Origin of the sequence: Caulobacter sp. S45 (genome assembly GCF_009765965.1) — a bacterium.
GTDB lineage: Bacteria > Pseudomonadota > Alphaproteobacteria > Caulobacterales > Caulobacteraceae > CAHJWH01.
In genome coordinates this window covers 2,588,075-2,637,801 of record NZ_LMUL01000014.1, presented here as the reverse complement: position 1 = coordinate 2,637,801, position 49,727 = coordinate 2,588,075, and the positions used below count along the sequence as shown (strand labels likewise).

Below are 49,727 nucleotides of genomic sequence, written 5' to 3'. Positions count from 1 at the left end.
CAGGTGACCGGGATCAACGCCGTGGTGGCCGAGATCGCCGCCTCGGCCCAGGAACAGGCCACCGGGCTCGCCCAGGTCAACACCGCTATCAACCAGATGGACCAGGTGACCCAGCAGAACGCCGCCATGGTCGAGCAGTCCACCGCCGCCAGCCACGGCCTGACCCAGGAGACCGAGAGCCTGGCCCGGCTGATCGGCCAGTTCCATACCGGCGTCGAGGCGCCGGCTCTCAACCGCCCGACGCGATCCCAGCCCGTCCGTTCCCGCGCATCCACCCCCGCACCGGCGATGAAGACGGTCGGTCGCGGCGGCGCGGCCCGCAAACCCGCCGCCGACACCGACGGATGGGAGGAGTTCTGATGGAAACCGCGCCCCCCGCGACCCTCGCCCTGCCCGATGTGCTGGACCTCAAGGCCACCAGCCATCTGGTCGCGGACCTGCTGGCGCTGCGAGGCCATGACCTGGAGCTGGACGCCAGCGGGGTTCAACGCCTCGGCGGCCAATGCCTGCAGGTCCTGCTGTCGGCGACCGCCGCCTGGAAACAGGACGGCGCCGTCCTCACCGTTCGCCAACCTTCCGACGCCTTCCGTGAAGGCTTGCAACTCATGGGCGCCGAAGCCCGCTTGATCCCGGAACTCGCCCAATGAGCATGACTGTTCTCACCGTCGACGATTCCCGCACCATGCGCGACATGCTGAAGCTCGCCCTGTCGGAGGCCGGATACAACGTGATCCAGGCGGAAGACGGCATCCATGGCCTGGAGGTGCTCCAGGGCTCCAGCCCCGACGTCATCATCACCGACATCAACATGCCCCGCATGGACGGCTTCGGCTTCATCGAGGGCGTGCGCCGGGACGACACCTACCGTGCGGTCCCCATCCTGGTGCTGACCACCGAGAGCGACGCCGAGAAGAAGAGCCGCGCCCGCGCCGCCGGCGCCACCGGCTGGATCGTCAAGCCGTTCGACCGCGCGAAACTGGTGGACGCCATCCGCCGCGTCGCAGCCTGAGCCGGAGCCGCGACGTGGATCCGATGGAGGCCATCAAGCAGACCTTCTTCCAGGAGTGCGAGGAACAACTCGCCGAACTGGAGCAGGGCCTGCTCGCCATCGAGGGCGGGGAAACCGACTCGGAGACGGTGAACGCCGTGTTCCGCGCCGTCCACTCCATCAAGGGCGGGGCGGGAGCCTTCGGCCTGGAAGACCTGGTGCGTTTCGCCCACGTGTTCGAGACCACGCTGGACCATGTCCGCGCCGGCCGCCTCGCGCCCGAAGCCGACCTACTGAAGGTGATGCTGCGCGCCGCCGACGTGCTGGCGGACCTGGTGCGCGCCGCACGCGACGGCGGCGTGGTGGACGAGGCCCGCTGCGAAGTCCTGCGCGCCGAGCTCGGCGCCTTCTCCGGCGAGGACGAGACCGGCGACGGCGATGACGGCATGGGCGAGCTGGACTTCCAGCCCCTGAGCTTCGAACCCATCTCGTTCGAGCCGATGGCGTTCGAACCCACAGCGATCGAGGCCGACCCGTTCGAGCCGATCGGAAGCGAACTCGCATTCGCGCCCGAGCTGGCCGCCGCCGACGGCCGCACCACCTGGATCATCCATTTCCGGCCCCACGCCTCGCTCTACGCCCACGCCAACGAGAGCGCCCTGCTGCTGCGCGAACTGGGACGGATGGGCGAGGTCGAAACCACGCTCGACGACAGCACCCTGCCGCCGCTGGCCGACATGGAGCCGGAAGGCGCCTATCTGGCCTGGACCGTGCGGCTGACCACCGAGCGGGATCTGGACGCGATCCGCGGCGCCTTCGAATGGGTCGAGGACGACTGCGACCTCAAGATCGAACGCGAAGGCGGCGCGGCCGAGGTCGCCTCGGTACAGGGTCCCGATCCCATCGAACTGATCCTGGCCAAGGCGCTCGCCTCGGCGCCGGCGCCGACAATGGAAGCGCCGCCGCCGATCCCGCAGATCGCCGAACCCGCCCCGCTGGACGTCGCCGCCCTGATCCGCAAGGCGCAGGCCGCCGAAGAGCCTGTGCTCGCCCCCGCGAACGCCGTCCCCGCGCCTGCCGCCGCCCACCCTGCGACCGCCAACGCCGCCAACGCCACGGCCACCACCGCCACCATCCGCGTGGACCTGGACCGGGTGGACCGGCTGATCGACCTGGTCGGCGAACTGGTGATCAACCAGGCCATGCTGGCCCAACGGGTGACGGAGTCCGGCCTCGGCCGCTCCTCCGGCGTGGTCACGGGCCTTGACGAGCTGGAGCATCTCACCCGCGAGATCCAGGACAGCGTCATGGCCATCCGCGCCCAGCCGGTGAAGTCGGTGTTCCAGCGCATGCCGCGCCTGGCGCGCGAAGTCGCCGCCATGACCGGCAAGTCCGTGCGCCTGGTCACCGAGGGCGAGGGCTGCGAAGTCGACAAGACGGTGATCGAACGCCTGTCCGATCCCCTCACCCACATGATCCGCAACGCCATCGACCATGGCCTGGAACGCCCCGACAAGCGCATCGCCGCCGGCAAGTCGGGCGAAGGCGTGGTGCGCCTGTCCGCCGCCCATCGCTCGGGCCGGATCGTCATCGAGGTGTCCGACGACGGCGCGGGCATCAATCGCCCCCGCGTGAAGGACATCGCCATCGAGAAGGGCCTGATCGCGCCCGACGCCGTGCTCAGCGACGAGGAGATCGACAACCTGATCTTCCTGCCCGGCTTCTCCACCGCCAGCGAGGTGTCCGATATCTCCGGGCGCGGCGTGGGCATGGACGTGGTCAAGCGGTCGATCCAGGCGCTGGGCGGTCGGATCAGCGTCGCCTCGCGGCCGGGCCTGGGCTCCACCTTCACCCTCAGCCTGCCGCTGACGCTGGCGGTGCTGGACGGCATGGTGGTCTCGGCCGGGTCCCAGACCCTGGTCGTGCCGCTCACCGCCATCATCGAGACGCTGCAGCCCAAGGCGGCCGAGGTGCATCCCATCGGCGAAGGCGCCCACGTGATCTCGATCCGCGGCGGCTACGTCCCCCTGATCGATGTCGGCCTGGCGCTGGGCTATTCGGACGAGGCCGTGGAGCCCGCCAAGGGCGTGGCCCTGCTGATCGAAGGCGAGGGCGGCGCCCGCGCAGCCCTGATGGTGGGCGCGATCCAGGGCCAGCGCCAAGTGGTCATCAAGAGCCTGGAAGCCAATTACCGCCAGGTGTTCGGTATCGCCGCCGCCACCATCCTGGGCGACGGCCGCGTCGCCCTGATCCTGGACATCGACGCTCTGGTCGCGGGCCAGAAAGGTCTCGAATCCCCCGCGCCTGTCCTCCGCACCGCCGCCATAGGATGAAAGCCATGAACGACGCCGCTCACACCCACCACGGCCGCGAACTGATCTCCTTCCGCATCGGGGCGCAGGAGTTCTGCGTCGACATCATGGCCGTGCGCGAGATCCGGGGCTGGACCGCCGCCACCGCCCTGCCCCAGTCGCCCAGCTATGTGCGCGGCGTGATCAACCTGCGCGGCGCGGTGCTGCCCATCGTCGACCTGCCCAACCGGCTCGGCTACGGCGTGTCCGAGCCCACCGCGCGCCACGTCATCATCGTCGCCCAGATCGGGACCCAGTTCGTCGGCCTGCTGGTCGACGCGGTGTCCGACATCCTCACCGTCACCGACGACATGATCCAGCCGGTCCCCGACATCGCGCCGGAGGCGGTGAAGGCCTTCGTCCAGGGCCTGATCGCCATGGACGGCCGCATGATCAGCCTCATCGGCCTCGGCCGCATCCTCCCCGACGTCGTCCAGGAAGCCGCGTGAGCCCGGACACCTCCACTTCAGGCGCCGGTCGACGCGGCCTGGCGGCGGCGTCCCTGGTCGACGGCGAGTTCGTGTTCACCGCGCAGGACTTCGCCCGGATCGCGTCCATGCTGCACGCGGACGCCGGCATCGCCCTGCCCGAGGCGAAGGCGACGCTGGTCTATTCGCGCCTGGCCAAGCGGCTGCGCGCGCTGGGGCTGGAAAGCTTCCGCGCCTACTGCGCCCTGGTCGCCGGAGAAGACGGCCTGGACGAGCGCCAGAACATGCTGGCGGCGCTGACCACCAACGTCACCCGCTTCTTCCGCGAGCCGCACCACTTCGAGCACATGAAGACCAAGCTGTTGCCGCCTCTGCTGGAAGAGGCCAAGCGCGGCGGCAAGGTGCGGATCTGGTCGGCGGCCTGCTCCAACGGGCAGGAGCCCTATTCCATCGCGCTGACCCTGTTGTCGATGATGCCCGATGCGGACCGCTACGACATCAAGGTCCTGGCCACCGACATCGACCCCAACATGGTGGCCGAGGGCCGCGAGGGCGTCTACGACCGCACCGTGGCGGAATCCATCCCCGCGGACCTGCGCCAGCGCTGGTGCGAGAGGGTGGTCGACCATCGTGGCGAGCCGGCCGTCGGCATGTCCGAGGAGGCGCGCGCGCTGGTCACCTTCCGCGAGCTGAACCTGATCGGGAACTGGCCGATGAAGGGCCGCTTCCAGGCGATCTTCTGCCGCAACGTGGTGATCTATTTCGACGAGCCGACCCAGTCGCGGCTCTGGGGCCGCTTCCTGCCCCTGCTGAGCCCGGGCGGGCGCCTCTACATCGGCCACTCCGAGCGCCTCTGCGGCGACGCCGCGAGCCGCTTCGACACCGACGGCATCACCACCTACCGCCTGCGAGACGCCGCATGAGCCGGGTCCGGGTCCTGATCGTCGACGACTCCGCCACCATGCGCAGCCTGATCGCCGCCGTGCTGCGCCGCGATCCCGAGCTGGAGGTGGTCGGCCAGGCCGCCGACCCCATCGAAGCACGCCAGGCCATCAAGACGCTCGACCCCGACGTGATCACGCTCGACGTCGAGATGCCGAACATGAACGGCCTCGACTTCCTGGAAAAGATCATGCGCCTGCGGCCGATGCCGGTGGTGATGGTCTCCACCCTCACCGCCCGGGGCGCGGAAGCCACGCTCGAGGCCCTGTCGCTCGGCGCAGTGGACTGCGTGGCCAAGCCCTCCACCGCCGGGATGCACGCCTTCGACGACCTGGCCGACAAGGTGAAGGCGGCCTCTCGCGCGCGGGTCCGTCCCTTTGGCGAGGCGACCCGCCAACACGCTCCGGCGCGCGACTTCGCCTCCAACGGGGCCGTGCTCGCCATGGGCTCGTCGACCGGCGGCGTCGAGGCCTTGATCTCGGTGCTGTCGCAGTTCCCGGCCAACTGTCCGCCGACCGTCATCACCCAGCATATGCCGGCCACCTTCACCAGGAGCTTCGCGGATCGCCTGAACCGGCTCTGCGCGCCCGCGGTGAGCGAAGCGACCGACGGCGCGCTCCTGATACCTGGCCACGTCTATATCGCCGCCGGCGGCGAGGCCCATCTCGAGATCGGCGGGGGCGCACAGCTACGCTGCCGCGTACGGCCGGGCGAACCGGTGAACGGCCATCGGCCCTCGGTCGACGTCCTGTTCAATTCGGTCGCGCGCACGATGGGCTCCAAGGCGGCCGGCGTCATCCTGACCGGCATGGGCCGCGACGGGGCCCAGGGCCTGCTGGCCATGCGCGAAGCCGGCGCCCACACGCTGGGACAGGACGAAGCGAGCAGCATCGTCTATGGCATGCCCAAAGTCGCCTTCGAGATCGGGGCGGTGGAGCGTCAGCTTCCCCTCGACCGGATGGCGTCGGAAATCCTCAAACTCACCGCCCTCGAGCGCGTGGAGCGCCACTGAATGCCCGCCGCCTCTTCCATCAAGGTCATGGTCGCCGACGACCAGCTCACCATCCGCGCGCTCGTGCGCGGCGGCCTGCAGCAGCTCGGCTTCAAGGATATCGACGAAGCCCCCGACGGCGAGGAGGCGCTGCGCCAGCTCATCGTCAAGCCGGTCCAGCTGATCATCTCCGACTACAACATGCCCAAGCTCGACGGGCTCAACCTGCTGCGCGCCGTGCGCTCCCACGAGCCGATCAAGAAGACCGCCTTCATCATGCTCACCGGTCGCGCCGACAAGGAGCTGGTGCAGAAGGCGGTGCAGTACGGCGTCAACAACTACCTGGTCAAACCCTTCACCATCACCACCCTGAAGGAAAAGATCGAAGCGGTGTTCGGGCCGCTGACCTAGTCCTCCAGTCTTGCCGTGGTGCGAGAGTGCGGGGAAAATAACGCAATACTCATCCCGCGCTCTGTCCGTTCAATTCTGCACCACCACCTTTCCCGTCATGTGCGGGTGGAGGGAGCAGAAGTAGGGATACTCGCCCGCCTTGGTGAAGGTGAACGTGTAACTCTGGTCGGTATCCAGCACCTTCGACTTGAACGTCGTGTGATCGACCGAGACGACCGTGTGCGGGATGTCGTCGCCGTTCACCCAGGTCACCGTGGTCCCGACCTTGATGGTCAGGGCCGCCGGGCCGAAGGTGAAGTTGTCTATCTTGACGGTCGGGCCAACCGCCGCGGGTTCGGCGGCCCAAGCCGGTACGGCGACGCCGACGACAGACGCGCTCCCACCCGCGAGAACGGTGGCGAGCGCCAGGGCGCGAAGCGGCGACACGCGGCGTCGCGTGCATATGACTCTGGACATCATGGTCTCCGTGATCAGGCCGAAAGGGGGGTGTCGAGGATCGCCAGGGGCTTGTCGCCGCGCACGAAATCCACACGCGTGACGCCCAGCAGGGTGCGCAGTTTGTCCTCCGGAACCTTCACGGGGCCGGGCGACGGCGCCGTGCCCGGCGCGGGTTGGGGGAAGGCCGTGGAGTTGGCCGTGTGGAACGTGATGCGGCCCTCGACCTTCTGCATGATCTGGTGGATGTGGCCGTTCAGCACCGTGACCGAACCAAAGCGCGCCAAGTAGGTCAGCGCCTCGCCGGCGTCGTCGGTGCCCCATCCCCATTCTTGGGAAATGGTCCACAGGGGGATGTGGGCGAAGATCACGATCGGCGTCGAGGCGGGCCGCCCGGCCAGGTCCTGCTTCAGCCAGACCAGTTGATCCGGCCCGAACGACCCCATGCCGCCGCCTTTCAGATTAGCGACATTCACCAAGCCGACGAAGTGCACGCCGGCATGATCGAAGCTGAACCACCCCGTGCCTTTGGTGTTCTTGCCGTACCGCGAGAGGTAAAGCTTGCCGTTCTCGTCGTCGAGCATGTCGTGTTCACCCGGCACGTAGAACACCGGAAGTCCCGCCTCGCGTATGATCTGGTCGGCGTCGTCGAACTCTTCCGGCTTGGAGAGCTGGGAAATATCGCCGGTATGGATGATGAAATCCGGCTTCTGGGGCAGCGCGTTGATCTTGGCGATCGCCTCGCGAAGGGTGACGCGGGCGTCCGGGTTCGCCGGCTTCATGAAGCCGATATGGCTGTCGGACACCTGCATGAAGGTGAAGGGTTTCACGGCGGTCGCCCCGAGCGCCTGATCGACAAGCATTGCGCTGGGAAGCCCCGCGCTCAGCGACCAGATCAGTCCCGTACCGCCCCAGGTCATGCACTTGAGAAGACCGCGACGATCCAAGCCCTCTTCAGAGCCAGCATCCCGTTCATCGTCTTTCATCGAACCTCTCCCTCGCAAACCTTGCGCTTCAGAGGTCCAGACCGATGACCCGCCGGCTTTATTCCCTGGGGGTGGAAAATCTTCGGTCGATTGAACGCGATGCAAAGCGCATTGGCGATTCTCGGCAGCTTGGGGAATAAATCCGATCGTCCGCCGGTCTGGACCTTCGTGGTTTGAACAGGGCCGGAAACGAACCCATGAGAATTGACGCCGGGCGAATGTTCGGACTTCCGCTCGCCGCATCCTCGGATGACGGGCAAGGTGGCGATGCGACGACCTCAACGGGAGCAAGGTCCAGATGATCTCGGCTTCACCTGCCCAGCATTGGCCGATGTGGAGCCCCGCGGCCGGCTTCAAGCCGAGGCGGACCCTTCCTCTTCTCGCGCTCGCCGCCTCCATGATCGGCCTCGGCCGTTCCACGTCATGGCGCAAGACGAAGAGCGCCGCGCCCGATGAGCGGTTCGCGGAAACCGTGCTCCCGCATCTGGACGCCGCCTACAACCTGGCCCGTTACCTGACGCGCGACGCCGACGCCGCGGAGGACATCGTCCAGGACGCGGTGCTGAAGGCCCACAAGGGCTTAGGCGGCTTTCGGGGCGGCGACGCCAAGGCCTGGCTGCTGACAATCGTGCGCCGGGAGTTCATCGACTGGTCCAACGCACGCCGGGCGGGACGCGCCGTGTTCGCGGAGGATGCCGTCGCGGACGCCGCGGAGACGGCGTCTTCGGACGACGACACGCCCGAGCAGACGCTGTTGCGCCAGGGAGACGTCGGCGCGGTGCGCAGCGCCATCGAGGCCCTGCCCGAGCCGTTCCGGGAGAGCATCATCCTTCGCGAACTGGAAGAGCTGTCCTACCGCGAGGTGGCGGCGGTGACAGGGGTGCCGATCGGCACCGTCATGTCGCGCCTGGCTCGAGGGCGCGAACTGCTGGCGCGCCGGCTGAGCCCGTCCACAGCCGAAGCGCCTCAGCGGGAGTTCGGCCGATGACTGCGTGCGACGACAAGATCCTGCTGCTGAACGCGCTGGTCGACGGCGAGCTCGACGCCGCCAATGTCATCGCCGTCGAACAGCACGTGAAGACCTGTCCGGGCTGCGCCGAGACGCTGGCGGACCTGAAGGCGGTGCGTGGGATGCTGGCGTCGCCCGGCGTGAACTACGTCGCGTCCGAACCCTTCCGCCGACGGCTGCGGATCGCCTTGGAAGCGCAGGCGCGCGGCGCCGGCACGGGTCGCCTCGGTTCCCGCCGCCCCTTGCGCTGGCCGGTCTGGACGTCAGGCGCAGGGCTGGCGGCAGCCGCGGCCTGCGCGATGCTCGTGTTGGGGGTGCAAGGCCTCTCGAGTCCGCTCGGCGACGAGCTGGTGGCCGATCATGTACGCTCGATGCTGGCCCAGCACCTGATGGACGTGCCGACCTCCGACCGACACGTGGTCAAGCCATGGTTCGACGGCAAGGTGTCCTTCGCCCCCACCGTGATCGACTTCGCCGGCAAAGGTTTTCCGCTCGCCGGCGGCCGGCTCGACTATGTCGAGAACCAGAGGGCCGCGGCCCTGGTCTATCGCCGTCGCCTGCATGTGATCAACGTGTTCGTCTGGCCGGCCAAGACCGGTGATCGGCTGGTGCGGGACGGGGCGCGGAACGGCTACAATCTGGTCCATTGGACCGCCGGGGGACTGAACTACTGGGCGGTGTCGGACCTGGACCGCACGGAACTGGATCAGTTTCGCGACCTCTACGTCAGCGCCCTCCGGAACTGACGGCTTAATCTCAAGAAGAAAACCATGACCGACATGACAAACGACGCGCCGGGACGCTTGGCGCGCCCGCCGTTCGACCCGTTGACCATGCTGCTGCACTGGGCGGCGCTGCTCCTGGTCATCGGCCAGTTCGCGACCGCTTGGTCGATAGATCGGGTAGCTCCACCGATGGCCGTCGCCTTGCTGACCGTGCATCGCTCCGCCGGCGTCGTTCTTTGGACCCTCATGGCCTTGCGCCTTGTCTGGCGGATCACCGGCATGCGCATCCCACCACCGCCATCTGGAATGACGCGCTGGCACATCGCCGGCGTCCATATGAGCGAATATGGTCTCTACGCACTCCTGCTGGTACAGCCGCTCACCGGGATGGCCGACACCCTGTTTCGCGGTCGGGCGTTCAATATGTTCATCTGGCGGGTCCCGGCGATGCTGACGCGCAACCGCCCCTACGCCGGACTTGCGCACACCCTCCACATCTACAACGCCTACCTGCTCGCGGCCGCCATCGCAGTCCATGCTATAGCCGCCCTGGCGCATCACTTCGTGCTCAAGGATCAGGTGCTCGTCGGCATGCTTCCCACAGGACGCCGCCGCTCCGCCCGTTCGGGCCGACAAACCGAAATAGATCCACAACCGAACTCTTGATAACAAGTGTAAAGCCTGGGGGAGATACGCTGCGTGGACGACAATGAACTTCATCGCCACCTCATCGGCCGTCAGGGTTCGCGCCGCGACCTGAACACCCCGGTCCTGGTCGTGGACCTGGATGCACTGACCCGCAACATCGAGCGGATGGCCGGGTTCTGCGCCGCCAAGGGCGTGAAGCTGCGACCTCACGCCAAGACTCACAAGAGTCCCGAAATCGCCCGCCGCCAGATCGCCGCCGGAGCGGTCGGCGCCTGTTGCGCCAAGCTCGGCGAAGCTGAAGCCCTGGCGGACGGCGGCGTGGTCGTAGGCCTCCACATCACCTCTCCGATCGTCTCCCCCGCCGCCATCGACCGGCTGATCGCGCTGAACGCGCGCGCCGACGGGCTGATGTGCGTCGTCGATCATCCCCAGAACGTCGCCGCCCTCGGCCATGCCGCCGGCAAGACCGGCAAGGCTCTGAAGGTCGTCATCGACATCGACCCGGGCGTTCACCGCACGGGCGTGGCCTCGCCGGAAGCCGCCGTCGACCTGCTCCACGCCATACGCGCCCAATCCGCGCTGACGTTCGCCGGCGTGCAATTCTATTGCGGCGTGCAGCAGCACATCGCCGCCTTCGCCGAGCGCAAGGCCGCCATGGAAGAGCGCACCGACTACGCCCGCTCGGTCATCGCGGCCCTCGCCTCGGCAGGTGCGAAGCCCGAAATCGTCACCGGCGGCGGTACAGGCACGCACCGTATCGACATCGAGTTCGACCTCTTCACCGAACTGCAGGCCGGCTCCTATGTCTTCATGGACAGCCAGTATGGGGCTTGCGATCTCACGGGCGATGGAGCGGCCTCGCCCTTCGAGACGTCGCTGATGATCGACGCGCGCGTGATCAGCACCAATACGCCCGGCATGGTCACGATCGACGCCGGTCTCAAGGCCTTTTCCACCGACGCCGAGCCGCCCTTGGTGTTGGCGGGAGCGCCGGGCGCGGAATACGTCTTCATGGGCGACGAGCACGGTGCGCTGTTCGCCGACCAAGACCTGCCCGAACTCGGGGACGTGGTCACGCTGGCGGCGCCGCACTGCGACCCGACGGTGAACCTCTACGACACCTTCCACGTGGTCCAGGGCGATACCCTGCGCGCGCTCTGGCCGGTCGCCGCGCGCGGCCGCTCGCGGTAGGTGCTCGCGGTAGAGCGCTCGATGCGGCGGGCGAGCGCCTAGTTTGGCGCTCGCCCGTTCGGGTCTATGTCGAAGGACGGCGGCTCCGCCCCCGGCGCCGAACCCCAAGACCGCTCGGGCTGCGGGCCCAGACGGAAGTCCAGCCGACCGCCCTGCAGCGCGAAGCTCTCCGGTAGCCAGGGACGGTCGACGGCCGAGCCGTCCACCGAAAGCGCCTGCACGTAGAGACTGCCAGGACCCGCGCCCGAGGCGGCGATGCGCACGTCGCCGCCTGGGCGATGAACCACGGCCAAGGGAAACAGCGGACTGCCGACCACCAGCTCCGCCCGGCCCGGAGTCTCGGGATAGACGCCCAGCGCCGCCCAGACGTACCAGGCCGACATCGCGCCCAGGTCGTCGTTGCCGGGAATTCCTTCGGGCCTGTTGATCCACAGCGTATCCACCACCTGCCGCACCAGTTCCTGGGTCTTCCAGGGTTGGCCTGCATAGTCGTAGAGCCAGGGGCCGCCGATGGACGGCTCGTTGTTCAGCTCGGCGTGCAGCGGGCCGGACTCCGTCACCGCCATCGCGCCGGCGGGCGTGTAGAAGTAGGCGTCCAGCCGCCGTCTTGCGGCGTCGGCCCCGCCCATGGCGTCGAACAGGCCGGCGACGTTGAACGGCACCATCCACACATACTGCGCCGCCGTGCCCTCGACGAAGCCGTCGCCGGTCGAGGGTGTGAACGGATGAGGCGCCTCGCCGTGTTCCTTCACCAGGGCCCAGCTGCCGTCGGCGTTGCGGTTCTGGATATAGCCGCCATCGGGCGCGGCCCTGGGATTGAACAGGTTGCGCCAGTACTGGGCGCGACCGAGGAACCGGACGGCGGTGGCGTGATCGCCCAGCCGGTCGGCCAGGCTGGAGACGCCGAACTCGGCTGTGGCTGTCTCCAGCGTGTCCGCAGCTCCGCCCCAGGCCGGGGCGCCGACCGGGATGAAGTGCAGCTTCAGCCATTGGTCCAGGCCGGGCCGCTGGCCGGCGCACTCCACCGGGCAGCCGTCGTGGGACAGGTCGGCCGCGGTGGGATGGTCGGCGGCCTGAACCAGCGAGGCCAAGGCGCCGCGTGCGTCGAAGCCATGACCGCCGAACGCCCAGATGTCCGCCAGCGCCGGGCCGGCCGGGTCGCCGTTCATCACATGCACCGCACCCGATTCGTGGGTCCAGCGATCCCAGGTCCCGCCGTTCTGCCGGGCCTGGTTGTAGAGGCTCTGGGCGATGTCGCCGCCCAGCTTGGGGTCGAGCCAGGTCAACAACTGGAACTGGCCCCGGTAGATGTCCCAGCCGGAAAAATTGGCGTACTGGACGCGCTGGCCGCCCTCAACCCGGTGGGTGAGACCGTCCATGCCTCGGTACTGGCCGTTCACATCGCTGAACACCGCCGGCTCCAGCAGCGAGTGGTACAGCGCGGTGTAGAAGACCGTGCGCTGATCGCGGCTCCCGCCCTGGATCTTGATCTGGCCCAGCCGCCGGTTCCAGTCGGCCACGGTGCGGTCGCGGATCGCGTCGAAACGGGTCCCGCGCGGGTTTTCCGCCGCCAGATTCGCTCGCGCATTGGCCTCGCTGACATAGGAGATCCCGATGCGCACGTTGACGACGGCGCCCGCGCCCGTGGGATCGAACCCGACCCACGCGCCGGAGCCCTTGCCGTCCTCTGGGAAGCCTTTCGGGCCGTAACCCGTGCCGCCCGACGCCTCCATTCCGCCCGGCGTGACCACCCCGTCGCGCCAGACGCCATGAGTCGCGAAGGGCTGGTCGAACTCGGCCACGAAATGCAGCGTGTAGTAGCTGCGCCGGTCCACCGGGCTGATATGGCCGCAGAAATTGCCGCTGGTCACCTCGCCGGACACCGTGCGATGCGCCGGGTCGACGTGCACGCGGGCGTCCTCGGACCCGACCTCGGAGTCGGAGGCGCGGATCAGCAGGTTCGCCGCGCCGCCCGCCGGGAAGGCGAAGCGGGCCGAGCCCGTACGCAGCGAGGCCGTCAGGTCCACCGCCACCCCATTGTCGAGCCGCACCCGATAACGGCCGGCTCGCGCCTGCTCGTTGGCGTGGGTGAAGGTGGTCGAGTAGGGGTGGCGGTAATCGGCCGACGGCGAGCTGGTCACCGGGGTGGTGATCGGCGTCAGCGGGATGTCGCCCGATCCGCCGGCGCAGCCCCAGCCGGAGACATTGGTCAGGCTGAAGCCTCGAATGCGGTCCAGATGGTGCTCATAGCCGCCGGGCGCGGCGATGGGCCGGGCCTTCTTGGGATCGGGCGCCTCTTCCGGACTGAACTGCACCATCCCAAATGGGGCGACCGCGCCAGGGAAGACATTCCCGCCGTTGGCCGTCCCGATCAGCGGGTTGACCAAGTCGGCCGGCGACATCGCTATCGCGGCGTCCTGGGCGGACACGTAGGGCGCGGATGACGCCGTGATGGCCGCGACCAGGATCAACATCGACGTCTTCAACGGACGCTCCAATCTACGCTTCAAATCGACGCCAGCAGAGGCGAGATCAGTATGGGGATGGGCGCAAGGGACACTTCAGTCGCGCAGGCCCATGCGACCGAGCAGCGGCAACACCTGGGCGCAAAAGAACGGCAGTTCCTCGCGGTAGTTGACGAAGGACAGGGCGACGCCGCCATAGCCAACCTCGACGATCGCGTTCAATTGCTCGGCGATAAAGGCCGGCGTCCCGACCAGCGGGTAGCTGCCCGCGCCGCCGGCGAACCGCTGCCGATAGCGGAGATAGGTGGCGTCGTCGTGGGAGCCCGAGAAGGCCTTCTTCTTGGACACGTGCTCGTCCACCGCGCCGGTATCGGCGCAGTCCACCGCGAACCGTTGGTAGTAGTCCTCGGCCTCGGCCTGGCTTTCGCGGCAGACCACGTGGCAGACCGTGCTGACCCCGATGCTGCGGCCGGCGGCGTCCGCCCGGCCTCGCGCGTCGGCGATGTGGCGGGCGGCTTCGTCGAAATCGGAGAAGGTGGTGAACAGGTGGTCGCAGCCACGCGCGGCGAAGTCGCGGCCGGCCGGGCTGAAGGCGGCGTTCATCGTCACCGGCCTGGGCGCCTGCAAGGCGACCGGACGGGTGATCGCGTCCTTGAGCCGATAGAAGCGACCGTCGAAGTCGATCGGGCGCTCGGCGCTGTAGAGACGGTCGATCACCTCCAGCCATTCGGTCGCGCGCACATAGCCGTCCGCATCCAGCGTCACCCCGAACATGGCGAACTCGTCCGGATTCCATCCGCAGACGATATTCAGGCCGGAACGCCCGTGGGAGACATGGTCGATGGTCGCCAGCGCCTTGGCCGCGAACAGGGGGTGGACCAGCGGCACGTGCACCGTGCTGAACAGGGCGATCCGCTGGGTCGCCGCCGCCAGCGCCGCCGCCCAGGTCAGGGTCTCGAACGACCATTCCCGCGCCCGCGTCACCCCGCCGAAGCCGCGCCAGCGGGCGATGGGCAGCAGGAAGTCGAGACCCGCCGTGTCGGCGATCTTGGCCGCCTCCAGGCAGTCGTCCCACGCAGCCGTCCAGCGCTCCGCCACGGTGGTCAGGGCCAGACCGCCGTCCGCGTTGCTGGCGAACGTGCCGAGCTTCAGCCGCGACCCACCGCGCATCGGGTTCATTGCGACGCCCCGATCCCGATCTCGAAGCGGCAAGTGTGGCCGCCCGCCTCGGCCGCGCAGCTGGTCTCGCGCACCTCCGCGCCGCCGCCGCCCATGATCCGCCCTACGGCCGTCAGCATGCCGACGATGGGCGTGCAGACCAGCCGATCCGCCGCGCCGAAGCCGGCCGCGAACGGGCTGTTCTCGACTAGGATTCGATAGCCGTCCGACGTCGGCTCGACGGTCCAGCAGCCCCAGCCGAGCTGTGGCGCGGTCGCGGCGACGACATCGATCAGGGGCCGCTCCGCCGTGGCCGCATACTTGGCGGCGGATTGTCCGCCGAAGGTGGCGACCGAATCCTGGAACGCCGCCAGCGCAGCGTCGCGCGCCGGCGGGTCGAGGCCGGCGAAGATCGCCATCAAGGCGTCCGGCCGGACCAGGATGTAGCGGATTTCGCCGTCGCGGATTTCGCCAGGAACCGCCTCCCAGGACAGACGCTCGCGAAACGGCTTCGGCTCAGTCATGCGTTTCACCCACCCGCAAACCCCTGTCCGGCTAGGAAACATACCTGGGGCGACCGCGCGAGCCCGCTTCGGCTAGCGCCCTGGGCGAGGTGGCCGCCCCGCCCACATTTTCCGCTGTTTCGAAGGAATTCTCCGGCGCCGCGCAACCGCCTGTGCAATCGGGCGCCCTGCTGTTAGCTCAGAGGGGAAACTGGGGAGCGGGGAACGAAATGCGGAGCTTGCGCAATTGGGCCGTAGGGTCGGGGACCCTGGCGTTGCTGATGGCGGCGGGCGGCGCGAGCGCCACCGACCTGATCGTCCATGCCGGCGCATTGCTCGACGGATCGGGTCAGCCCGCTCGCAGCCATGTATCGATCCTGATCCACGACGATCGGATCGTGAGCGTCCAGTCCGGTTTCCAGACACCTCCGGGCGCGCAGGTGATCGACCTCTCCAACGAGACGGTGACGCCCGGTTTCATCGATTGCCACGTCCACATCAGCGCCCGACTACCCAGCCGGACCAACGCGACCGAGGACTGGCTCACCCACAACGACCTCTACCGCGCCTTCCAGGGAACAGTGTTCGCGCGGCGGATGCTGCAGCAGGGCTTCACCAGCGCCCGCGATGTGGGCGGCGGCGATGAAACCGTTGCGATCCGAGATGCGATCAAGGCCGGCCAGATTTCCGGCCCGCGCCTATGGGTCTCGCTGGAGCCCCTCGGCCCGACGGCTGGCCATGGCGATCCCCACGACGGCCTGGATTCGGCGCTGGAGCATCCCGGCTGGGACAACGGCTTAGTAGATACGCCCGAACAGGCGCGCCTGAAGGTGCGCGAACACAGGCGCCGCGGTGCGGACCTGATCAAGCTGATGCCGTCGGGCGGCATCGCCTCGACCGGCGACAACCCCCGCCAGCAGTTGATGACCAACGAGGAGATGCGCGTCGCGGTGGAGACCGCCCACGCCCTGGGGCTGAAGGTGGCGGCCCACATCTACCCGGCGGGCGCGATCGAGAACGCGGTGATGGCCGGCGTCGATTCGGTGGAGCACGGCTCGTTCGCCACTGCCCAGACCTTCGCCCTGATGAAGGCGCACGGGACCTATCTGGTGCCGACCCTGACCGTCTACGACGTGTTCTACGCCGCCGCGCGCGATCATCCCGAACTGCTGACGCCCGGCACCGCCCCCAAGGAGATGGCCAACGACCAGTTGCCCAAGCGCAACCTGCCGCTCGCCATCCGCAGCGGGGTCAAGATCGCCTACGGCACCGACATCGGCGAGGGCGATCACGCCATGGAGTTCGGACTGCTGATCGCCAACGGCATGGCGCCGTCCGACGCCCTGTTGACGGCGACCCGCAACGCGGCCGACCTGATCGGCGCATCCGACGACATCGGATCGATCGCCCCCGGGAAGTACGCCGACCTGGTCGCGGTGAAAGGCGATCCGCTCAGCCACCCGGAACTGTTCGAACACGTCGACTTCGTGATGCAAGGCGGCAAAACCTATCGCCGAGATGGCGAACCAACGGTCGCGGGCAGCGAATAGCGTCGCACGGCCTGGGCTCCGTTGACACGAAACAGTCACCGTATACCGTATTCCAAATCGCGTTCTGCTTGATCCCACATGTCCGTGTGGGCCGCGAGAGACGCGTCGGGGGACAGGTCCAGATGAGCAACGCGATCCGCCAACTCGCCCTCGCCGGCGTCGCCAGCCTGGTTCTAAGCGCCCCGGCCTGGGCGGACGCGCCGAGCGCCGACCAGCGGCTCCGCACCCTCTACGATTCGGAATGGTCCTGGCGTCAGGCCGAACTCGGCCACGTGCAGGACAAGCACGGCCACTGGTCCGAGACCGGCGCCCACCTGCCCCACGTCGACGCGGCGACCCAGGCGGCGCACCTGGCCTATTGGACCAAGGCGCTGGCGGAGCTCAACAGCATCCAGGTCGACCAGCTTTCGCCTGAGGAGAAGATCAACGCGGCGGTGTTCCGCGAATCCGTCGAGACCTTGGCCTCCAACGTCAAGTTCAAGACCTACGAGGCGCCCTTCAACGCCGACACCTTCTTCTGGACGGGTCTGAGTCCCCGCTCGGGGGGCTTCCCCACCGCCCAGGCCTACCGCGACTACATCTCGCGCCTGCGCGAAATCCCGCGCTATTTCGACGAGCAGACCGCCAATATGCGCGCTGGTCTCAAGCGCGGCTTCAGCATCCCGCGCGTGGTGGTGACGGGACGCGACAAGACCATCGAGCCCTATGTCGTGGCCTCGACCGACAGCCCGCTCCACACCCCCTTCAACGCCATGCCGGCTTCGATTCCGGCCGCCGAACAGGCGCAGCTGAAGGCCGAGGGCGAGGCCGCGATCCGCGAGGCGGCGGCGCCCGCCTACGCCAAGCTGCTGGCCTTCATCCGCGACGACTACATGCAGCACGCCCGCACCACCCTGGCGGGCGAGGCCGAGCCTGACGGCAAGGCCTTCTACCGCGCTCAGATCAAGGCCTTCACCACGCTGGACCTGTCGCCCGACGAGATCCACCAGATCGGGCTGAAGGAGGTGGAGCGCATCTCCGCCGAAATGGAGGCGGTCAAGGCCAAGACCGGCTTCAAGGGGAGCATGCCCCAGTTCCTGGTGTTCCTGCGCACCGACCCGCAGTTCTATCCCAAGACGCCGCACGAACTGCTGGCCTTCACCGCCTATGTGGCCAAGCGGGTGGACGGCAAGCTTGCCGCCAACTTCGGCTTCCTGCCGCGCCGGCGCTTCACCATCCTGCCGGTGCCGCCGGAGCTGGCGCCGATCTACACCGGGGGCCGCGGCGGGCTCGATTCCTGTTTGATGAACACCTACGACCTGCCGTCGCGTCCGCTCTACACCCTCACCGCCCTGACCCTGCACGAGTGCAATCCCGGCCACAGCTTCCAGGCCGCCGTCGCCACCGAGGCCCGCGACCGCCCCGACTTCCGCAAGCAGACCGGCTTCTCCGGCTACGGCGAGGGCTGGGCGCTGTACATGGAATGGCTGGGGACCAAGATGGGCGTCTACGACACGCCCTACGAGGACTTCGGCCGACTGTCCTACGAGATCTGGCGCGCCTGCCGGCTGGTGATCGACACCGGCATCCACCACGAGGGCTGGAGCCGCGAGAAGGCCCAGCAGTACCTGCGCGACCACACCGCCCTGTCCGAGCACGAGATCGAGACCGAGGTCGACCGCTACATCGCCTGGCCGGGCCAGGCCCTGGCCTACAAGCTGGGCGAGATGACCATCCGCCAGGCCCGCGCCGACGCCGAGCAGAAGCTGGGGCCGAAGTTCGACCCCCGCGCCTTCCACGACACCATCCTGTCGCTGGGTTCGGTGCCGCTGCCGGTGCTGAAGGCGCGACTGGACCAGTTCATCGCCGAGGGCGGCGACGACCCGGTCGATCCGAACACGGGCGCGGTCCACTAGGGCGGGAGCGGACCGATGTCTCGGAGAGTGGACATGACCAAACTGATCGGGCCCACGCTGGCGGTCCTCATGGCGAGCACTGCGCTCGCCGCCCACGCCCAGGCGCCCGTCGACGGCCCGGGCGATGCGAAGCTGAAGGCGCTGCTGGCCGCCGAATGGCGCTGGCGCACCCACGACCAGCACATGGGCGCCGACGACGAGGACGTCGGCGGACGCGAGCACCTGCCCCATGTCGACGCAGCCAGCCAGCAGCAGCGCCTCGCCTACTGGGCCGACGCGCTGCACGAACTCGACGCCATCCCGCTCGACCAGCTGACGCCGGAGGACAAGATCAACGCCGCGGTCTTCCGCACCGCGCTGGAGGCCTTCGTCGCCCAGATCAGGTTCAAGGACTACGAGGACGGCTTCGGCTTCTGGACCTGGATGGCCCCGCACCAGGGGTTCGGCACGGTTGCGGAATACAAGGCCTATCTCAGTCGGCTGCAGGAGACGCCGCGCTATGTCGACGAACAGATCGTCGACATGCGGGCCGGGCTGAAGCGGGGGTTCACCAAGCCGCAAATCTCCATGAAGGGCCGCGACGGGCCAGTAGCGCCTCTGGCCGAGACGAGCGCGTCGCAGAATCCGTTCTACGCGCCGTTCGCAGACATGCCCGCCTCCATCCCGGCCGCGGAGCGCGAGGCGCTGCAGGCCCAGGGCCAAGCGGTGATCTCGGGCAGCGTCGCGCCCGCTTTCGGCCGCCTGCTGGCCTTCCTGCGCACCGACTACATGCCCCATGCCCGCACCACCATCGCGGCCGAGGCGCTGCCCGACGGCAAGGCCTATTACCGGGCCAAGGTCCGCGAGTTCACCACCCTGGACATGACCCCGGAGGAGATCCACGCCATCGGCCTGAAGGAGGTCGCGCGGATCGACGCCGACATGCAGGCGACGATGAAGGCCGCCGGCTGGACCGGCGACTTCCAGGGTTTCCTGAAGTACCTGAAGACCGACCCGCAGTTCTACGCCAAGACGCCCTACGAGCTGATCGCCAAGTCGACCTATGTGGCCAACGAGGTCTACGGCCAGCTCAAGTTCACCTTCGGCCTACTGCCGCGCTACCGCTTCAGCATCACGCCGACCCCCGCCGCGATGGCGCCCTACGCCACGGGCGGCAATGGCGGCCTCGATACCTGCCTGATGAACACCTACAACCTGCCGGCGCGGCCGCTCTACACCATCCTGCCGCTGACCCTGCACGAGTGCGTGCCCGGCCACAGCTTCCAGGCCGCCCTGGCGCTGGAGGCGCCCGACCGGCCGGAGATCCGCAAGACCACCTACTTCTCCGGCTATGGCGAGGGCTGGGCGCTCTACATGGAGTGGCTGGGAACCAAGATGGGCATCTACAAGACGCCCTACGACGAGTTCGGCCGCGAGACCTACGAGATGTGGCGGGCCGCGCGCCTGGTGGTGGACACCGGCCTGCACCACATGGGCTGGAGCCGCCAGCAGGCGATCGACTACCTGTCCAGCCACACCGCCCTGTCCGACCACGAGGTCGCAATCGAGGTCGACCGCTATATCAACACCCCCGGCCAGGCCCTGGCCTACAAGCTGGGCGAAATGCTGATCCGGCGCGAGCGGGCCAAGGCCGAGACCACGCTCGGCGCCCGGTTCGACCAACGCCGCTTCCACGACATGATCCTCAGCCTCGGTTCGGTGCCACTGCGCACCCTGGAGACGGTGTTGGACGATTGGATCGCGGCCGGCGGTCCCGATCCGAACGCGGCGGCTTCGAGCCGTCCAGCGGCTTGAATCCACAAAACGTTTCGCACGCGCCGTTGCAACCCGGCGCAAGGCGTCGCAGCATCAAAGCTGGGGGAACCGGACCATGAAACTATCTCGACGCGGAATGCTCATGGCGGCCGGCGCAATCGCGAGCGCGCCCGCCGTGGCCAAGGCCGCCGCCGCCGACACCGCCGGCCTGAAACCTCTGACCACCGACGCCAAGGCGATCACGGTGGAGGAGCGCCGCGCCCGGCTGGCCAAGCTGCAGGCCCTGATGCAGGCCCGCAAGATCGGGGCGATGCTGATCGAACCGGGCTCCAGCCTGGAATACTTCACCGGCGTGCGCTGGCATCGCTCGGAGCGGACCACGGCGGCGGTGATCCCGGCCCGGGGCGAGGTGGTGATCGTCACACCCGCCTTCGAGGAGCCCTCGGTGCGCGAGACCCTGCAAGTCGGCGGCGAGGTCCGGCCCTGGGACGAGCACGAGAGCCCCTTCGCCCGCATCTACGGCGCCTTGCGCGACCGCGGCGCCGGCGCCGGCCCGCTGGCGGTGGAGGCGACCACGCGCTTCTTCATCGTCGACGGGGTGCGCGAGGCGGCCGGCGGAAATCTGCCCATCGTCTCCGGCGACACCCTGGTGCGCGAGTGCCGGCTGATCAAATCGCCGGCCGAGTTGGCGCTGATGCAGACCGCCAACGACATCACCATCGCCGCCCTGCGCCACGTCCACCAGCGGGTCGAGACCGGCATGCGCGGCCCCGACATCGCCGCCCTGATGAACGCCGCCACCCAGGCGATGGGCGGCTCGCCGGAATTCGCCCTGGTGCTGCTGAACGAGGCCAGCGCCTATCCGCACGGCTCGGTCCAACCGCAATCGGTGCGCGAAGGCTCAGTGATCCTGATGGACTGCGGCTGCACGGTGCACGGCTATCAGTCCGACATCTCGCGTAGTTGGGTGCACGGCCAAGCGACGGCCCGCCAGCGCAAGGTGTGGAACACGGTCAAGCGCGGCCAGGAGATCGCGCTGGAGACCGCGCGCCTGGGCATACCCGTCGGGACCATCGATGACGCGGTGCGCGGCTTCTACGTGAAGGAGGGCTGGGGGCCGGGCTATCACCTGCCGGGCCTGTCGCACCGCACCGGCCACGGCATTGGCCTGGATGGCCACGAGTCGCCCTACCTGGTGCACGGCGACGCCACGCCGCTGCAGGCGGGGATGTGCTTCTCCGACGAACCCGGCCTCTACACCCCTGGCGAGTTCGGTATCCGCCTGGAAGACTGCTGGCACATGACCGAGACGGGCCCCAAGCTGTTCACAGGCTTGGCGGCATCGCTCGATCAGCCGATCTGAGGCGCCGGTCGCCGCTTCCACGCGGCGGCGGCGTAGGCCACGACCCCAGCCGCCACCAGCACGCCCGAAGACAGGATCAGCTTGATCACCGCGCCCACCTTGTCGACAGCGTCCGGGCTTGGAACCAGGGTGCAGAGGATGGCGCTCGCTGTCACCACCAGCCCGACGCCGCCTAGGGCCATGGCCACGGGCGCACCGCCGGGCGGTCCCCACCCGTCGGCCTGAAGCGGTCGACGCTGAGCCCTCATGTAGATGACGAACAGGAACAGGAACGGGATGGTGTAGGACAGCACGCTCATCGATACGAGGAAGTCGTAGGCGGCCTTCAGGTTGACGCCGGCCTGGCTGATCACCACCAGTAGGATGGTGGCTGCCGCCTGGGCGATGATCGAGACCACCGGCGCGCCGGTCTTCGGATCGCGCCGGGCGAACGCCTTGGGCAGGAACGCGTCCACGCCGGCGGCGAACGGCAGACGCGCCGCCACGCCGAACCAGGCGCTGAAGCCGCCCAGGAAGGCGATCCCCAGCAACAACAGGGCCATGGGCGCCACCCGCGCCAGACCCAGATCGCCAAGCCCGCGCTGCAGCGCCTGGGGTATGCCCGACAGGCGCGAGTTCTCGCCCGGCGTCATGATGGACAGCATGGCCAGGGTGCCGAGCCCATAGGCCACGACCTGAAGCGCCCCGACCCAGGCCAGGATGCGCACGATCCGCTTGATCCCGCCGTCGATCTCGTTGCGCAGGAAGGCCAGCGCTTCCGGTCCGCCGAAGGCGAACACCATGGTCGACCAGAGGATGGCGCCGTTCGCATCCAGCGGGGGTCGCCAGGACGCATGGTGGAAGTTCGTCGCCGGCCCATGGGAGACGGCCTGGAACACGCCCGCCGCCACCAACACGCCCAGCAGGCCGAACATGGCCACCGTCCCCAGGTTGGACGCCCATTTGCCGGCGCCGAGTCCCAGGAGATGCAGGCCCGTCACCACCACCACCAGGCTCACTGATCCAGCAAGGAAGACGGCGGGCTGCTCCATGAACGCCTGGACATGAGGTCCGCCCGCCATGGCGAAGGCGTTGAGGATGAACACCACCAGCCCGGAGAAGAACGGCAGGTTGCTGGTCCAGTAGAGCCACCCGCACAGAAAGCCCGCGAACGGACCCAGCGTCTCGCGCGCCCAGACATACAGGCCGCCCTCGCCTTGAAAGCGGGTGGCGAGTTCGGCGGTGGCGACCACCAGCGGAACCATGAATCCCAGCATGGCCGCCGCCCAAAGCAATAGCGATACCGGCCCCGCCGCCGCCGCCGCCGGGAGCCATCGGATCGACACCGAAGTGGCCAGAGTGAACAGCACCAGGTCCAGGAACCGCATCCGGCGTCGAGGCACGCGCGCATCTCCACGACCGGTCGGCGATTCCGTCCAGATCGCCCTTAGGTGATCGAATGTCCTGGGACCCGGCAAGCGATACATGACAGGCCGGGCGCCGACTGCTTCAGGCTTGACGCCAGCGCGCAGCGCCCAGCCAATGCTGTCCTAGAAGTGGTCAGGCGGGGTCGGGATGCGGATGAAATGGCGGCGTGGCACGGTCTTCGCCCTGGCCGCGCTCGCCGCGGGCGCGCGCCCTGCCTTATCGGCGACGACGGACTATCGGCCGCTGGCGCGTGAAATCCTCGCGCAGATGGTCACGACCGACACCACCCACGCCCACGGCTCGACAGAACTGGCCAAGGCTATCGCTGCGCGAGCCCTGGCCGCGGGTTATGCGCCGGCCGACGTGCAGGTGCTGGCCCCCGCTGATCACCCTACCAAGGGTAACGTGGTCATCCGTCTGCGCGGTAAGGGCCTGTCCAAGCCCCTGCTGGTGATCGGCCATCTGGACGTGGTGGAGGCCGATCCGCGCAACTGGTCCGTCGCCCCGTTCAAGCTGACCGAGAAGGACGGCTATCTGTACGGGCGCGGGACCCAGGACATGAAGGGCGACGACGCCCTGCTGCTGACCGAGGCGACCCGGCTGAAACGCGAAGGCTATCGGCCCGACCGCGACATCATCTTCGCCTTCACCGCCGACGAGGAGGCAGGCGGCGACGCCAACGGCATGCAGTGGCTGCTGGCCCATCACCGCGACCTGGTGGACGCCGGCTTCTCGATCAACCAGGACGGCCAGGGCGGCCAGATGCGGGACGGCAAACTCCTGTTTCTAGGCGTGGAGACCAGCGAGAAACTCTACGTGACCTTCGAACTGGAGACGACCGACCGCGGCGGCCACAGCTCCGTGCCTCGGCCGGACAACGCGATCTACCAACTGGTCGACGGGCTGAAGCGCATCCAGGGCTTCACCTTCCCCGCGCGCACCACCGCCACCACCCGCGCCTTCTTCAAGGCCTACGCCACCACCCAGGCTGGCCAGGTCAGGGCCGACATGCTGCGCGTCGCCGGGGGCGATCTCGACGCGGGGGCGGTGAAGCGGCTCAGCGCCGATCCCGAACTGAACGCCACCCTGCGCACCACCTGCGTGGCCACCGTCGTCCATGGCGGTGAAGGCGAAAGCGCCCTGCCCCAGCGCGCTCGAGCCACGATCCAATGCCGCCTGCTGCCGGGCGAAACCCCGCAGGATGTGCGCGCAACGCTGGCGAAGGTGCTGGACGATCCGGGTATCCGCATGAGCATGGACGGCCCCATCGATCCCAGCCCCGAGACTAGGCCCTCGCCGGCGGTCCTGGCCCGTTATCGGGCGGCGGCGGCAGGTCTCTACCCCGATCCCCTGGTGATCCCGGACCTCGAAGTTGGGGCCTCGGACTCGGTCTATACGCGCGAGGCCGGCCTGCCGAGCTATGTCGCCTCCACCGTCTTCATCGACCAGGACGACCACCGCGAACACGGCCGCGACGAGCGTATCCGGGCCTCGGCCTTCAATACGGGCGTGACCTATGTCGACCGCCTGGTCCGGGCGATGTCGGCCAAGGATTGAGTGGCGTGGCCAAGGCCTTCTCGCGCGAGACCACGGAGGTCAGGCGCGCGGCGCTGATCGCCGCGACCCTGGCCAGCCTTGCGGACAGGGGGCTGGGAGCGGTGTCGGTGCGCGACGTCGCCAAGCGCGCGGGCGTGTCACCGGGGCTGATCCGCCACCATTTCGGCGGCTTCTCCAACCTGCTGGCCGAAGCCTACGCCACCGTGGTCGCCCAGGTGGACGCAGCGCTCGACCAGGCGGTCGCCGCCGCCGGCGACGATCCGGACCTCCGGATGCACGCCTTCGTCGAGGCCAGCTTCAGCGAGACCGTGGTCGACCGCGACCTGCTCTCGGCCTGGCTGGGCTTCTGGGGCTTGGTCCGCACCGATCCCGTCACCGCCGCCAAGCACGGCGAGACCTACGTCGCCTATCGAAGGAGGCTGGAAGGGCTGCTGGAGGACATGGCGACGGCGCGAGAGCGTCCGTTGGATTTGAGGCTGTCGGCGATCGGCTTGTCGGCCCTACTCGACGGACTGTGGTTGGAGCTGTGCCTGGACCCATCCACCTTCTCGCGAAACGAGGCAATGCAGATCGCGGCCAGATGGGTGAAGGCCGAACTGGCCTGAGCTTCGGAAGGGCTTGCCTCGCGTAGACAATTATACGACCGTATAGCAATCGCCTGCCCTGGAGATCGCCATGGCCGAACCGCTGTCGGAAAGCCTGCCTGCCTGGCTCTACACCGACCCCGCCTTTTTCGCCCTGGAGCGGAAACGGCTGTTCCGCCAGACTTGGCAGATCGTCTGCCACGTCAACGACATCCCGGCGACGGGCGACTACCAGGCGTTCGACTTCCTCGACGACAAGATCCTCACCGTGCGCGGCGAAGACGGCGAGGTGCGCAGCTTCCACAACGTCTGCCGTCACCGCGCCTCGCGCCTGGCCGACGGCTCGCACGGCAATTGCGGACGGCGGCTGGTCTGCCCCTATCACGCCTGGAGCTATGGCCTGGACGGCCGGCTGGCGGCGATTCCGCGCTGGCAGGGTTTCGAGGGGCAGGACACCACCGCGCTCGGGCTGAAACCGGTCGAGCAGGAGGTATGGCGCGGCTTCGTCTTCATCCGCCTCGGGCCCGGCCTGCCCAGCGTCGCCGAGATGATGTCGCCCTACGACGCCGAGATATCCGCCTACGCCTTCGAGAAGCTACAACCGCGCGGCAAGGTGGTGATGCGCCCCCGCCCGGTGAACTGGAAGAACGTGTCGGACAACTACGCCGACGGGCTGCACATCCCGGTCGCCCATCCCGGCCTGTCGCGCCTGTTCGCCGGGACCTATGCGCTGGAGGCCCAGCCCTGGGTCGACAAGATGTCCGGCGTCATCACCAAGACGCCCTCGTCCAACTGGTCCGAGCGCGGTTACCAGGGCCTGCTCGGCGGGTTCGACCACCTACCCGCTCCGCTGCAGCGGACCTGGAACTATTACAAGCTGTGGCCGAACATGGCCTTCGACGTCTATCCCGACCAGGTGGACTTCATGCAGTTCATCCCGGTCTCGGCCACCCAGACCCTGATCCGCGAGATCGCCTACGCCCATCCCGACAGCCGCCGCGAAACCCGCGCCGCCCGCTATCTGAACTGGCGCATCAACCGGCAGGTCAACGCTGAGGACACCGTGCTGATCGAGCGGGTGCAGGCGGGCATGGCGTCGTCCAGCTATGTCAGCGGGCCGCTGTCGCCGGCCGAGCCATGCCTGGCCAGCTTCGCCGCGCGGATGCGCGCGGCCATCCCGGAAGCGGCCCTGCCCCACCCGCCTGTGGGTCAGTCTGCTTGACCCCCTCCGCTCATCCCGGCGAATGCCGGGACCCAGACCCTATGGCGCGGGCTTGCCAAGCGTGGCTGTGCAAACCCTCACCTCACCGAGCCTTACGATCTGGGTCCCGGCATTCGCCGGGATGAGCGGATTTCAGAGCATATGAAAAGGCGAACCGCATGACCCATACCAGCGACATCGTCATTGTCGGCGGGGGCCACAATGGCTTGGTCTGCGCCTTCTACCTCGCGCGGGCGGGGCTGAAGGTGACAGTGCTTGAGCGCCGCCACATCGTCGGCGGCGCGGCGGTGACCGAGGAATTCCATCCGGGCTTCCGCAACTCCACCGCCAGCTACACCGTCTCGCTGCTGAACCCCAAGGTCATCACAGACATGGACCTCGCCGGCCACGGGCTGGAGATCGTCCATCGCCGGGCCGCCAACTTCCTGCCGCTGAACGACACCGAATACCTGATCGTCGGCGAGGGCCGCACCAAGGCCGAGATCGCCAAGTTCTCCAAGCGCGATGCGGAAAGGCTGGACGCCTATAACGACCGTCTGGAGGCCATAGCCGACGTGCTGCGCGACTTGGTGCTGAAGGCCCCGCCCAATGTGGAAATGGGCGGCGGCCTTGCGGGATTCGCCGAGATGCTGAAGGGCGCGGCGCTCGGACGCTCGCTGGCCAAGCTCGATACGACCGCGCGGCGCGACCTGCTGGCCCTGTTCTCCCAATCGGCCGGCGACTGGCTGGACGGCTGGTTCGAGAGTGCGCCGATCAAGGCGGCCTTCGGGTTCGACGGCATCGTGGGAGCCTACGCCAGCCCCTACAGCCCCGGCACCGCCTACGTGCTGCTGCACCACGTGTTCGGCGAGGTGAACGGCAAGAAGGGGACCTGGGGCCACGCCATCGGCGGCATGGGCGCCATCACCCAGGCCATGGCCAAGGCCTGCGCGGCGCTCGGCGTCGACATCCGCACCGATGCGCCGGTGCGCGAAGTGGTGGTCGAGAACGGGCGCGCCACCAGCGTCGTCACCGAGGCCGGCGAGCAGTTCAGCGCCCGCGCCATCGTCTCCAACCTGAACCCCAAGCTGTTGTTCGAGAAACTGGTCGACTCCACGGTCCTGCCGGACGACTTCCGCGAACGCATCGCGCGCTATCGCTGCGGCTCGGCCACCTTCCGCATGAACGTGGCGCTGTCGGAACTACCGCGCTTCACCTGCCTGCCGGAACCCGGCGACCATCTGACCGGCGGCATCATCATCGCCCCGACCCTGGCCTATATGGAGCGCGCCTACGCCGACGCCCGCGCCCACGGCTGGTCCAAGGAGCCGATCGTGGAGGTGTTGATCCCCTCCACCCTCGACGACAGCCTCGCCCCGCCGGGCCAGCACGTCGCCAGCCTGTTCTGCCAGCACGTCGCGCCGCAACTGCCGGACGGCCGGTCCTGGGACGACCACCGCGAGGAGGTCGCCGACCTGATGATCGACACGGTCGAGCGCCACGCGCCCGGCTTCAAGGCGTCGGTGATCGCGCGCAAGTCGATGACGCCGCTCGACCTGGAGCGCACCTTCGGTCTGGTCGGCGGCGACATCATGCACGGCGCCCTGACGCTCGATCAGATGTTCAGCGCCCGCCCGGTGCTGGGCCACGGTCACTACCGCAGCCCGGTCGCGGGCCTCTACCAGTGCGGCTCGGGCACCCACCCCGGCGGCGGCGTCACCGGCGCCCCCGGCCACAATGCAGCGCATGAAATCCTGAAGGACTTCGGTCGTCGCATGGCGGGACGACGGGCGGCGAAGGCGGGGTGAGGCGCTTTGCATTTGACGCGACGCGAGCCGAATACAGTTGCCGCAAGCGGTCCGTCAGCACCTTCTCGCTCTAGCGCGAAGCGGCTATGGTCGCGCTTGAACTGCCGCCGACGGTTTTTGTCGCGACCGCCGCGAGCTGTTCCCAAGGGTCATATGCAGACACCCAAACCCCGGCTGATTTCCGACCTCGCGCAGGTGGAGCGCTTTCAGGTCCTGATCGACGCGGTCAAGGATTACGCCATCTACCTGCTGGATGCGGAAGGCCACGTGGCGACCTGGAATACGGGGGCCGAGCGCTTCAAGGGCTACACGGCGGACGAGATCATCGGCCAGCACTTCTCGACCTTCTACACCGAGGAAGATCGGATAGCCGGGCTTCCCGCGCGGGCCTTGAAAACCGCCGCCACCGAAGGCCGCTTCGAGTCCGAAGGTTGGCGCGTACGCAAGGACGGCACCCGCTTTTGGACCCACGTGGTCATCGACCCCGTGATCGGTGAAGGCGACCGGGTCATCGGGTATGCCAAGATCACTCGAGACATCTCTGCGCGCCGGGTCGTGGACGAAGCGCTGGTGGCCAGCGAGCAGCGCTTCCGCCTGCTGGTCCAGGGCGTGCACGACTACGCCATCTACATGCTCGATCCAGACGGCCACGTCACCAATTGGAACTCCGGCGCGCAAGCCATCAAGGGCTACACCGCCGAGGAGATCGTCGGGCAACACTTCTCCCGCTTCTACACCGAGGAGGACCGCGCCGCCGGCGCGCCGGCCAAGGCTCTGGCGACGGCGTTAGCCGAGGGGAAGTTCGAAGGCGAGGCCCACCGCGTTCGCAAGAACGGCGAACGATTCTGGGCGAACGTGGTGATCGATCCGATCCGCGACGACCGCGGAGAGCTGGTCGGCTTCGCCAAGGTGACACGCGACATCACTGAAAAGCGCAAGGTCCAGGAGGAGCTTGAACGCTCCCGCGAGGCTCTGGTGCAGGCGCAGAAGATGGAGGCCGTTGGCCGCCTCACCGGTGGAGTCGCGCACGACTTCAACAACTTGCTGACGGTGATCCGCGCCTCGGCCGACTTTCTCCTTCGGCCGGAACTCGACGACCGGCGGCGCCTGCGGTACGCGCAAGCCATCGCCGACACGGCGAAACGCGCCACAACGCTCACCGGGCAGCTCCTTGCTTTCGCGCGCCGCCAACCTCTCAGGCCGGAGGCGTTCGACGTGGGGGCGCGGCTACGCGGATTGCATCAGATCATCGGAACGACTATCGGCTCATCGGTTCGGGTCGAACTCGATCTTCCCGACACCTCTCCCACGGTCGAAGCGGACCCTAGCCAGTTCGAGACCGCTATCCTGAACATGATCATCAACGCCCGCGACGCCATGCCAAGCGGCGGCCTGATCAAGCTATCGGTGTCGGCTTCCACAGGTGTCCCGGCCGTTCGAGGTCACGCTGCGATGGCGGGCGATTTCGTGGCGGTTGAGATCGCCGATACAGGGACAGGGATGGAACCTGCGACCCTGACTCAGATCTTCGAGCCCTTCTTCACCACCAAGGCGATCGACAAGGGCACAGGGCTCGGTCTCAGCCAGGTCTACGGTTTCGCCAAGCAGTCGGGCGGAGAGATCGACGTCCACAGCCAACTCGGTGTCGGGACCGCGTTCACGCTTTACCTTCCTCGATCAACCGCAAGTGTTGGAGCGCTGGAGGCAAAGGTCGCGCCTATCGATCTCGCTACGCTGCCCACGCGCAAAATCCTGCTGGTTGAAGACAACGAGGGGGTCGGCAACTTTGCGGCTGGCCTCCTGAGCGAACTAGGCCAAACGGTGACCTGGGTCGCAGATGGGCAAAGCGCGCTGGAGGCGCTCAACCAGAACCGCGACGCCTTCGACTTGGTGTTTTCCGACGTCGTCATGCCAGGCATGAGCGGGATCGAACTCGGACACGCAGTCAAAGCACGCTGGCCGGACCTGGAGGTGGTCCTCACCAGCGGCTACAGCCACGTCCTCGCCGAGGAAGGCACGCATGGCTTCGAGTTGCTCAAAAAGCCCTATTCCATTGAGGGGTTGCTCGTGGCGTTGAAGCAGCGCGCAGAGACGGCGACCGAGGCGCGCCAATCTAGAACGGATGCACTGGAGGACCGCTAAGGGTCATCAGCCCCACAGCTACTTTCCGATAATTCGAACTTCGCTCACCTCGAAAATCGAAGGGCGGAAGCACGCGCTTCCGCCCTTCGATCTCGCCCCTAGAACTTCTGCCCCATCTTGAGGCCGATCTGCATCGGCTGGATCGGCACCACGTAGACCGCTGGAGCCACGCCCTGGACCGAGGTCGAGGCGCAGACGCTGACCGTGCAGGGCGTGTAGCGGTTCTCCTCGCCGCGCGAGTCGAAGGCGTTCTTGATGAAGGCCTCCAGCGTCAGGCCGTGCTTCTCCACCCCGAAGGCGAAGTCCGCCGTGGCGTAGCCCGACATCTTGCCAAGGGAATCCGTGTCGGCGGTGCGCAGGCCGACATAGTTCTGGGTCAGATAGACCGCCGACGCCTGAACATGCGCGTTCCAATTGAACAGATCGAACGTGTAACGAGCGATGATATTGCCCTTGAACTTCGGTGTATAGGGCAGCTGCGTTCCCTTCACCGCCTCGGCGTCTACGTTGGAGCAACTGGAGATCAACTGGCCCGTGCTCTGGTCGGTGCCGCAGAAATTCTTGGTCAGCTTGGCGTCGTTGTATGACCCGCCGGTCGAGAAGCTCAGATGTTCGGTCGCCTGCCAGTCGGAATTGAACTCCACGCCCTTGATGTTGGCCTGGGGCGCGTTCTCGATGATGGTCAGGCTGTTTGGACCCAGGAAGGAGAACTGGAAGTTGCTCCAGTCCTCGTCGTACAGGGCGGCGTTGAAGGTCAGTCGTCGCTGGAACCAGGAGGTCTTGAAGCCGACCTCGTAGTTGGTCAGCGTGTCGGCCTGGTATGGACCGAAGTTGCCGTTGCGGTTCACCCCGCCCGGCCGGTATCCGGTCGAATAGGTGAAGTAGGCCAGATGTTGGGGATCGAAGCGGTAGGTCAGGTTGATCTTGTGCGTCTCGCCCGACGCCGCGACGGTCTTGTCCAGGTCCTGGCACGGCTCGTTGTGATAGTGGCTGTCGTTGAAGCAGGCCGCCTGGCCCGTACCGGAACTGTAGTTCGAGCTGAAGCCGAAGAAGCCCTGCAGCGAGTTGTTGTAGGCGTAGCCGCGCACGCCAGCGGTCAGGCTCAGCTTGGGCGTGATGTCGAAGGTGGCGTCGACATAGGCGGCCACGTCGCGGTCGATCCGCTCCTGATCGGTGAGCCAGATCGTGCCTGGATAGCCAGGAACCGAGAAGTTGTTCGCCGGATTCGCAGCGGCCGCGTCGCCGAAGCCGGCGATCTGGTAGTCCTGCACGATCCAGTGGGTCTGGCGTTCCTCGAACACGCCGGCGATGAAGTGCAGCCGGTCGCTGGCGGGCGAGACGATCCGCAGTTCGTTGCTGCGCTTGGTGAAACGATCGCGTCCGACGATCTCCTGCGCCGGGTTGGGCAGCACATTGCCATTGTTGTCGGTCCAGAAGGCGCCGGAGCCGTTGATGGCGTCGTAGAACACCGAATAGTCGGTGTAGTCGGTGCGCGAGTCGATCGAGCGGGCGAAGTAACCGCCGGAATAGACCAGGTCCAGGTTGCCGATCTTGCCGTTCACCGTCAGCGCCGCCTGGAAGAAGCGGTCGTGGTCGGTGTCGGGCTGGAAACGCTGCACCTTCAGATCGCCGACGGCGGGCTCGTAGCCGAACACGCCGTCGATCCGCTGGTCCTGGGCGATGAAGCTCGGGGTGATGGTCCAGTTGTTGTTCAGGTCGATCTTCAACGCCGCGCGACCGCCGTAGGTGTCGACCTTGTTGAAGTTGTCCTTGACCAGGCCAGCGTTAGTGAAGGTCGAGCCGGAGGTGGCGAAGGTGCGCGAACCCGCAACGTTGTCGATATAGCCGCCGTCGTGCTCGTCCCAGCCGACGATGCGCACGGCCATCTTGTCGGTGATCGGCACGTTGACGAAACCCTCGGCCACATAGCCGGGACCGCCGTGATCGAAGGTATTGCCCTGGATGTCGTAGCCGGCGCTGAAGGCGGCGCTGGTCGGCTTGTTGGTGATCAGGCGCAGGGTGCCGGCCTCGGAACTGGCGCCGTACAGTGTACCCTGCGGCCCCGGCAACACCTCGATACGAGCCATGTCGTAGGGGTGGACGTCGATGGTGCCGCCGATGGTGGTGATCGGCTGTTCGTCCAGATAGACGCCAACGCTGGGCAAGGGGCCGGAATGGTTGGCGTTGTCGCCGCTGGCCACGCCGCGCATGTAGATGCTGGTCTGGCTGGGGGTCTGGGTCTGAAAGGAGACGCTGGGCGTGTACTTCACATAGTCCTGGAACTGGGTGACGTTGAGCTGTTCGAGCTTGCGGTTGTCCAGCGCCTGGATGCTGACCGGAATGTTCTGGATGCTCTCGCTGCGCCGCGAGGCGGTGACGACCACTTCCTGCACCTGGGGCGCCGCACTTGAAGCCTCGGCGGCCTGGGCCAGGGCGTGCCCAGCGTATGTCATCATGGTGGATGCGAGCAGACCCGCCACCAGCGTGTTGGAAACCTTTGTCGGCTGTATCGCCTTACTGATATTCATATCCCCCGATATCCCCTCTAATGGACCTTTGTGGTCCCTGTTGTTCAGATCATTTCGACTCGCCACGCCATGCCTCGAGCGCGTTCCCCAACGCGGCTTCGAGCGGCCGCAGGTGCGCGCTGTAGTTTCGCCACTGCTCCAGCCCGTCCCGGAAGATCGGCTGGCGGACCTGTTCCGAGCTAGCGGTTCGCACCGCACGCTCGTTATCGTAGAAGCGCAGGCAGGCCGGATCGAAGCTCAGCCCGCAGTGATCCAATAGACGACGGACCTCGGCCTCGGTATCCTCGACCATGTCCTCGTAGATAACCCGATGGACCTTGCCAGGTTGCACCTGGTCGAAATGGTCCATCAACCGAACGTAGCCACGGTAATAGTGGCCAAGGTCATGCAGGTCGTAGGAGAAGTTCTGCCCGCGCGCGAAATGCTGCTTGAACGCCGAGAAGCAGGTCGCCAGCGGATGGCGGCGTGCGTCGATGATCTTAGCGTTGGGCAGGATCAGCCGGATCAACCCAACGTGCAGCCAGTTGTTGGGCATCTTGTCGATAAAGAACTGGCGTCCCAGTTTCCGCTGCACCTGGGTCCGCTCAAGGAACCGTGCGCCGAACGCCGCCAGCGCCTTGCCGTCCAGATCCGCCACGCCCGCAGGATAGCCGGCGTCGCCCTCCCCGATCCGCCGGGCGATGGCGGCGATCTCCGGCAGCTCCATCGTGCCTTCCACCTCGGGATGACTGGACAGGATCTGCTCGATCAAGGTCGAACCCGAGCGCGGCAACCCGACCACGAAGATCGGATCGCATGCCGGATCGCCCAGGGCCGCCTTGGCCTGGAACAGCTCGGCGCCGAAGATCGCCGCCGTCTTGCGGACCTGCTGGGCGGTCTCCAACGCATCGTAGCCGAGCCGCGCCTTCTGGATCGCCGCCCCCTGGGCGTAGTGATCGAAGGATTCATCGAACCGCTCCCCGTCCTCCAGCGCCTTGCCGAGCGCATAGTGCAGGTGCAGCCGGTCCTCGTCGCCCAGGCGCGCCTGATGCAGCGCCGCCTGCATGGCCTCGACCTGTTTGGAAACGAAGCGGACGGTCTTCAGATTGGCCAGGCTCCACCACGCCTCGCCCTTCGCCGGCGCCAGCGCGATGCAACGACGGTAGGCCTCCACGCCGTCGTCTTGCCGCCCGACCGTTTTCAGCGCGTGGCCATAGTTGAGCCAGAGCACCGGCTGGTCCGCATGCCGCGTCAGCAGGTCTTCGTAGATCTCGATGCTGGCCGCATATTCGCCAAGCCCCGTCAGCACCGCCGCTTGCAAGGTCCGATAGCTCGGATCGCTCGGTTCCGCCGCCAGCAGCCGCTCGACCTCCACCAGCGCCTCGGCGCCCTTGCCTTGGCGATGCAGCACGCCGGCATAGTTTCGGCGCGCCGCGGTAAAGCCCGGAGCTAGCTCGAGGCAACGCGTGAGCAGAGCCGCGGCGTCGTCATATCGCCCCAGGCGGGCGCCAAGCTCGGCGAGCATGCGGATCGCAACGACGTCGGTGGGATGGACGCGCAGGCGATCGCGCAAAATGGGCTCGGCCGTGTCGAGCCGGTTGCCGGCGAGGGCGTCGGCGGCCAGCATGAGCTGCGCGTCGCCGACGGCCGCCTCGACGTAGCGAAGATAGGCCACATCGGCGCTGGTCGGATCGCCGGCTTGGGTCAGCACATCCCCGAGAAACCTCCAGACGTCCGGCAGGTCAGGCTCCAACCGCACGGCTTCGCGACCGGCGGTCAGCGCTGCGCCAACGTCGCCAAGATCGGCTTCGGCCAGTCCCAACTCCAGCCATGCCCGGCCCGAATCGCCATGCTCCCGGACCAGGGTCGACATGAGATCACGCGCCGCCGCCGGGTCGCCGCCGAGCCGTAGCGAAATCCCCAGGATCAGCCGCGCGTCCAAGTTGCGGGCGTCGATTTTCAGAATCTCATGCGCCTGACGCGAAGCAAGCGTGGGACGTTGCGTAAGGAGCTGCCACGCATGGGCCACAGCCGCCTCGATCGAGTCAGCCGCCATCGCTGGAGGAAATGTCGTTTTAGTCCGGGTCAACGCAGCGCCCATTTCAAATCTTGGCCGTGGATGACAAAACTTGCGACGCGCCATCTGGAGCGCACCTCATGGTCTTGGCCAGAACGCCGAAAAATGTGGCGGCGCCCCAGCATTCCGCTCAACCCATAAGCTATCGGCACACCCGACCCCGCGCTTTGAGGAGACGACGACCTGAGCGCAAGTTGCGTCTTTTTTGCCCAAAACGCAGCCATCGTTGAAGATTCCCGCCCCACAACCGCGACATTATAACAGTTCATCCCAGACATTAATTTGAAGTTAACTGAAGATTTACAATATCCACCTGGTTATAACTTATAATTAGGGGGTGGCATGGTCGTGGGGGACAGCACCAGCAGTCGCCGAAACATCCTGGTGTCGTTTCTCGCCGTCCTGATCTTGATGATCGGGAGCGCCGGCGCCCTGATCGGCTTTGTATGGACGGCCATCAACCAGCAGGAGGCTGTTCGTGAGCGCATACTCGCCTCGCGCACCATCTCCAGGACCCTGGAACAGGTCGTGGAGGCCACCACGACCGCGGCGTCCTGGGACGAGGCCTATCGCAACATCGGCGGCGCGATCGATCCGGCCTGGGCGGATCGCAGTATCACCACCTACTACCACACGACCTTTAGGCACGATCTCACGCTGATCTTCACCCCTGACGCCCGGCTGGGCTACGCCGGCCAGGAGGGGCGCCGCGCCGACCTGGCGAAATTCGCCGACCTCTCGCGCCGCGTGTCGCCTTTCGTACGCCAAGCCCAGTCGCTGGAGTTTCGCAGGCGCACGGGCGCGGCGCCGCCAGGTCCGCAGGCCACGGGCAATACGGTGTTCTTCGGCTCGGCCGTCCGCTCCGGGGGCGAGGTCTACCTGCTGGGCATAGCCACGGTCGCGCCCACCGACGGCGTCGCACACGGAACGCGTCCATCCACCGTCATTGTCACCGGGCTGAAGGTGGACGGGAGACTGCTCGCATCTCTCCATCAGGATTTGGGTATCGGGGGTGCGCGCCTGTCCTTTGCGCGCCCTGCCCCGAACACGAGCTTCGCCGCCGTTCCCGACGTGAAAGGCCGCCCTCTGCTCTACATCGGGTGGGAGCCGCTGAAACCCGGCATGGACGTGCTGAAGAAAATCAGCGGCTATGTCCTGTTGGGCTTGGCGCTGCTCGCCATCGCCGTCGCCGCGCTGGGCATAAGGATACGAGGCCTGTTCCTGCACAGCGTGGCCAAGGACCAGGCCCTACAGTCCACCCTGGCCGAACTGATCAAGGCCCATGACGCCGCCGAAGCCGCCAACGCCGCCAAATCCCAATTCCTGGCTAATATGAGCCATGAGATCCGCACCCCTCTCAACGGCGTGCTCGGCATGGCCCAGGTGATGCAGAGGGGGGAGTTGAACGACGAGCAACGCGAACGCGTGCACGTGATCACGCGTTCGGGCCACGCCCTGCTCGAAATCCTCAACGACATCCTCGACCTGTCCAAGATCGAGGCCGGCAAATTCGAACTCCACGCTGGCGACTTCCAGATGGAGGAAGTGCTCGAGGGCGTTCGTCACGCCTACTGCGATGTAGCGGCGAGCAAGGGCGTGGGCCTGGAGGTGGAGATAGCGCACGACGTCGTCGGCGGCTGGCGGGGAGATGGCGCGCGGCTACGGCAGATTCTGCTCAACCTGGTTTCCAACGCCATCAAGTTCACCGACGGCGGCGAGGTGCGGCTGGCGCTGGACCTAGTCGAGGGCGCGGTCCGGTTCCAGGTCGTCGACCAGGGCATCGGCATAGCACCGGACAAGATCGGCCTGTTGTTCTCGAAGTTCTCACAGCTCGACGCCTCCGCCACTCGCAGGACCGGTGGCACGGGGCTGGGGCTGGCCATCTGCAGGGAGTTGGCGGCGTTGATGGGCGGCTCCATCAGCGTCTCCAGCACGGTCGGGATCGGATCGACCTTCACCCTCCTGCTGCCCCTGGAACGCGTTCATCACCTCGCAACCGCCGCCGCCGCCGAAAATCCAGGCTGGGAGCTCAAGGCCACGTCCATCCGCATCCTGGCGGCGGAAGACAATCCGACCAACCGCCTGGTGCTCCAGGCCCTGCTCGACCCCCTCGGCGTGCAGATCGCCTTCGCCACCAATGGCAGGGAAGCGGTCGAGGCCTGGACCGCGCAGGATTTCGACATCGTGCTGATGGACGTGCAGATGCCGATCATGGACGGTGTCGCCGCCGCGCGCCAGATTCGCGCCCTGGAAAATGAGACCGGCCGCACCCGCACGCCCATAATCGCCCTCACTGCCGACGCCATGACCCACCAGATCGACGCCTACCGCGCGGCGGGCATGGACAGCCACGTCAGCAAGCCGATCGAGCTGAAACGGCTATACGCCGCGATCAGCGACACCCTGCGTCAAGCCGCACTGGAACAGGCGGCCTGACGGCTTAGGCGAGCTCGCGCCCGCTCAGGACCCCGGTGTCGCCAGCCCGCGATGGACCAGCATGGGTCCGATCTCGGGGTCCTTGCCGTAGAAGGCCCGGAACATCTCGCCATAGTCGCGGGTATGGCCGCGCGACAGGATCATGTCGCGCAGACGCTGGCCATTGGCGCGGGTCAGGCCGCCATGCTCGGTGAACCAGTGGTAGACGTCGTCATCCAGCATCTCGGTCCAGAGATAGGCATAGTAGCCCGCCGCATAGCCGTTGCCCCAGATGTGCTGGAAGTAGCTGGAGCGATAGCGGGTCGGCACGTTCGGGAAATCGGTGTGGGTCGTCTTCAACGCCATCGTCTCGAAGGCGTCCGCGTCCTGCGCCGGCTCGGACGCCGGCAGGCTATGCCACTGGATGTCCAGCTCGGCGGCGGCGATCAACTCGCCCAGGTGATAGCCCTGATCGAAGCCGGAAGCCGTCTTGATCTTGTCGACCAAGGCCTGCGGCATCGGCTCGCCCGTCTTGTAATGAATGGCGTAGTGTTGAAGCACCTTGGGATATAAGGCCCAGTTCTCGTTGAACTGTGAGGGGAACTCGACGAAATCGCGGGCCACGTGGGTGCCCGACAACGCCGGATAGGTCTCGTCGGCGAAGAAGCCGTGCAGGGCATGGCCGAATTCATGAAACATGGTGGTGACGTCTTCGAAGGTCAGCAGCGCCGGCTGGCCCGGCGCGGGCTTGGGGAAGTTCGCCACGTTGTAGATGACCGGCTTCTGGCCGAGCAGCCTGGACTGGCCGACGAAATTGCTCATCCAGGCGCCGCCCGACTTGTTGTCGCGTTTGAAGTAATCGAAGTACATCAGGCCCAACGCCGAGCCGTCCTTGTCGAACACCTGGAAGACGCGCACGTCCGGTTGATAGACCGGGATATCCTTGCGCTCCTTGAACGTCAGGCCGTACAGCTGGTTGGCCGCATAGAACACCCCGTTCTTCAACACGTTGTCGAGTTCGAAGTAGGGTTTGATCTGGTTCTCGTCGAGATCGTAGCGCGCCTTGCGGACCTGCTCGGCGTAGCGTTCCCAATCCCACGGCTTGAGCTGGAAGGACTGTCCGTCCTTGGCGATCATCGCCTGGATGGTCTCGGCGTCGGCACGGATACGGGCGTCCGTCGCAGGCGTGAGCTGGGCCATGAACCGCTCCACCGCCTCCGGCGTCTTGGCCATCTGGTCTTCCAGCGTATAGGCGGCGAAGTTCGGATAGCCGAGCAGCTTGGCCTTCTCCGCGCGGAGCTTGGCGATCGCGGCGATGGTGGTGCGGGTGTCGTTGGCGTCGCCCTTTTCGGTGCGGGTCCAAGACGCCTGGAACAGCGCCTCGCGCACGGTGCGGTCTTCCAGGTCCTGCAACGAAGGCTGCTGCGTGGTGTTCTGCAGCGGGACCACCCACCGGTCCTTCAGGCCGCGCCCGGCTGCGGCCTGGGCCGCGGCCGCGATCTCGCCCTCGCTGAGACCCGCGAGCTTGGACTTGTCGTCCACCACCAGCGCGCCGGCCTTGGTTCCCGCCAACAGCCTATGCCCGAACTCGGTCTGAAGAGTTGAGAGCGCCTTGTTCAGCTCACGCAGCCGGACCTTATCCGCGTCGGACAGCTTGGCGCCCGCGTGCACGAAATCCTTGTAGTAGATCTCGATGAGCTGCCTGCCCTCGGGATCGAGTTTCAGATGCTCGCGTCGGTCATAGATGGCTTGCACCCGGGCGAACAGTTTTGGATTCAGGTAGATGGCGTCGTGGTGGGCGGCCTGCCGGGGCCCCTCGACGGTCTGGACCTTCTGCAGCGCCGGATTGGTGTTGGCCTGGGTCAGGGCGCCGAAGACGCTGCGCACCCGGTTCAGCATCTGGCCGGACTTCTCCATCGCCACGATGGTGTTCTCGAAGGTGGGCGGCGCGGGGTTGTCGGCGATCTTTTCGACCTCGGCCATCTGGCGGGCCATGCCCCCCTCCAACGCCGGCTGGAAGTCCTCATCCTTGATCTGGTCGAACCGGGGCGCCTCGAACGGCAGGGTGCTCGGTGATGAGAACGGGTCTTCGGCCGCACCGGCCCGGACAGCGAAGGCGGAACAGATCGCCAGGGTCGAGATGGCGGCGGTCAGACGAAGCGCACGAACCGATTTCATCGAGAGGCGTTTCCCAGGATCACGGCCATCCGTCCGATGCGGACAGCTCCAGTCCTTGGCGCTTAAGCACGCCGAACCGTCATGGACAAGGCCCCGAGCATGTGGGCGTCGGATCGTCGCCCGCTACCGCCAAGGGCAGCGATGCGACCAAGGCGCCACCCAAGCGTTCCCTATCCGACAATAGGAGATCACGATGACCGACCTCGCTCGAATTCACCCCCACATGGAGATCATCGGTGCGGACGGCGTCCACGTCGGTACTGTGGATCATGTCGATAACGGTCGCCTGAAGCTGACCAAGAAGGATTCCAGCGACAACCGTCATCATTTCATCGATGGCGGCCTGGTCGCGGACATCGAAGGCGGGAAGGTCCGCCTCTCGGCCAATGCCGACGTAGCCGTCACCTTGGAGGACGGAGACGCTGAAGAGGCCGCCGCAGCCGCCAGCGACCGCCTGGACCACGAGCTCGAAGAGACCTTTCCGGCCAGCGACCCCGTCTCAGCAAAGCACATCACATAAACGGATCAGAGCGCTGCGTTTAAACGCCGAAAGCCCCCAGTGTGAGCTGGGGGCTTTTGGCGTATTGGGGTGATTGGAGCTTGGGTGCGGGGACAGGATTTGAACCTGTGACCTTCAGGTTATGAGCCTGACGAGCTACCGGACTGCTCCACCCCGCGACAAGCTCTTCGTGGCATTGTGTATGAAGGGTTTTGATCTCAGCTATGGTGGTTAGCGGAACATCCAACTTGCGGACCTGGCGGCGACCTACTCTCCCGCGCCTTAAGACGAAGTACCATTGGCCCTGGGGGACTTAACGACCGAGTTCGGAATGGGATCGGGTGGGGACCCCCCGGTATAGCCACCAGGTCGGCAAGTTGGATGATGAAGACATCGATTTTGGAATATACGGGTCCAATGCGGCGGCTTCGTCGCCGCGCATGGGCTTAGTTGAGATAACGATCAAGCCGATCGAGCTATTAGTACCAGTAAGCTTCATGGGTCGCCCCACTTCCACACCTGGCCTATCAACGTGGTGGTCTACCACGGCTCTCAGCGAAGCCTTGTTTCGAGGTGGGTTTCCCGCTTAGATGCTTTCAGCGGTTATCCCTTCCATACTTAGCTACCCTGCTGCGCGGCTGGCGCCACGACAGGTCCACCAGAGGTATGTCCATCCCGGTCCTCTCGTACTAGGGACAGATCCTCTCAAGCTTCGTACACCCACGGCAGATAGGGACCAAACTGTCTCACGACGTTCTGAACCCAGCTCACGTACCACTTTAATCGGCGAACAGCCGAACCCTTGGGACCTGCTCCAGCCCCAGGATGTGATGAGCCGACATCGAGGTGCCAAACTTTGCCGTCGATATGGACTCTTGGGCAAAATCAGCCTGTTATCCCTAGAGTACCTTTTATCCGTTGAGCGATGGCCCTTCCACGCAGGACCACCGGATCACTATGGCCGACTTTCGTCTCTGCTCGACTTGTCAGTCTCGCAGTCAGGCAGGCTTATGCCATTGCACTCGTCGAGCGATTTCCGACCGCTCTGAGCCTACCATCGCGCGCCTCCGTTACACTTTGGGAGGCGACCGCCCCAGTCAAACTGCCCGCCACGTCATGTCCCGGACCCGGATAACGGGCCGCGGTTAGACGTCAGCGACAACAAGGGTGGTATTTCAAGGTTGGCTCCACCGGAACTGGCGCCCCGGTTTCATAGCCTCCCACCTATCCTACACATGTCGTCGCTAACGCCAAGGCGAAGCTGCAGTAAAGGTTCATAGGGTCTTTCCGTCTGACCGCGGGAACCCCGCATCTTCACGGGGAATTCAATTTCGCTGAGCCTATGCTGGAGACAGTGGGGAAGTCGTTACGCCATTCGTGCAGGTCGGAACTTACCCGACAAGGAATTTCGCTACCTTAGGACCGTTATAGTTACGGCCGCCGTTTACCGGGGCTTCAATTCGGAGCTTGCACCCCTCCTTTTAACCTTCCGGCACCGGGCAGGCGTCAGACCCTATACGTCGCCTTACGGCTTCGCAGAGCCCTGTGTTTTTGATAAACAGTCGCTACCCCCTGGCCTGTGCCACTCTACAATGCTTGCGCATAGCAGAGTCACGCTTATCCCGAAGTTACGCGTGCAATTTGCCGAGTTCCTTCAGCATAGTTCTCTCAAGCGCCTTGGTATACTCTACCAGTCCACCTGTGTCGGTTTAGGGTACGGTCTCCGTTGGAGTTATTTCCAGGGACGCCTTCGCTGCCCGCCCAATCCAATAAGGTTGGACAACATACGGCATCCGTCACTTCCAACTGGCCCAGGAATATTGACCTGGTTCCCATCGACTACGCCTTTCGGCCTTGCCTTAGGGGCCGGCTAACCCTGCGCAGATTAGCTTTACGCAGGAACCCTTGGACTTTCGGCGAGAGGGTCTCTCACCCTCTTTGTCGCTACTCATGTCAGCATTCTCACTTCCCATACCTCCACCAACCCTCGCGGCTTGGCTTCACAGGCTTAGGGAACGCTCCGCTACCACTCTTTCGAGTCCATAGCTTCGGTGCACGGCTTGAGCCCCGTTACATTTTCCGCGCAGGATCGCTTGACCAGTGAGCTGTTACGCTTTCTTTAAATGATGGCTGCTTCTAAGCCAACATCCTGGTTGTCAATGCAATCCCACATCGTTTCCCACTTAGCCGTGACTTGGGGACCTTAGCTGATGGTTAGGGTTGTTTCCCTTTTCACAACGGACGTTAGCACCCGCTGTGTGTCTGCCGGATAGTTCTTTCGGGTATTCGGAGTTTGGTTAGAATTGGTACAACTCGCGTCGCCCGCATCCATCCAGTGCTCTACCCCCCGAAGAATACATCCGACGCTCTACCTAAATAGATTTCGCGGAGAACCAGCTATCTCCAGGTTTGATTGGCCTTTCACCCCTAGCCACAAGTCATCCCAAACTTTTTCAACAGTTACGGGTTCGGTCCTCCAGTAAGTGTTACCTTACCTTCAACCTGCTCATGGCTAGATCACCTGGTTTCGGGTCGTCATGCGTCGTACTCAGTCGCCCTATTCAGACTCGCTTTCGCTGCGCCTACACCTAACGGCTTAAGCTTGCATGACACATGAAGTCGCTGACCCATTATACAAAAGGTACGCCGTCACACCGCTTGGGTGCTCCGACTGCTTGTAGGCTTCCGATTTCAGGTACTATTTCACTCCCCTTGTCGGGGTGCTTTTCACCTTTCCCTCACGGTACTTGTTCACTATCGGTCATTGAGGAGTACTTAGGCTTGGAGGGTGGTCCCCCCATGTTCAGACAGGATTTCACGTGTCCCGCCCTACTCGAGTCTCATCCTATTTAACGTCTACGGGGCTATCACCCACTATGGCCGGCCTTTCCAAGCCGTTCGACTTTATTTCAGATGAGCACTGGCCTGGTCCCTGTTCGCTCGCCACTACTGAGGGAGTCTCGGTTGATGTCCTTTCCTCCGGGTACTGAGATGTTTCAGTTCCCCGGGTTTGCTTGTTGGAGCCTATGTATTCAGCCCAACATACCTTTTAACAACCTACCAATCGGGTCACTCGCCTAAGCAAGTAACAAGTTGGCAGGCCGTAAAGGTGGGTTTCCCCATTCGGAAATTTGCGGATCAAAGGGTGCTCGCGCCTCCCCGCAACTTATCGCAGCGTGCCACGTCCTTCATAGCCTCTCAATGCCAAGGCATCCGTCGGAAGCCCTTATTTGCTTGATCGTTCTCAGCAAAACCCATGCGCGGGGAAGAAGCCGCCCCGGTAAACCGGGATAGCCGTCTTCGCAGCGCCTGGACTGTATATTCTGTCAGACGATGTCTTCATTAGATCGGTCCTTAAAGCTCTGGAGAAGCCGGACAAACCCTTCATTCACGATGTCATCTTGCGTCGCCCAAAGGCGGCGTAAGAAACTTGTTTCGCTTGCGATCGCGCTTTCAGCGCTCGATATCCCATCGGATGGACGTGGTGGAGCCAGACGGGTTCGAACCGACGACCTCATGCTTGCAAAGCACGCGCTCTACCAACTGAGCTATGGCCCCCTTCAGCGCCACCGCCCAAGCTCGTGAGCTTGTCGTTCAAATCCGTCGCTTGGCCCGGCAGGCCGGCCGCCCGGGTGACACACAGTGTGTGGTGGGCCCAGGCAGACTCGAACTGCCGACCTCACGCTTATCAGGCGTGTGCTCTAACCAACTGAGCTACAGGCCCGGGATAGCGCTCCGCCTCTTGCAGCTGGAGCCATACGACTCCTCAAGCCCGCAAAGGCGCGCGATCGCATTCCCAACCTCACAGCCCGAACGGTTGTCCAGGGCGGCTGGGAATGTGCGGAAAGAGAAACGGAGACGGCGGCGTCCCGCACCTGTTTAGGTGTCTGTGACGAACCAGTAGGCCGTGAGACCATAGAGGTTCATCCTTAGAAAGGAGGTGATCCAGCCGCAGGTTCCCCTACGGCTACCTTGTTACGACTTCACCCCAGTCGCTGACCCTACCGTGGCCTGCTGCCTCCTTGCGGTTAGCACACAGTCTTCGGGTAAAGCCAACTCCCATGGTGTGACGGGCGGTGTGTACAAGGCCCGGGAACGTATTCACCGCGGCATGCTGATCCGCGATTACTAGCGATTCCGACTTCATGCACTCGAGTTGCAGAGTGCAATCCGAACTGAGACGACTTTTAAGGATTGGCTCACCATCGCTGGGTTGCAGCCCTCTGTAGTCGCCATTGTAGCACGTGTGTAGCCCACCCCGTAAGGGCCATGAGGACTTGACGTCATCCCCACCTTCCTCCGGCTTACCACCGGCGGTCCCTTTAGAGTGCCCAACTAAATGATGGCAACTAAAGGCGAGGGTTGCGCTCGTTGCGGGACTTAACCCAACATCTCACGACACGAGCTGACGACAGCCATGCAGCACCTGTGTCCTAGTCCCCGAAGGGAAAGCTGCATCTCTGCAGCGGTCCAGGCATGTCAAAAGGTGGTAAGGTTCTGCGCGTTGCTTCGAATTAAACCACATGCTCCACCGCTTGTGCGGGCCCCCGTCAATTCCTTTGAGTTTTAATCTTGCGACCGTACTCCCCAGGCGGAGTGCTTAATGCGTTAGCTGCGTCACCGAACGGCATGCCGCCCGACAACTAGCACTCATCGTTTACGGCGTGGACTACCAGGGTATCTAATCCTGTTTGCTCCCCACGCTTTCGCGCCTCAGCGTCAGTAATGGGCCAGTGAGTCGCCTTCGCCACTGGTGTTCTTCCGAATATCTACGAATTTCACCTCTACACTCGGAGTTCCACTCACCTCTCCCATACTCAAGACAGCCAGTATTGAAGGCAATTCCGAGGTTGAGCCCCGGGCTTTCACCCCCAACTTAACTGTCCGCCTACGCGCCCTTTACGCCCAGTAATTCCGAGCAACGCTAGCCCCCTTCGTATTACCGCGGCTGCTGGCACGAAGTTAGCCGGGGCTTCTTCTGCGGGTACCGTCATTATCGTCCCCGCTGAAAGGATTTTACAATCCTAAGACCTTCATCATCCACGCGGCATGGCTGCGTCAGGCTTTCGCCCATTGCGCAAGATTCCCCACTGCTGCCTCCCGTAGGAGTTTGGGCCGTGTCTCAGTCCCAATGTGGCTGGCCATCCTCTCAGACCAGCTACTGATCGTAGCCTTGGTGAGCCTTTACCTCACCAACTAGCTAATCAGACGCGGGCCGCTCTAAAGGCGATAAATCTTTCCCCCGAAGGGCACATCCGGTATTAGCACAAGTTTCCCTGTGTTGTTCCGAACCTAAAGGCACGTTCCCACGTGTTACTCACCCGTCCGCCACTAACCCCGAAGGGTCCGTTCGACTTGCATGTGTTAAGCCTGCCGCCAGCGTTCGCTCTGAGCCAGGATCAAACTCTCAGGTTGAGTTGACCGCTAACCTAAGCATCACAGTCCGAAGACCGTTTGGCGTAGTTATGCGTATTTCTTGACGAGTTCCCAATTCCCACGAACAACCAAGCCTAAGCCCAGCCATCCACGGTGCATGGTATCAAGAGACCACATTCGTCAGCGTCCATTTTTGATAAGCTCGAAGCTTATCGCCAGAACGCCGCCGCCTGCGTTTCTCTTTCCATTCAACAATGTCAAAGACCCGAGACCGAAATGACTTCCCTACCCCAAAGCCTATGGCCCGGAGCATGAAAGCGTTTCGATCCGTATGAACGAGCGCCCTATTAGGGGAACCCGATCGAGGCCGCTCCGTTGGGTGGATGTAATCCGTCCCGAAGGCGTGGTCTCTGGCGGCGGAGGCCTTGGCCCCCCGACGCCGGGAGCGGGTAGATAGGGCGGGAGCCGCATTAGATCAACACTTTTTTTTGCGACCGGCCCGGATTATGTGACTCAACCCTCTCGCCGCCTGGAAAGGCTTAGAACTCCGGAGCTTCCGCCGGTGCATGCGCAAGGGCTGTAGCCGGCGGAGCGCCTAGGCGCGTCAAGCTGAATACGACGCCTACGGCGGCCACCACGGCGGCGCAGACGAGCGCGATATGGCTTGCATGGATCGTGGCCACCCGGAACAGGAAGGCCACGCCCAAGGCGCCCGTGGTCTGGCCGATCAGGCGCGAGATCGCCAGCATCCCTCCCGCCGCCCCTGCCCGCTCCCGCGGCGCGGCCGTGAGCAGGGTCCGGTTGTTGGGAGCCTGGAACAGGCCGAAGCCGGCGCCGCACACCGCCATCTTCCAGGCCAGGTCGAGATCGCTGGCGGTCGCGGGCGTCATGGCCAGCAGGGCCAAGCCCACAGCCATCAGCGTCATGCCGGCCCCGCCTATGATCGCCGCTGGCCAGCGGTCCGCCAGCCTGCCGGCGATCGGAGCTGCGATCCCCACCCCGATCGGCCAGGGGGTCATGAGCAGTCCGGTCTGGACCGCGCTGCGATGGAGAAACCCCTCGAGCAGGAAGGGCAGCGACAGATAGGCCAGCATCTGGGCGGAGAAGGAGGCGATGGAGGTCGCCACCGACAAGGCGAAGATGGGGATGCGCATCAGGTCGATGGGGACCAGCGGCCGGGCGAACTTCAGCTCCCGGCGGATCAGGAAGGCGCCCGCCGCGAGGCCCACGCCCAGCTCGGCCGCCGCCAGCAGTGGGCTGCGTCCCCGACTGAACTCGTCCACGCCGATGACGATCAGGAACATAGCCGCCGCATTGAACGCGGTGCTGACCCAGTCGAACGCCTTGTCGACGCGAGGGGTCTCCGGCAGGGCGCGGTTGGCGATCAAGGCGGCGACGATCCCGATCGGGACGTTGACGGCGAACAGGCCCTCCCAGGTGCCCACGGCGAGGATGGCGGAGGTGACCGTGGGCCCGATGGCGGACGCCACCGCCACGATCAGCGCATTCAATCCCACGCCTCGCCCCAGCAGCCGGTGAGGATAGGTGAAGCGCACCAAGGCGCCGTTGACGCTCATGATCCCGGCGGCGCCCAGCCCCTGCACCACCCGCGCCAGGATCAGTTCCGGCAGGGTGTGCGACATCGCACAGCCGAGCGAGGCCAGGGTGAACAGGCAAAGCCCGCCCTGGTAGATGCGCCGATACCCTACGATCTCGCCCAGCGACGCCAGCGGCAGCAGGGTGACGACGATGGCCAGCTGGTAGGCGTTGACGATCCAGATCGCCTCGGCCGGCGTGGTGTGCAGCGCGTGGGTGATGGTGGGAAGGGCGACGTTGGCGATGGCGGAGTCCAGCACGGACATGCCGAGCGCGAGCCCGATCACGGTCATGGCCCAATAGCGCCGGGGCGTCGGCAGACCGTCGGGATAGGGCGTCAGGGCGATGCTCCTTCTAAAGCGCAGGTCGCACAGCCTAGAGCGCCATGATTCCACTTTTAAGTGCTGTCCCCCTTGATGCGCGACGAGGCCTATTCCGCAGGCATCGGCCGCACCGCCGCGCCGCCCAGCCCGCGCGGAATGCGCCGCCGCCCAGGCTGACGCAGCCGGTCGAGGTAGAGATAGACCACCGGCGTAGTGAGCAGGGTCAGGAGCTGGCTGGCGATCAGGCCCCCGATGATGGTCACGCCCAGGGGTCTGCGAATTTCCCCGCCTTCGCCCAGGCCCATGGCCAGGGGCGCCGCGCCCATGATGGCGGCGCAGGTGGTCATCAGGATCGGGCGGAAGCGCAGCATGCAGGCCTGATAGATCGCGTCGCGCGACGACAACCCCTGCTCCCGCTCCGCCACCAGGGCGAAGTCGATGATCATGATCGCGTTCTTCTTGACGATGCCGATCAGCAGGATGATGCCGATCATGGCGATGATCGAGAAGTCGATATGGCAGATCAACAGCGCCAGGACCGCGCCGACCCCCGCCGACGGCAGGGTGGACAGCACCGTCAAGGGATGGACGAAGCTTTCATAGAGCACGCCCAGCACGATGTAGACCGACAGCAGCGCCGCCAGGATCAGGATCGGTTCGCTGGACAGCGACTGCTGGAATATCTTGCCGGTCCCCTGGAAACCGCTGACCACGGTGTTGGGCATGCCGATCTTTTCGATCGCCTCCTGCATGTCGCGCTGGGCGTCGCTGAGGGAGCGCCCCGGCGCCAGGTTGAACGAGAGGGTGGCGGCGGCCGCACCGCCCTGGTGGTTGACCGCCAAGGGCGTGTTGCCGAGCGCCCAATGGGCGATGGCGGAAAGCGGCGTCATCGTCTCCGCCGCGGTCGAGATCGCGACGCCCGTCGCAGTGGTCACCGCGCCGCCGGTCGAGGTGCGCGGGATGCCTGCGCCTGCAAGCGTGGTCGAGACCGCGGTTCCCGTCGAGGTGGGAGACGATGAAGCGCTCGCGCTGGTGCTGGACGGGGCTGTGGGACTGAAGGTGAGCGGGGAGCCGGCCACGCTGGCGGAGACGCTGGTCGCTCCCGAGCCGGATACGGTCGCGACATCCACGGAGCTGGACGCCTGGCCGCCGCCCGGACTGCTGGAAACGCCCGAAACCGCGCCCACGATCGGGGTGGGTTGGGAGATCGAAGAGCTCGCCTGAACAGCGGCGCCACCGCCGCCGCTCGCGCTTGTCGCCGGGGACGTGGATGTCGAAGCAGCCGCACCGCTGGGAGGTGGTGTGACGTAGATGTCCTTCAACGCCTCGGGGTCCTGCTGGTAGCGCTGCGCCACCTCCATGACCACGCGGTATTGGTTCAGCGGTTTGTAGATGATGGAGGCCGGCGCCTGGCCGAAGGCGTCGTTCAGGGTGGTGTCGATCTGCGCCGAGGTGACGCCCAGCCTGGAGGCGGTGTCGCGGTCGATGGTGATGTAGCTTTCCAGCGCGTGGTACTGTTGGTCGGTGTTGACCTCGGTCAGGTCGGGATAGGTCTGCAGCGCCCGCATCAGCTTGTCGGACCAGGTCTTCAGCAGCTCGCTGCTGTCGCTCTGCAGGGTGTACTGGTACTGGGCGTTCCCACCCCTGCCCCCGGTCGGGATATCCTGGTTGGACTGCAGGAACAGTTGAGCGCCCGACACCCCCATCGTGCGCGGACTCAGACGATGGATCACATCGTCGGCGCTGACCCCGGGACGCTGTTTACGCGGCTTGAGCGTCACCCACATGCCGCCGCCGGAAGCTTGGACAAAGCTGGTCACCGTCTGCACGCCGGGATCGCTCATCACGATCTGCTCCAGGTGGCGCACCTTGGCCGCCGTCAGGGAGAACGACGAGGCCTGATCGACCTGGATGCCGCCGGTCAGGGCGCCCGTATCCTGCTGCGGGAACAGGCCCTTGGGCACGACGCCGTAGAGGTAGAAGTTCAGCACGATGGTGGCGATCAGCGACAGCACCACGACCAAGCTGTGGTCCAGCGCCCAGGCCAGGGAGACCGCGTAGGCTCCGTGGACCCGATTGAACCCCCATTCGAAACCGTCGCCCACCGCGCCCCAGGTCTTGCGCCATAGGGAGCGCCGCAGCGCGTGCTTGTCCTCGCCAGGATGCTCGTCGATCAGGCGCGCGGCCATCATCGGAATCGTGGTCAGCGAGACCAGCAGGGAGATGCCGATGGCCACCGCCAGGGTCACCGCGAACTCGCGGA

General features: G+C 65.8%; 33 protein-coding genes, 3 tRNA genes, 3 rRNA genes and 1 pseudogene. 23 read left to right on the top strand and 17 right to left on the bottom strand.

What is annotated here, in order from left to right:
* From GSQ87_RS19260 to GSQ87_RS19225, 8 genes and pseudogenes are all read left to right on the top strand, one after another.
* Positions 1-360, top strand: a pseudogene (locus GSQ87_RS19260) (chemotaxis protein); the annotation flags it as partial.
* Positions 360-647 carry an STAS domain-containing protein gene (locus GSQ87_RS19255; protein ID WP_158917236.1) on the top strand — a complete coding sequence of 96 codons (288 nt, stop codon included), beginning with the start codon at positions 360-362 and terminating at the stop codon, positions 645-647. The pseudogene GSQ87_RS19260 and the gene GSQ87_RS19255, both read left to right, overlap by 1 nt.
* The gene (locus GSQ87_RS19250; protein WP_158917234.1) at positions 644-1,009 is read left to right on the top strand and encodes a response regulator; all 366 of its coding nucleotides are present in this window, start codon (positions 644-646) and stop codon (positions 1,007-1,009) included. The genes GSQ87_RS19255 and GSQ87_RS19250 overlap by 4 nt, the downstream gene beginning before the upstream one ends.
* Positions 1,010-1,023: 14 nt before the next feature.
* Positions 1,024-3,321 (top strand): chemotaxis protein CheA, encoded by a 2,298-nt coding sequence (locus GSQ87_RS19245; RefSeq protein WP_158917232.1) that lies wholly within the window; start codon positions 1,024-1,026, stop codon positions 3,319-3,321.
* 5 nt (positions 3,322-3,326) lie between these two features.
* Positions 3,327-3,788, top strand: a complete 462-nt coding sequence (locus GSQ87_RS19240) for a chemotaxis protein CheW (RefSeq protein ID WP_158917230.1) — start codon at positions 3,327-3,329, stop codon at positions 3,786-3,788.
* Positions 3,785-4,690 (top strand): protein-glutamate O-methyltransferase, encoded by a 906-nt coding sequence (locus GSQ87_RS19235; protein WP_158917228.1) that lies wholly within the window; start codon positions 3,785-3,787, stop codon positions 4,688-4,690. Before GSQ87_RS19240 ends, GSQ87_RS19235 begins: the two co-directional genes overlap by 4 nt.
* Positions 4,687-5,721 (top strand): chemotaxis response regulator protein-glutamate methylesterase, encoded by a 1,035-nt coding sequence (locus tag GSQ87_RS19230; protein WP_158917226.1) that lies wholly within the window; start codon positions 4,687-4,689, stop codon positions 5,719-5,721. Before GSQ87_RS19235 ends, GSQ87_RS19230 begins: the two co-directional genes overlap by 4 nt.
* On the top strand, positions 5,722-6,111 hold the full coding sequence (locus tag GSQ87_RS19225; RefSeq protein ID WP_158917224.1) for a response regulator: 390 nt from the start codon (positions 5,722-5,724) through the stop codon (positions 6,109-6,111).
* A gap of 69 nt (positions 6,112-6,180) precedes the next feature.
* Here GSQ87_RS19225 and GSQ87_RS19220 read toward each other — a convergent pair whose 3' ends face one another.
* Complete coding sequence (locus GSQ87_RS19220; protein WP_158917222.1) at positions 6,181-6,567, bottom strand: cupredoxin family copper-binding protein; 387 nt, start codon at positions 6,565-6,567, stop codon at positions 6,181-6,183.
* Between the two features lie 14 nt (positions 6,568-6,581).
* Positions 6,582-7,532 carry a metallophosphoesterase gene (locus GSQ87_RS19215; protein ID WP_158917220.1) on the bottom strand — a complete coding sequence of 317 codons (951 nt, stop codon included), beginning with the start codon at positions 7,530-7,532 and terminating at the stop codon, positions 6,582-6,584.
* A gap of 298 nt (positions 7,533-7,830) precedes the next feature.
* Between GSQ87_RS19215 and GSQ87_RS19210 the strand changes: the two genes are divergently transcribed.
* The 4 genes from GSQ87_RS19210 to GSQ87_RS19195 are packed head-to-tail and all read left to right on the top strand — an operon-like array spanning position 7,831 to position 11,105.
* Entirely contained in the window at positions 7,831-8,520 is a 690-nt protein-coding gene (locus GSQ87_RS19210; protein WP_216839405.1) for a sigma-70 family RNA polymerase sigma factor, read from the top strand.
* Complete coding sequence (locus tag GSQ87_RS19205) at positions 8,517-9,287, top strand: anti-sigma factor (protein ID WP_158917218.1); 771 nt, start codon at positions 8,517-8,519, stop codon at positions 9,285-9,287. Before GSQ87_RS19210 ends, GSQ87_RS19205 begins: the two co-directional genes overlap by 4 nt.
* A gap of 24 nt (positions 9,288-9,311) precedes the next feature.
* Positions 9,312-9,932 carry a cytochrome b gene (locus tag GSQ87_RS19200; RefSeq protein WP_158917215.1) on the top strand — a complete coding sequence of 207 codons (621 nt, stop codon included), beginning with the start codon at positions 9,312-9,314 and terminating at the stop codon, positions 9,930-9,932.
* 33 nt (positions 9,933-9,965) lie between these two features.
* Positions 9,966-11,105, top strand: a complete 1,140-nt coding sequence (locus GSQ87_RS19195; protein ID WP_158917213.1) for a DSD1 family PLP-dependent enzyme — start codon at positions 9,966-9,968, stop codon at positions 11,103-11,105.
* A 38-nt stretch (positions 11,106-11,143) separates the two neighbouring features.
* Here GSQ87_RS19195 and GSQ87_RS19190 read toward each other — a convergent pair whose 3' ends face one another.
* From GSQ87_RS19190 to GSQ87_RS19180, 3 genes are all read right to left on the bottom strand, one after another.
* Positions 11,144-13,579: a GH92 family glycosyl hydrolase gene (locus tag GSQ87_RS19190; RefSeq protein WP_158917211.1), complete on the bottom strand. Its 2,436-nt coding sequence runs from the start codon at positions 13,577-13,579 to the stop codon at positions 11,144-11,146.
* 87 nt (positions 13,580-13,666) lie between these two features.
* Positions 13,667-14,749, bottom strand: coding sequence for an LLM class flavin-dependent oxidoreductase (locus GSQ87_RS19185; protein WP_158917209.1), 1,083 nt, complete (start codon positions 14,747-14,749; stop codon positions 13,667-13,669).
* Complete coding sequence (locus tag GSQ87_RS19180) at positions 14,746-15,252, bottom strand: 4-vinyl reductase (RefSeq protein ID WP_158917207.1); 507 nt, start codon at positions 15,250-15,252, stop codon at positions 14,746-14,748. Before GSQ87_RS19180 ends, GSQ87_RS19185 begins: the two co-directional genes overlap by 4 nt.
* A gap of 209 nt (positions 15,253-15,461) precedes the next feature.
* On the opposite strand from GSQ87_RS19180, the gene GSQ87_RS19175 reads away from it, so the two are divergent.
* The 4 genes from GSQ87_RS19175 (at position 15,462) to GSQ87_RS19160 (ending at position 21,794) form a co-directional block, all read left to right on the top strand.
* Positions 15,462-16,781, top strand: coding sequence for an amidohydrolase family protein (locus tag GSQ87_RS19175; protein ID WP_158917205.1), 1,320 nt, complete (start codon positions 15,462-15,464; stop codon positions 16,779-16,781).
* A 122-nt stretch (positions 16,782-16,903) separates the two neighbouring features.
* Positions 16,904-18,676 carry a DUF885 family protein gene (locus GSQ87_RS19170; protein WP_158917203.1) on the top strand — a complete coding sequence of 591 codons (1,773 nt, stop codon included), beginning with the start codon at positions 16,904-16,906 and terminating at the stop codon, positions 18,674-18,676.
* Positions 18,677-18,709: 33 nt separating this feature from the next.
* On the top strand, positions 18,710-20,470 hold the full coding sequence (locus GSQ87_RS19165) for a DUF885 family protein (RefSeq protein WP_158917201.1): 1,761 nt from the start codon (positions 18,710-18,712) through the stop codon (positions 20,468-20,470).
* A gap of 103 nt (positions 20,471-20,573) precedes the next feature.
* Positions 20,574-21,794: a Xaa-Pro peptidase family protein gene (locus GSQ87_RS19160; protein WP_254063094.1), complete on the top strand. Its 1,221-nt coding sequence runs from the start codon at positions 20,574-20,576 to the stop codon at positions 21,792-21,794.
* On the opposite strand, the gene GSQ87_RS19155 is transcribed toward GSQ87_RS19160, so the two are convergent.
* Positions 21,782-23,176 (bottom strand): APC family permease, encoded by a 1,395-nt coding sequence (locus tag GSQ87_RS19155; protein WP_158917197.1) that lies wholly within the window; start codon positions 23,174-23,176, stop codon positions 21,782-21,784. The genes GSQ87_RS19160 and GSQ87_RS19155 overlap by 13 nt on opposite strands.
* Before the next feature lie 178 nt (positions 23,177-23,354).
* On the opposite strand from GSQ87_RS19155, the gene GSQ87_RS19150 reads away from it, so the two are divergent.
* The 5 genes from GSQ87_RS19150 (at position 23,355) to GSQ87_RS19130 (ending at position 30,493) form a co-directional block, all read left to right on the top strand.
* Positions 23,355-24,758, top strand: coding sequence for a M20/M25/M40 family metallo-hydrolase (locus GSQ87_RS19150; RefSeq protein ID WP_158917195.1), 1,404 nt, complete (start codon positions 23,355-23,357; stop codon positions 24,756-24,758).
* Positions 24,759-24,763: 5 nt separating this feature from the next.
* Positions 24,764-25,363 carry a transcriptional regulator BetI gene (betI, locus tag GSQ87_RS19145; RefSeq protein WP_158917193.1) on the top strand — a complete coding sequence of 200 codons (600 nt, stop codon included), beginning with the start codon at positions 24,764-24,766 and terminating at the stop codon, positions 25,361-25,363.
* A 70-nt stretch (positions 25,364-25,433) separates the two neighbouring features.
* Positions 25,434-26,564 carry an aromatic ring-hydroxylating dioxygenase subunit alpha gene (locus GSQ87_RS19140; RefSeq protein WP_158917191.1) on the top strand — a complete coding sequence of 377 codons (1,131 nt, stop codon included), beginning with the start codon at positions 25,434-25,436 and terminating at the stop codon, positions 26,562-26,564.
* Positions 26,565-26,722: 158 nt separating this feature from the next.
* Positions 26,723-28,351 (top strand): NAD(P)/FAD-dependent oxidoreductase, encoded by a 1,629-nt coding sequence (locus GSQ87_RS19135; protein ID WP_158917189.1) that lies wholly within the window; start codon positions 26,723-26,725, stop codon positions 28,349-28,351.
* A gap of 12 nt (positions 28,352-28,363) precedes the next feature.
* Positions 28,364-30,493, top strand: coding sequence for a PAS domain-containing sensor histidine kinase (locus GSQ87_RS19130; RefSeq protein WP_216839401.1), 2,130 nt, complete (start codon positions 28,364-28,366; stop codon positions 30,491-30,493).
* A 98-nt stretch (positions 30,494-30,591) separates the two neighbouring features.
* Here the strand turns inward: GSQ87_RS19130 and GSQ87_RS19125 are convergent, their stop codons facing one another.
* Both GSQ87_RS19125 and GSQ87_RS19120 read right to left on the bottom strand, forming a co-directional pair.
* Positions 30,592-33,021 carry a TonB-dependent receptor gene (locus GSQ87_RS19125; protein ID WP_158917187.1) on the bottom strand — a complete coding sequence of 810 codons (2,430 nt, stop codon included), beginning with the start codon at positions 33,019-33,021 and terminating at the stop codon, positions 30,592-30,594.
* Between the two features lie 49 nt (positions 33,022-33,070).
* A complete protein-coding gene (locus GSQ87_RS19120; RefSeq protein ID WP_158917185.1) occupies positions 33,071-35,056 on the bottom strand; it encodes a tetratricopeptide repeat-containing sulfotransferase family protein in 1,986 nt (661 codons plus the stop codon).
* Between the two features lie 405 nt (positions 35,057-35,461).
* Between GSQ87_RS19120 and GSQ87_RS19115 the strand changes: the two genes are divergently transcribed.
* A complete protein-coding gene (locus GSQ87_RS19115) occupies positions 35,462-37,513 on the top strand; it encodes an ATP-binding protein (RefSeq protein WP_158917183.1) in 2,052 nt (683 codons plus the stop codon).
* Positions 37,514-37,537: 24 nt separating this feature from the next.
* On the opposite strand, the gene dcp is transcribed toward GSQ87_RS19115, so the two are convergent.
* The gene (gene dcp, locus GSQ87_RS19110; protein WP_158917181.1) at positions 37,538-39,670 is read right to left on the bottom strand and encodes a peptidyl-dipeptidase Dcp; all 2,133 of its coding nucleotides are present in this window, start codon (positions 39,668-39,670) and stop codon (positions 37,538-37,540) included.
* 193 nt (positions 39,671-39,863) lie between these two features.
* Here dcp and GSQ87_RS19105 point away from each other — a divergent pair, with 193 nt between their 5' ends.
* Entirely contained in the window at positions 39,864-40,190 is a 327-nt protein-coding gene (locus GSQ87_RS19105) for a DUF2171 domain-containing protein (protein WP_158917179.1), read from the top strand.
* 81 nt (positions 40,191-40,271) lie between these two features.
* Here the strand turns inward: GSQ87_RS19105 and GSQ87_RS19100 are convergent.
* The 8 genes from GSQ87_RS19100 to GSQ87_RS22570 all read right to left on the bottom strand — a co-directional run.
* Positions 40,272-40,348: transfer RNA gene (locus GSQ87_RS19100), tRNA-Met, on the bottom strand.
* Between the two features lie 75 nt (positions 40,349-40,423).
* Positions 40,424-40,538 (bottom strand): 5S ribosomal RNA (gene rrf / locus GSQ87_RS19095).
* An 89-nt stretch (positions 40,539-40,627) separates the two neighbouring features.
* Positions 40,628-43,409: ribosomal RNA gene (locus GSQ87_RS19090) — 23S ribosomal RNA — on the bottom strand.
* 242 nt (positions 43,410-43,651) lie between these two features.
* Positions 43,652-43,727: transfer RNA gene (locus tag GSQ87_RS19085), tRNA-Ala, on the bottom strand.
* A gap of 89 nt (positions 43,728-43,816) precedes the next feature.
* Positions 43,817-43,893: transfer RNA gene (locus GSQ87_RS19080), tRNA-Ile, on the bottom strand.
* Between the two features lie 209 nt (positions 43,894-44,102).
* Positions 44,103-45,584 (bottom strand): 16S ribosomal RNA (locus GSQ87_RS19075).
* Together the 16S, 23S and 5S rRNA genes with 3 tRNA genes alongside form the textbook arrangement of a ribosomal RNA operon.
* Before the next feature lie 500 nt (positions 45,585-46,084).
* Positions 46,085-47,536: an MFS transporter gene (locus GSQ87_RS19070; RefSeq protein ID WP_216839399.1), complete on the bottom strand. Its 1,452-nt coding sequence runs from the start codon at positions 47,534-47,536 to the stop codon at positions 46,085-46,087.
* A gap of 35 nt (positions 47,537-47,571) precedes the next feature.
* The coding region (locus GSQ87_RS22570; protein ID WP_216839397.1) for an efflux RND transporter permease subunit at positions 47,572-49,727 on the bottom strand (2,156 nt) is incomplete at its 5' end.

Bases quoted from the DNA above. Each gene is read 5' to 3' on its own strand.
- GSQ87_RS19205 (WP_158917218.1), top strand. From the start codon at position 8,517: ATGACTGCGTGCGACGACAAGATCCTGCTGCTGAACGCGCTGGTCGAC.
- GSQ87_RS19220 (WP_158917222.1), bottom strand. From the start codon at position 6,567: ATGTCCAGAGTCATATGCACGCGACGCCGCGTGTCGCCGCTTCGCGCC.
- GSQ87_RS19125 (WP_158917187.1), bottom strand. From the start codon at position 33,021: ATGAATATCAGTAAGGCGATACAGCCGACAAAGGTTTCCAACACGCTG.
- GSQ87_RS19170 (WP_158917203.1), top strand. From the start codon at position 16,904: ATGAGCAACGCGATCCGCCAACTCGCCCTCGCCGGCGTCGCCAGCCTG.
- GSQ87_RS19140 (WP_158917191.1), top strand. From the start codon at position 25,434: ATGGCCGAACCGCTGTCGGAAAGCCTGCCTGCCTGGCTCTACACCGAC.
- GSQ87_RS19230 (WP_158917226.1), top strand. From the start codon at position 4,687: ATGAGCCGGGTCCGGGTCCTGATCGTCGACGACTCCGCCACCATGCGC.
- GSQ87_RS19190 (WP_158917211.1), bottom strand. From the start codon at position 13,579: ATGTTGATCCTGGTCGCGGCCATCACGGCGTCATCCGCGCCCTACGTG.
- GSQ87_RS19175 (WP_158917205.1), top strand. From the start codon at position 15,462: ATGCGGAGCTTGCGCAATTGGGCCGTAGGGTCGGGGACCCTGGCGTTG.
- GSQ87_RS19225 (WP_158917224.1), top strand. From the start codon at position 5,722: ATGCCCGCCGCCTCTTCCATCAAGGTCATGGTCGCCGACGACCAGCTC.
- GSQ87_RS19180 (WP_158917207.1), bottom strand. From the start codon at position 15,252: ATGACTGAGCCGAAGCCGTTTCGCGAGCGTCTGTCCTGGGAGGCGGTT.
- GSQ87_RS19250 (WP_158917234.1), top strand. From the start codon at position 644: ATGAGCATGACTGTTCTCACCGTCGACGATTCCCGCACCATGCGCGAC.
- GSQ87_RS19185 (WP_158917209.1), bottom strand. From the start codon at position 14,749: ATGAACCCGATGCGCGGTGGGTCGCGGCTGAAGCTCGGCACGTTCGCC.
- GSQ87_RS19210 (WP_216839405.1), top strand. From the start codon at position 7,831: ATGATCTCGGCTTCACCTGCCCAGCATTGGCCGATGTGGAGCCCCGCG.
- GSQ87_RS19150 (WP_158917195.1), top strand. From the start codon at position 23,355: ATGAAATGGCGGCGTGGCACGGTCTTCGCCCTGGCCGCGCTCGCCGCG.
- GSQ87_RS19120 (WP_158917185.1), bottom strand. From the start codon at position 35,056: ATGGCGGCTGACTCGATCGAGGCGGCTGTGGCCCATGCGTGGCAGCTC.
- GSQ87_RS19165 (WP_158917201.1), top strand. From the start codon at position 18,710: ATGACCAAACTGATCGGGCCCACGCTGGCGGTCCTCATGGCGAGCACT.
- GSQ87_RS19200 (WP_158917215.1), top strand. From the start codon at position 9,312: ATGACCGACATGACAAACGACGCGCCGGGACGCTTGGCGCGCCCGCCG.
- GSQ87_RS19255 (WP_158917236.1), top strand. From the start codon at position 360: ATGGAAACCGCGCCCCCCGCGACCCTCGCCCTGCCCGATGTGCTGGAC.
- GSQ87_RS19240 (WP_158917230.1), top strand. From the start codon at position 3,327: ATGAACGACGCCGCTCACACCCACCACGGCCGCGAACTGATCTCCTTC.
- dcp (WP_158917181.1), bottom strand. From the start codon at position 39,670: ATGAAATCGGTTCGTGCGCTTCGTCTGACCGCCGCCATCTCGACCCTG.
- GSQ87_RS19160 (WP_254063094.1), top strand. From the start codon at position 20,574: ATGGCGGCCGGCGCAATCGCGAGCGCGCCCGCCGTGGCCAAGGCCGCC.
- GSQ87_RS19105 (WP_158917179.1), top strand. From the start codon at position 39,864: ATGACCGACCTCGCTCGAATTCACCCCCACATGGAGATCATCGGTGCG.
- GSQ87_RS19135 (WP_158917189.1), top strand. From the start codon at position 26,723: ATGACCCATACCAGCGACATCGTCATTGTCGGCGGGGGCCACAATGGC.
- GSQ87_RS19215 (WP_158917220.1), bottom strand. From the start codon at position 7,532: ATGAAAGACGATGAACGGGATGCTGGCTCTGAAGAGGGCTTGGATCGT.